Source organism: Rhizobacter sp. SG703 (assembly GCF_012275445.1).
Taxonomy (GTDB): domain Bacteria; phylum Pseudomonadota; class Gammaproteobacteria; order Burkholderiales; family Burkholderiaceae_C; genus Rhizobacter.
Genome location: NZ_JAAZQK010000017.1, coordinates 1 through 53,677, shown reverse-complemented (window position 1 = coordinate 53,677; position 53,677 = coordinate 1). Strand labels below are relative to the sequence as shown.

General features: G+C 68.2%; 63 protein-coding genes (1 of these 63 cut by a window edge). 23 read left to right on the top strand and 40 right to left on the bottom strand.

Features of this window, described 5'->3' with window-relative positions; translation table 11 throughout:
• Together pth and FHT26_RS28050 are read left to right on the top strand one after the other, a co-directional pair.
• Positions 1–355, top strand: the 3' portion of a protein-coding gene (gene pth / locus FHT26_RS28055) for an aminoacyl-tRNA hydrolase (RefSeq protein ID WP_168563370.1). 284 nt of this gene lie to the left of the window's left edge; only the last 355 of its 639 coding nucleotides appear in the window; its start codon lies off the left edge, out of view; the stop codon is at positions 353–355.
• Positions 352–774 (top strand): hypothetical protein, encoded by a 423-nt coding sequence (locus FHT26_RS28050; protein ID WP_168563369.1) that lies wholly within the window; start codon positions 352–354, stop codon positions 772–774. Before pth ends, FHT26_RS28050 begins: the two co-directional genes overlap by 4 nt.
• 12 nt (positions 775–786) lie before the next feature.
• Here FHT26_RS28050 and FHT26_RS28045 read toward each other — a convergent pair whose 3' ends face one another.
• The 14 genes from FHT26_RS28045 to FHT26_RS27980 all read right to left on the bottom strand — a co-directional run bounded on the left by FHT26_RS28045 (position 787) and on the right by FHT26_RS27980 (position 11,624).
• The gene (locus FHT26_RS28045) at positions 787–1,044 is read right to left on the bottom strand and encodes a YfhL family 4Fe-4S dicluster ferredoxin (RefSeq protein WP_168563368.1); all 258 of its coding nucleotides are present in this window, start codon (positions 1,042–1,044) and stop codon (positions 787–789) included.
• A gap of 25 nt (positions 1,045–1,069) precedes the next feature.
• The gene (gene coaD / locus FHT26_RS28040) at positions 1,070–1,570 is read right to left on the bottom strand and encodes a pantetheine-phosphate adenylyltransferase (protein ID WP_169675916.1); all 501 of its coding nucleotides are present in this window, start codon (positions 1,568–1,570) and stop codon (positions 1,070–1,072) included.
• Between the two features lie 31 nt (positions 1,571–1,601).
• Positions 1,602–2,273 (bottom strand): 16S rRNA (guanine(966)-N(2))-methyltransferase RsmD, encoded by a 672-nt coding sequence (gene rsmD, locus FHT26_RS28035; RefSeq protein ID WP_490362818.1) that lies wholly within the window; start codon positions 2,271–2,273, stop codon positions 1,602–1,604.
• On the bottom strand, positions 2,270–3,034 hold the full coding sequence (gene hisF, locus FHT26_RS28030; protein ID WP_168563366.1) for an imidazole glycerol phosphate synthase subunit HisF: 765 nt from the start codon (positions 3,032–3,034) through the stop codon (positions 2,270–2,272). Before hisF ends, rsmD begins: the two co-directional genes overlap by 4 nt.
• A gap of 11 nt (positions 3,035–3,045) precedes the next feature.
• On the bottom strand, positions 3,046–3,789 hold the full coding sequence (hisA, locus tag FHT26_RS28025; protein ID WP_168563365.1) for a 1-(5-phosphoribosyl)-5-[(5-phosphoribosylamino)methylideneamino]imidazole-4-carboxamide isomerase: 744 nt from the start codon (positions 3,787–3,789) through the stop codon (positions 3,046–3,048).
• A gap of 81 nt (positions 3,790–3,870) precedes the next feature.
• Positions 3,871–4,527 carry an imidazole glycerol phosphate synthase subunit HisH gene (hisH, locus tag FHT26_RS28020; RefSeq protein WP_168563364.1) on the bottom strand — a complete coding sequence of 219 codons (657 nt, stop codon included), beginning with the start codon at positions 4,525–4,527 and terminating at the stop codon, positions 3,871–3,873.
• Between the two features lie 79 nt (positions 4,528–4,606).
• Complete coding sequence (gene hisB / locus FHT26_RS28015) at positions 4,607–5,206, bottom strand: imidazoleglycerol-phosphate dehydratase HisB (protein ID WP_168563363.1); 600 nt, start codon at positions 5,204–5,206, stop codon at positions 4,607–4,609.
• Entirely contained in the window at positions 5,206–6,285 is a 1,080-nt protein-coding gene (gene hisC / locus FHT26_RS28010; RefSeq protein ID WP_246868135.1) for a histidinol-phosphate transaminase, read from the bottom strand. The genes hisB and hisC overlap by 1 nt, the downstream gene beginning before the upstream one ends.
• The gene (gene hisD / locus FHT26_RS28005) at positions 6,285–7,604 is read right to left on the bottom strand and encodes a histidinol dehydrogenase (protein WP_168563362.1); all 1,320 of its coding nucleotides are present in this window, start codon (positions 7,602–7,604) and stop codon (positions 6,285–6,287) included. Before hisD ends, hisC begins: the two co-directional genes overlap by 1 nt.
• The gene (gene hisG, locus FHT26_RS28000) at positions 7,601–8,245 is read right to left on the bottom strand and encodes an ATP phosphoribosyltransferase (protein ID WP_168563361.1); all 645 of its coding nucleotides are present in this window, start codon (positions 8,243–8,245) and stop codon (positions 7,601–7,603) included. The genes hisD and hisG overlap by 4 nt, the downstream gene beginning before the upstream one ends.
• On the bottom strand, positions 8,245–9,504 hold the full coding sequence (gene murA, locus FHT26_RS27995) for a UDP-N-acetylglucosamine 1-carboxyvinyltransferase (protein ID WP_168563360.1): 1,260 nt from the start codon (positions 9,502–9,504) through the stop codon (positions 8,245–8,247). The genes hisG and murA overlap by 1 nt, the downstream gene beginning before the upstream one ends.
• 83 nt (positions 9,505–9,587) lie before the next feature.
• Positions 9,588–9,860, bottom strand: a complete 273-nt coding sequence (locus tag FHT26_RS27990; protein WP_168563359.1) for a BolA family protein — start codon at positions 9,858–9,860, stop codon at positions 9,588–9,590.
• A gap of 52 nt (positions 9,861–9,912) precedes the next feature.
• Complete coding sequence (locus tag FHT26_RS27985) at positions 9,913–10,689, bottom strand: ABC transporter permease (protein WP_168563358.1); 777 nt, start codon at positions 10,687–10,689, stop codon at positions 9,913–9,915.
• Between the two features lie 11 nt (positions 10,690–10,700).
• Positions 10,701–11,624, bottom strand: a complete 924-nt coding sequence (locus tag FHT26_RS27980; RefSeq protein WP_168563357.1) for an ABC transporter ATP-binding protein — start codon at positions 11,622–11,624, stop codon at positions 10,701–10,703.
• A gap of 138 nt (positions 11,625–11,762) precedes the next feature.
• On the opposite strand from FHT26_RS27980, the gene FHT26_RS27975 reads away from it, so the two are divergent.
• Positions 11,763–12,464, top strand: a complete 702-nt coding sequence (locus FHT26_RS27975; protein ID WP_168563356.1) for a TetR/AcrR family transcriptional regulator — start codon at positions 11,763–11,765, stop codon at positions 12,462–12,464.
• A 15-nt stretch (positions 12,465–12,479) separates the two neighbouring features.
• The gene (locus FHT26_RS27970) at positions 12,480–13,253 is read left to right on the top strand and encodes a tetratricopeptide repeat protein (RefSeq protein ID WP_168563355.1); all 774 of its coding nucleotides are present in this window, start codon (positions 12,480–12,482) and stop codon (positions 13,251–13,253) included.
• A gap of 34 nt (positions 13,254–13,287) precedes the next feature.
• Here FHT26_RS27970 and FHT26_RS27965 read toward each other — a convergent pair whose 3' ends face one another.
• Positions 13,288–14,067, bottom strand: coding sequence for a Crp/Fnr family transcriptional regulator (locus FHT26_RS27965; protein ID WP_168563354.1), 780 nt, complete (start codon positions 14,065–14,067; stop codon positions 13,288–13,290).
• 119 nt (positions 14,068–14,186) lie between these two features.
• On the opposite strand from FHT26_RS27965, the gene FHT26_RS27960 reads away from it, so the two are divergent.
• From FHT26_RS27960 to FHT26_RS27920, 9 genes are all read left to right on the top strand, one after another.
• Positions 14,187–14,828, top strand: a complete 642-nt coding sequence (locus FHT26_RS27960) for a VOC family protein (RefSeq protein ID WP_168563353.1) — start codon at positions 14,187–14,189, stop codon at positions 14,826–14,828.
• A gap of 115 nt (positions 14,829–14,943) precedes the next feature.
• Positions 14,944–16,890 carry an AMP-binding protein gene (locus FHT26_RS27955; RefSeq protein ID WP_168563352.1) on the top strand — a complete coding sequence of 649 codons (1,947 nt, stop codon included), beginning with the start codon at positions 14,944–14,946 and terminating at the stop codon, positions 16,888–16,890.
• A gap of 58 nt (positions 16,891–16,948) precedes the next feature.
• Positions 16,949–17,731, top strand: a complete 783-nt coding sequence (locus tag FHT26_RS27950) for an ATP-binding cassette domain-containing protein (protein WP_168563351.1) — start codon at positions 16,949–16,951, stop codon at positions 17,729–17,731.
• Complete coding sequence (locus FHT26_RS27945) at positions 17,731–18,660, top strand: branched-chain amino acid ABC transporter permease (protein WP_168563350.1); 930 nt, start codon at positions 17,731–17,733, stop codon at positions 18,658–18,660. Before FHT26_RS27950 ends, FHT26_RS27945 begins: the two co-directional genes overlap by 1 nt.
• 3 nt (positions 18,661–18,663) lie before the next feature.
• Complete coding sequence (locus FHT26_RS27940; protein ID WP_168563349.1) at positions 18,664–19,728, top strand: branched-chain amino acid ABC transporter permease; 1,065 nt, start codon at positions 18,664–18,666, stop codon at positions 19,726–19,728.
• 37 nt (positions 19,729–19,765) lie between these two features.
• Positions 19,766–21,100, top strand: a complete 1,335-nt coding sequence (locus tag FHT26_RS27935; protein ID WP_168563348.1) for an ABC transporter substrate-binding protein — start codon at positions 19,766–19,768, stop codon at positions 21,098–21,100.
• Between the two features lie 71 nt (positions 21,101–21,171).
• Positions 21,172–22,008, top strand: coding sequence for an ABC transporter ATP-binding protein (locus FHT26_RS27930; protein ID WP_168563390.1), 837 nt, complete (start codon positions 21,172–21,174; stop codon positions 22,006–22,008).
• 14 nt (positions 22,009–22,022) lie between these two features.
• A complete protein-coding gene (locus tag FHT26_RS27925; RefSeq protein WP_168563347.1) occupies positions 22,023–22,316 on the top strand; it encodes a hypothetical protein in 294 nt (97 codons plus the stop codon).
• On the top strand, positions 22,316–23,602 hold the full coding sequence (locus tag FHT26_RS27920) for a phenylacetate--CoA ligase family protein (protein WP_168563346.1): 1,287 nt from the start codon (positions 22,316–22,318) through the stop codon (positions 23,600–23,602). The genes FHT26_RS27925 and FHT26_RS27920 overlap by 1 nt, the downstream gene beginning before the upstream one ends.
• An 89-nt stretch (positions 23,603–23,691) precedes the next feature.
• On the opposite strand, the gene FHT26_RS27915 is transcribed toward FHT26_RS27920, so the two are convergent.
• Both FHT26_RS27915 and FHT26_RS27910 read right to left on the bottom strand, forming a co-directional pair.
• Positions 23,692–24,669 carry a Bug family tripartite tricarboxylate transporter substrate binding protein gene (locus FHT26_RS27915; protein ID WP_168563345.1) on the bottom strand — a complete coding sequence of 326 codons (978 nt, stop codon included), beginning with the start codon at positions 24,667–24,669 and terminating at the stop codon, positions 23,692–23,694.
• 121 nt (positions 24,670–24,790) lie between these two features.
• The gene (locus tag FHT26_RS27910; protein ID WP_168563344.1) at positions 24,791–26,032 is read right to left on the bottom strand and encodes a pyridoxal-phosphate-dependent aminotransferase family protein; all 1,242 of its coding nucleotides are present in this window, start codon (positions 26,030–26,032) and stop codon (positions 24,791–24,793) included.
• Positions 26,033–26,169: 137 nt separating this feature from the next.
• Between FHT26_RS27910 and FHT26_RS27905 the strand changes: the two genes are divergently transcribed.
• The 3 genes from FHT26_RS27905 (at position 26,170) to FHT26_RS27895 (ending at position 31,085) form a co-directional block, all read left to right on the top strand.
• Positions 26,170–26,862, top strand: a complete 693-nt coding sequence (locus FHT26_RS27905) for a GntR family transcriptional regulator (protein WP_168563343.1) — start codon at positions 26,170–26,172, stop codon at positions 26,860–26,862.
• Positions 26,859–29,897 carry an FAD-binding and (Fe-S)-binding domain-containing protein gene (locus FHT26_RS27900; protein ID WP_168563342.1) on the top strand — a complete coding sequence of 1,013 codons (3,039 nt, stop codon included), beginning with the start codon at positions 26,859–26,861 and terminating at the stop codon, positions 29,895–29,897. Before FHT26_RS27905 ends, FHT26_RS27900 begins: the two co-directional genes overlap by 4 nt.
• A 216-nt stretch (positions 29,898–30,113) precedes the next feature.
• Positions 30,114–31,085 (top strand): tripartite tricarboxylate transporter substrate-binding protein, encoded by a 972-nt coding sequence (locus FHT26_RS27895; protein ID WP_168563341.1) that lies wholly within the window; start codon positions 30,114–30,116, stop codon positions 31,083–31,085.
• Between the two features lie 268 nt (positions 31,086–31,353).
• Here FHT26_RS27895 and dtd read toward each other — a convergent pair whose 3' ends face one another.
• The 4 genes from dtd to tyrS are packed head-to-tail and all read right to left on the bottom strand — an operon-like array spanning position 31,354 to position 34,293.
• Positions 31,354–31,797, bottom strand: coding sequence for a D-aminoacyl-tRNA deacylase (gene dtd, locus FHT26_RS27890; protein ID WP_168563340.1), 444 nt, complete (start codon positions 31,795–31,797; stop codon positions 31,354–31,356).
• Positions 31,794–32,681 carry a cation diffusion facilitator family transporter gene (locus FHT26_RS27885; protein WP_168563339.1) on the bottom strand — a complete coding sequence of 296 codons (888 nt, stop codon included), beginning with the start codon at positions 32,679–32,681 and terminating at the stop codon, positions 31,794–31,796. Before FHT26_RS27885 ends, dtd begins: the two co-directional genes overlap by 4 nt.
• A gap of 11 nt (positions 32,682–32,692) precedes the next feature.
• Positions 32,693–33,061 (bottom strand): DUF5329 family protein, encoded by a 369-nt coding sequence (locus FHT26_RS27880; RefSeq protein WP_168563338.1) that lies wholly within the window; start codon positions 33,059–33,061, stop codon positions 32,693–32,695.
• A gap of 5 nt (positions 33,062–33,066) precedes the next feature.
• Positions 33,067–34,293: a tyrosine--tRNA ligase gene (gene tyrS, locus FHT26_RS27875; protein WP_168563337.1), complete on the bottom strand. Its 1,227-nt coding sequence runs from the start codon at positions 34,291–34,293 to the stop codon at positions 33,067–33,069.
• A gap of 246 nt (positions 34,294–34,539) precedes the next feature.
• Here tyrS and FHT26_RS27870 point away from each other — a divergent pair, with 246 nt between their 5' ends.
• Both FHT26_RS27870 and FHT26_RS27865 read left to right on the top strand, forming a co-directional pair.
• Positions 34,540–35,919 (top strand): M23 family metallopeptidase, encoded by a 1,380-nt coding sequence (locus tag FHT26_RS27870; RefSeq protein ID WP_246868133.1) that lies wholly within the window; start codon positions 34,540–34,542, stop codon positions 35,917–35,919.
• Positions 35,920–35,965: 46 nt separating this feature from the next.
• Complete coding sequence (locus tag FHT26_RS27865) at positions 35,966–37,090, top strand: anhydro-N-acetylmuramic acid kinase (protein ID WP_168563336.1); 1,125 nt, start codon at positions 35,966–35,968, stop codon at positions 37,088–37,090.
• A gap of 72 nt (positions 37,091–37,162) precedes the next feature.
• Here FHT26_RS27865 and erpA read toward each other — a convergent pair whose 3' ends face one another.
• From erpA to rplM, 5 genes are all read right to left on the bottom strand, one after another.
• On the bottom strand, positions 37,163–37,540 hold the full coding sequence (erpA, locus tag FHT26_RS27860) for an iron-sulfur cluster insertion protein ErpA (protein ID WP_047506389.1): 378 nt from the start codon (positions 37,538–37,540) through the stop codon (positions 37,163–37,165).
• 43 nt (positions 37,541–37,583) lie between these two features.
• A complete protein-coding gene (locus tag FHT26_RS27855) occupies positions 37,584–38,012 on the bottom strand; it encodes a bactofilin family protein (RefSeq protein WP_168563388.1) in 429 nt (142 codons plus the stop codon).
• A gap of 93 nt (positions 38,013–38,105) precedes the next feature.
• Positions 38,106–38,768: a DUF6776 family protein gene (locus FHT26_RS27850; protein ID WP_349238236.1), complete on the bottom strand. Its 663-nt coding sequence runs from the start codon at positions 38,766–38,768 to the stop codon at positions 38,106–38,108.
• A 240-nt stretch (positions 38,769–39,008) separates the two neighbouring features.
• Positions 39,009–39,401 (bottom strand): 30S ribosomal protein S9, encoded by a 393-nt coding sequence (gene rpsI / locus FHT26_RS27845; RefSeq protein WP_168563334.1) that lies wholly within the window; start codon positions 39,399–39,401, stop codon positions 39,009–39,011.
• Positions 39,402–39,410: 9 nt separating this feature from the next.
• On the bottom strand, positions 39,411–39,839 hold the full coding sequence (gene rplM / locus FHT26_RS27840) for a 50S ribosomal protein L13 (protein ID WP_168563333.1): 429 nt from the start codon (positions 39,837–39,839) through the stop codon (positions 39,411–39,413).
• Between the two features lie 324 nt (positions 39,840–40,163).
• On the opposite strand from rplM, the gene FHT26_RS27835 reads away from it, so the two are divergent.
• The 3 genes from FHT26_RS27835 (at position 40,164) to FHT26_RS27825 (ending at position 42,922) form a co-directional block, all read left to right on the top strand.
• A complete protein-coding gene (locus FHT26_RS27835) occupies positions 40,164–40,874 on the top strand; it encodes a GNAT family N-acetyltransferase (RefSeq protein ID WP_490362817.1) in 711 nt (236 codons plus the stop codon).
• A gap of 159 nt (positions 40,875–41,033) precedes the next feature.
• Positions 41,034–41,849, top strand: coding sequence for a DUF2726 domain-containing protein (locus tag FHT26_RS27830; protein WP_168563332.1), 816 nt, complete (start codon positions 41,034–41,036; stop codon positions 41,847–41,849).
• Between the two features lie 38 nt (positions 41,850–41,887).
• Positions 41,888–42,922 (top strand): serine/threonine protein kinase, encoded by a 1,035-nt coding sequence (locus FHT26_RS27825; RefSeq protein WP_168563331.1) that lies wholly within the window; start codon positions 41,888–41,890, stop codon positions 42,920–42,922.
• Positions 42,923–42,926: 4 nt separating this feature from the next.
• Here FHT26_RS27825 and htpG read toward each other — a convergent pair whose 3' ends face one another.
• Positions 42,927–44,807 carry a molecular chaperone HtpG gene (htpG, locus tag FHT26_RS27820; protein ID WP_168563330.1) on the bottom strand — a complete coding sequence of 627 codons (1,881 nt, stop codon included), beginning with the start codon at positions 44,805–44,807 and terminating at the stop codon, positions 42,927–42,929.
• Positions 44,808–45,012: 205 nt separating this feature from the next.
• On the opposite strand from htpG, the gene FHT26_RS27815 reads away from it, so the two are divergent.
• Positions 45,013–46,296: a cation:proton antiporter gene (locus tag FHT26_RS27815; protein WP_168563329.1), complete on the top strand. Its 1,284-nt coding sequence runs from the start codon at positions 45,013–45,015 to the stop codon at positions 46,294–46,296.
• 1 nt (position 46,297) lies between these two features.
• On the top strand, positions 46,298–47,410 hold the full coding sequence (locus FHT26_RS27810; protein ID WP_168563328.1) for a YbdK family carboxylate-amine ligase: 1,113 nt from the start codon (positions 46,298–46,300) through the stop codon (positions 47,408–47,410).
• A gap of 1 nt (position 47,411) precedes the next feature.
• On the opposite strand, the gene FHT26_RS27805 is transcribed toward FHT26_RS27810, so the two are convergent.
• From FHT26_RS27805 to FHT26_RS27745, 13 genes are all read right to left on the bottom strand, one after another.
• The gene (locus tag FHT26_RS27805) at positions 47,412–47,918 is read right to left on the bottom strand and encodes a peroxiredoxin (protein ID WP_168563327.1); all 507 of its coding nucleotides are present in this window, start codon (positions 47,916–47,918) and stop codon (positions 47,412–47,414) included.
• Between the two features lie 95 nt (positions 47,919–48,013).
• Entirely contained in the window at positions 48,014–48,301 is a 288-nt protein-coding gene (gene rpsQ, locus FHT26_RS27800) for a 30S ribosomal protein S17 (RefSeq protein WP_168563326.1), read from the bottom strand.
• Positions 48,298–48,495, bottom strand: coding sequence for a 50S ribosomal protein L29 (gene rpmC / locus FHT26_RS27795; RefSeq protein ID WP_047585666.1), 198 nt, complete (start codon positions 48,493–48,495; stop codon positions 48,298–48,300). Before rpmC ends, rpsQ begins: the two co-directional genes overlap by 4 nt.
• Before the next feature lie 19 nt (positions 48,496–48,514).
• The gene (rplP, locus tag FHT26_RS27790) at positions 48,515–48,931 is read right to left on the bottom strand and encodes a 50S ribosomal protein L16 (RefSeq protein ID WP_047506369.1); all 417 of its coding nucleotides are present in this window, start codon (positions 48,929–48,931) and stop codon (positions 48,515–48,517) included.
• An 11-nt stretch (positions 48,932–48,942) separates the two neighbouring features.
• Complete coding sequence (rpsC, locus tag FHT26_RS27785; RefSeq protein WP_168563325.1) at positions 48,943–49,863, bottom strand: 30S ribosomal protein S3; 921 nt, start codon at positions 49,861–49,863, stop codon at positions 48,943–48,945.
• Between the two features lie 16 nt (positions 49,864–49,879).
• Positions 49,880–50,209: a 50S ribosomal protein L22 gene (gene rplV / locus FHT26_RS27780; RefSeq protein WP_047586273.1), complete on the bottom strand. Its 330-nt coding sequence runs from the start codon at positions 50,207–50,209 to the stop codon at positions 49,880–49,882.
• An 11-nt stretch (positions 50,210–50,220) separates the two neighbouring features.
• Positions 50,221–50,499, bottom strand: coding sequence for a 30S ribosomal protein S19 (rpsS, locus tag FHT26_RS27775; RefSeq protein WP_047506365.1), 279 nt, complete (start codon positions 50,497–50,499; stop codon positions 50,221–50,223).
• A 9-nt stretch (positions 50,500–50,508) separates the two neighbouring features.
• On the bottom strand, positions 50,509–51,333 hold the full coding sequence (gene rplB, locus FHT26_RS27770) for a 50S ribosomal protein L2 (protein ID WP_056809653.1): 825 nt from the start codon (positions 51,331–51,333) through the stop codon (positions 50,509–50,511).
• Complete coding sequence (gene rplW, locus FHT26_RS27765) at positions 51,333–51,647, bottom strand: 50S ribosomal protein L23 (RefSeq protein WP_047506361.1); 315 nt, start codon at positions 51,645–51,647, stop codon at positions 51,333–51,335. Before rplW ends, rplB begins: the two co-directional genes overlap by 1 nt.
• Entirely contained in the window at positions 51,644–52,264 is a 621-nt protein-coding gene (gene rplD / locus FHT26_RS27760) for a 50S ribosomal protein L4 (RefSeq protein ID WP_056809651.1), read from the bottom strand. Before rplD ends, rplW begins: the two co-directional genes overlap by 4 nt.
• Positions 52,264–52,935, bottom strand: a complete 672-nt coding sequence (gene rplC / locus FHT26_RS27755) for a 50S ribosomal protein L3 (RefSeq protein WP_168563324.1) — start codon at positions 52,933–52,935, stop codon at positions 52,264–52,266. The genes rplD and rplC overlap by 1 nt, the downstream gene beginning before the upstream one ends.
• Positions 52,936–53,150: 215 nt before the next feature.
• The gene (gene rpsJ / locus FHT26_RS27750) at positions 53,151–53,465 is read right to left on the bottom strand and encodes a 30S ribosomal protein S10 (protein WP_047506357.1); all 315 of its coding nucleotides are present in this window, start codon (positions 53,463–53,465) and stop codon (positions 53,151–53,153) included.
• Between the two features lie 113 nt (positions 53,466–53,578).
• A partial coding sequence (locus tag FHT26_RS27745) for an EF-Tu C-terminal domain-related protein (RefSeq protein ID WP_490362819.1) occupies positions 53,579–53,677 on the bottom strand: 99 nt, incomplete at its 5' end.

The window sequence follows — 53,677 nt, the reverse complement described above, 5'->3', positions numbered from 1 at the left end:
CGACCTGATGCCTGGCCAGGCCAAGTTCAAGCGCGGCGGCGGCCACGCCGGCCACAACGGGCTGCGCGACATCCATGCGCAGCTCGGCACCGCCGACTACTGGCGGCTGCGGCTCGGCATCGGCCACCCCGGCGTGAAGGCCGAGGTCATCGACTACGTGCTGCGCAAGCCCAAGCCGGAGGCGCGTGACGCGATCCAGGAGACGATCGCGAAGACGATGACCGTGCTCGACCTGATCGCCGCCGGCGAGATGGAGCGCGCAACGATGAAGCTGAACGCGAAACCCCCGCGCCCGAAGCCGCCGCGGCCCGCGGCGCCGGATGCCCCTGGCGTCCCCACGGAGAAAGCCGAATGAAGCGCGCGCTGGTCGCGACGCTGTGGGCCGTGTCGGTGGCGATGACGGGCACCAGCGCGCTGGCCGGGCCGACCGTCTACCGCTGCGGCCCGGATCGCAATGTCTACTCGCAACTGCCCTGCACCGATGGCGAGGCGGTCGACGCGCGCGACGGCCGCACGGCGAAGCAGCGCGCCGACGCCGAGGCGGCGGCCCACCGACAGGCCGAGGTCGGCTCGAAGATGGAACAGGACCGGCTCGCGCGCGAAGCGGCCATCCGGCCGTCGAGCGCGATGAACCTCGCGCCGGTCGCGCACGCGGCGTCGGCACCGAAGGCCAGCCCCGCGAAGGGCAAAACGAAGAAGGCCAAGGGCCACAAGGCCACCGACGACGACCTGCGGATCATCGTGCCGGCCGCCAAGGGCAAGCCGGCGAAGTGACCCGGCCGGCGCTCAGCCTCCGGACGACGCCTGCAGACGCCGGTACTTGGCCCACAGGCTGTCCTGCGTCTCGACGTGCTCCGGGTTGACCGGGATGCAGCTGACCGGGCAGACCTGAACGCACTGCGGCTCGCCGAAGTGGCCGACGCATTCGGTGCACTTGCCCGGGTCGATCACGTAGTACTCCGGCCCCATCGAGATCGCCTGGTTCGGGCACTCGGGCTCGCACACATCGCAGTTGATGCAGTCGTCGGTGATCATCAGGGCCATGGCACGGGTCCCGCTGGAAGCTGGTTCAGGCGTCCGGCTTCACGCGCTGCTGAAGCCGTCGAAGCACCGAGGGTGACACGAACTTCGAGACATCACCGCCCAAGGTGGCAATCTCGCGCACGAACGTGCCGGAAACGAACTGGTAGTGGTCGCTGGGCGTCAGGAACACCGTCTCCACGTCGGGCATCAGCTGGCGGTTCATGCCGGCCATCTGGAACTCGTACTCGAAGTCGCTGACGGCGCGCAGCCCGCGCACCACCACCTTGCCGCCATGCGAGACCACGAAGTCGCGCAGCAGGCCTCGGAATGCGATCACCTCGATGTTCGGGTGCTTGGCGGCCAATTCCTGGGCGATCTCCAGCCGCTCGTCGAGCGTGAACATCGTGCGCTTGTGGTGGCCGGCGGCCACTGCGACGATCAGCCGCTCGAACAGGCGCGCGGCGCGCCGCATCAGGTCTTCGTGCCCGAGCGTCATCGGGTCGAAGGTGCCGGGGTACACGGCGGTGAGGCGGGTCACAGAGGTCAAGACAGGCTCCTTCGGATCGGGCTCACGCAGTTCACACCGCTTCGGCTGGCATTTGCGGCGCAGTGTAGCTGCGCCGCAGCAAATGGAAATGCACCGCGCCGGCGCGGCCATGGCGTTGCAGCACGAGGCCGAGCGGCGCCAGGTCCGCATCGCCGAAGGCCCGGTCGGCCTCCAGGTAGACGAAGCCGCCATCGACCACCAGCGGGGCCGCGGCCTTCAGCGCCGGCAGGAACGCATCGGCATCGAATGGCGGATCGATGAAGACCAGCTCGAAGCGGCCCGGCGCGCTGCGCGCCATCCAGGCCAACGCATCGGCAGCCTCGACGCGCACCTGCTCCGCCTTCAGCCGCGCCTGCACCTCGCGCAGGCCGCGGGCCAGCCGGCTGTCGCGCTCGATCATCGTCACCTCGGCCGCGCCCCGCGAGGCGGCCTCGAAACCGAGCGCCCCGCTGCCGGCGTAGGCATCCAGGCAGCGCCAGCCGTCCAGCGACTGGCCCAGCCAGTTGAACAGCGTCTCGCGCACCCGGTCGGGCGTCGGCCGCAGGCCCGGGGCATCGGCCACCGGCAGCTTGCTGCGCTTCCACACGCCACCGATCACGCGCACTTCGCGCGGCAGGCTCGCCCTGGGAGCCGCGGCCTTGCGGGGCCGGCCGGCGCCGTCGACGTTCGCGGCGGTCGTCGCGCCCTTCTTCGAGGCCCTCACAGGCGAACCGGGATCCCGCGGGCGGCCATCAAGGCCTTCGCTTCACCGACCGTGTGCTGCCCATAGTGGAAGATGCTGGCCGCCAGCACCGCATCGGCGCCGCCTTGCTGGATGCCCTCGACCAGGTGCTCGAGCGTGCCGACACCGCCCGATGCGATCACCGGCACGTCGACCGCATCGCTGACCGCGCGCGTCAGCGGCAGGTTGAAGCCGATCCGCGTGCCGTCGCGGTCCATGCTGGTCAGCAGGATCTCGCCGGCGCCGTGCTCGGCCATCGTGCGCGCCCAGTCGACCGCATCGATGCCGGTGTTGCGGCGCCCGCCGTGGGTGTAGACCTGCCAGCCGGGCTGGCCGTCGTCGCGCGACTTGGCGTCGATCGCGACCACGATGCACTGCGCGCCGTACTTGGCCGATGCATCGCGGATGACCTGCGGGTTGGCCACCGCGGCCGAATTGAAGCTGACCTTGTCGGCGCCGGCGTTCAGCAGCGTGCGGACGTCGTCCACCGTGCGCACGCCGCCGCCGACCGTCAGCGGGATGAAGACCTGCGAGGCCACCGCCTCGATCATGTGCAACAGCAGCCCGCGGCCGTCGCTGGTGGCGGTGATGTCGAGGAAGGTGATCTCGTCGGCGCCCTGTTCGTTGTAGCGGGCGGCGATCTCGACCGGATCGCCGGCGTCGCGCAGCTCGACGAAGTTGACGCCCTTGACGACCCGCCCGCCGGTCACGTCGAGGCAGGGAATGATTCGCTTGGCCAGCATCGGGTGCCGTTTCAGTTGTCGTTCAGTTCGTCGGCGCGCTTCTGCGCCAGCGCGAAGTCGAGGTTGCCGGTGTAGATCGCCCGGCCGCAGATCACGCCTTCGACACCCTGGTCTTCGATCGCGCACAGCCGCTCGATGTCGGCCAGGTTCGACAGCCCGCCCGACGCGATCACCGGGATCGACAGCGCCTGCGCCAGCTTGACGGTCGCGTCGATGTTGATGCCGTTGAGCATGCCGTCGCGGCCGATGTCGGTGTAGATCACGCCTTCGACGCCGTAGTCCTCGAACTTCTTCGCGAGGTCGACCACCTCGTGGCCGGTCAGCTTGCTCCAGCCGTCGGTCGCGACCTTGCCGTCCTTCGCGTCCAGCCCGACGATGATGTGCCCGCCGAACGCGCTGCAGGCGTCCTTCAGGAAGCCGGGGCTCTTGACCGCGGCGGTGCCGATGATCACGAAGCTGAGGCCGTCGTCGAGGTAGCGCTCGATGGTGTCGAGGTCGCGGATGCCGCCGCCGAGCTGTACCGGGATGTCGTCGCCGACCTCGGCCAGGATGGCCTTGATCGCCGCCTCGTTGACCGGCTTGCCGGCGAACGCGCCATTCAGGTCGACCAGGTGCAGGCGCCGCGCCCCGGCGTCGACCCATCGTCGCGCCATCGCGGCCGGGTCCTCGCTGAAGATGGTGGAGTCGTTCATGTCGCCCTGCTTCAGGCGGACACAGTGACCGTCTTTCAGGTCGATGGCAGGGATCAGCAGCATGGCCGAATCAAGGAGGTGGGTGGATGATCGGTCGGACCGAGAAGGACTCGAGCAAAGCGCTGGGGTGACGCCGGCAGGTGTTCAGGGAGTCCAATGCAGGAAGTTGCGGTACAGGGCAAGCCCGTGCTCGGCACTTTTCTCGGGATGGAACTGCGTGGCGAAAATGTTATCCCGAGCGAGCGCGCAGGTAAAGCGAACGCCGTAATCGGTTTCACCGGCGCTGTCGGCCGCGTCGGCCGGCTGCGCGTAGAAGCTGTGGACGAAGTAGTAGTACGCGCCGTCCGGCACGCCCGCCCAGATCGGGTGCACCCGGGGGTTCGAGCGCTGCCAGACCTCGTTCCAGCCCATCTGCGGCACCTTGAAGCGGCTGCCGTCGGGTTGCAGCCGGCCGGCGAGCTGGAAGCGCCGCACCGTGCCGGGGATCAACCCGAGTCCGTCGGTCGGGCCTTCTTCGCTGGTCGACAGCAGCATCTGCATGCCGACGCACACGCCCATCAGCGGCTTATTCGCGGCGGCGTGCAGCACGGCCTCCTGCAGGCCCGAGTCGCGCAGCTCGCGCATGCAGTCGGGCATCGCGCCCTGGCCGGGCAGCACGATGCGTTCGGCGGCGTACACCTCGTCCGGCTTCGACGTGACGATCACGTCGACGCCCTCCCCGCGGGCCACGTGCATCACCGCCTGCGACACCGAGCGCAGGTTGCCCATGCCGTAGTCGACGACCGCGACGGTGCGGGTCATGCCCGACCTCCCGCCGGGCCGCCCCAAGGGAGGTCACGCCCCCTCGGGGGGCAGGAGCGAAGCGACGTGGGGGCCGTCATCAGAGACTCCCCTTGGTCGACGGGATCACGCCCGACGCCCGCGGGTCGATCTCCAGCGCCATGCGCAGCGCGCGCGCGAACGCCTTGAAGATCGTCTCGCACTGGTGGTGCGCGTTCTCGCCGTGCAGGTTGTCGATGTGCAGCGTGACGCCGGCGTGGTTCGCGAAACCCTGGAAGAACTCGTAGACCAGCTGGGTGTCGAGCGCGCCGATCATGCCGCTCTTGAAGTCGACCCGCATGTGCAGCCCCGGCCGGCCGGAGAAGTCGATCACGACGCGCGACAGCGCCTCGTCGAGCGGCACGTAGGCGTGTCCGTAGCGCCGCAGCCCCTTCTTGTCGCCGACCGCCTTCGCCATCGCCTGGCCGAGCGTGATGCCGACGTCTTCCACCGTGTGGTGCCCGTCGATGTGCAGGTCGCCCTTGGCGTCGATGTCGAGATCGATCAGCCCGTGGCGGGCGATCTGGTCGAGCATGTGGTCGAAGAAGCCGATGCCGGTGTGGAACTTCGCGGCACCGCTGCCGTCGAGGTTCAGCGCGACCCGGATCTGCGTCTCGCTGGTGTGGCGGACCACCTCCGCCTTGCGTTCCACGGTGCTCATCAGAGGCTTTCCTTCAGGGCTTGCAGCATCAACACGTTCTCGTCGGGCGTGCCTACCGTCAGGCGCAGGCAGTTGGCCAGCAGCGGGTGCAGTCCGGCGACGTTCTTCACCAGCACGCCGCGCGCCTTCATGCCGGCGAACGCGGCCGCCGAATCGGCCACCCGCGCAAGGATCATGTTGGCCTCGCTCGGGAACGGCGTCACGCCGGGCAGCGCGCGCAGCGCCGCCAGCAACCGGTCGCGCTCACTGCGGATGATCGCCGCCTGGCGCGCGTACTCGTCGACATGCTCCAGCGCGAACAGCGCCGCTTCGCAGTTCAGCACGCTGATGTTGAACGGCGGGCGCAGCTTGTCGACCTCGGCGACCAGCGGCTTGCGCCCGATCAGGTAGCCGATGCGCACGCCGGCCAGCCCGAACTTGCTCATCGTGCGCATCAGCAGCACATGCTCGTGGCGCTTCAGCCGTTCCATCGAATCGCGCGCGGCGAACGGCTGGTAGGCCTCGTCGATCACGACCAGGCCCGGTGCGGCCTCGATGATCGCGTCGATCGCCACGTCATCCCACAGGTTCGCGGTCGGGTTGTTCGGGTAGGCCAGGTAGACCAGCGCCGGCTTGTGCTCGCGCACCGCGCCCAGCATCGCCGGCAGGTCGAGCTCGAAGTCGGCGGTGGTCGGCACGCCGATGAACGGCAGGCCCTGCAGCTTGGCCGACATCGCATACATCACGAAGCCCGGCAGCGGCGCGAGCACGCTGTTGCCCGGCACGGCGCAGGCCAGCGCCAGCAGCGAGATCAGTTCGTCGGAGCCGTTGCCCAGCATGATGTCGCAGTCGTCCGGCATGCCGGCGTGCTCGGCCAGCTTCGCGCGCAGCAGGTCGCCGCGCTCGGCCGGGTAGCGGTTCAGCGCGACGTCGGCCAGCCGCCGGCCCAGCGCCTCGCGCAGCGAGGGCGGCAGCGGGAACGGGTTCTCCATCGTGTCGAGCTTGACCAGACCGGCCGACGGCTGCACGGCGTAGCCGTGCATCGACTGGATGTCCTGGCGGATCACGCGCTTCATGCGTTGCTCCAGTGCGGCGCTCATCAGGTGTTTCCTTTCAGTCGAAGTTCGGCGGCCCGGGCGTGCGCCTGCAGGCCCTCGCCATAGGCCAGCTCGGCGGCGATCGGCCCCAGCACCTGCGCGCCGGCCTCGCTGACCTCGATCAGGCTGGAGCGCTTCTGGAAGTCGTAGACGCCGAGCGGCGACGAGAAGCGCGCGGTGCCCGAGGTCGGCAGCACGTGGTTCGGGCCGGCGCAGTAGTCGCCCAGGCTTTCGCTGGCGAACGCGCCGAGGAAGATCGCGCCGGCATGGCGCAGCAGCGGCTCCCAGCGCGCCGGCTCGGCCGAGCTGACTTCGAGGTGCTCCGGCGCGATGCGGTTGCTGATCTCGCAGGCCTCTTCCATGCTGCGGGTGTGGATCAGCGCGCCGCGCCCTTCGAGCGACGCGCGGATCACGTCGCGGCGCGGCATGTCGGGCAGCAGGCGCTCGATGGCTTCGGCGACGCGCGCGATGTAGGCCGCGTCGGGGCACAGCAGGATGCTCTGCGCGAGTTCGTCGTGCTCGGCCTGGCTGAACAGGTCCATCGCGACCCAGTCGGGCGGCGTGCTGCCGTCGGCCAGCACCAGGATCTCGCTCGGCCCGGCGATCATGTCGATGCCGACCTGGCCGAACACCCGGCGCTTCGCGCTCGCGACGTAGGCGTTGCCCGGGCCGGTGATCTTGTCGACCGCCGGCACGGTGGCCGTGCCGTAGGCCAGCGCGCCGACCGCCTGCGCGCCGCCGAGCGTGAACGCCCGGTCGACGCCGGCAATCGCCGCCGCGGCCAGCACCATCGCGTTGCGCTCGCCCTTCGGAGTGGGCACCACCATCACGATCTCGCCGACGCCGGCCACCCTGGCCGGCAGCGCGTTCATCAGCACGCTGGAGGGATAGGCCGCCTTGCCGCCCGGCACGTAGATGCCGACGCGGTCCAGCGGCGTCACCTTCTGGCCGAGCAGCGTGCCGTCTTCGTCGCGGTACTGCCATGAGCGGCCGCAGGCGTCGAGCTGGCGTTCGTGGTAGCTGCGCACGCGCCGCGCGGCCGCTTCGAGCGCGCTGCGCTGCGCCGGCGTGATCGCCTGCAGCGCCGCCTGCAATTCGTCGCGCGTGATCTCGAGCGCGGCGACCGAGGCGGCCGCCAGCCCGTCGAAGCGCTGCGTGTACTCCAGCAGCGCCGCGTCGCCGCGCGCCTGCACGTCGGCCAGGATCGCGGCGACGCGCTCCTCGATCGCATGATCCGTTTCCGCCGACCAATGCAGCACGCGCTGGAAATCGGCGTCGAAGCCTTGCGCGGTGGTAGCGAGCTGGCGGATCTTCACGGTCATGGTCGGGACTCGATGGCTGCGGAAAAGGCGTCGATGATGCGGCGCAAGGGCTCGCGCTTGAGCTTCAGCGCCGCCTGGTTGACGACCAGGCGCGACGAGATCTGCATGATCTCCTCGACCTCGACCAGGTGGTTGGCCTTCAGCGTGCTGCCGGTCGAGACCAGGTCGACGATCGCATCGGCCAGGCCGGTCAGCGGCGCGAGCTCCATCGAGCCGTACAGCTTGATCAGGTCGACGTGCACGCCCTTCACCGCGAAGTGGTCGCGCGCGACGCCGACGTACTTCGTTGCGACGCGGATGCGCGAGCCCTGCTTCACCGCCGCGGCGTAGTCGAAATCGGCTCGCACCGCGACGCTCATGCGGCATTTCGCGATGCGCAGGTCGAGCGGCTGGTACAGGCCCTGGCCGCCGTGTTCCAGCAGGATGTCCTTGCCGGCGACGCCGAGGTCGGCACCGCCGTACTGCACGTAGGTCGGCACGTCGGTCGCGCGCACCAGCACCACGCGCACCTCGGGCTGGTTGGTGCCCAGGATCAGCTTGCGCGACTTCTCCGGGTCTTCGGTCACCTCGATGCCGGCCGCCTTCAGCAGCGGCAGCGTCTCGTCGAAGATCCGGCCTTTCGAGAGGGCGAGGGTCAGCATCACTTGACCCGTTCGATGTCGGCGCCGATGCCGCGCAGCTTGGCTTCCATCTGGTCGTAGCCACGGTCCAGGTGGTAGATGCGGTCGACCACCGTCTCGCCGTCGGCCACCAGGCCGGCGATCACCAGGCTGGCCGACGCGCGCAGGTCGGTCGCCATCACGGTCGCACCCGACAGGCGCTCGACGCCGCTCATCACCGCGGTGTGGCCGTCGACCTCGATCTTCGCGCCCAGCCGCACCAGCTCGTTGACGTGCATGAAGCGGTTCTCGAAGATCGTCTCGGTGACCTTGGCGGTGCCGTCGGCGATGCAGTTCAGCGCCATGAACTGCGCCTGCATGTCGGTCGGGAAGGCCGGGTACTCGCTGGTGCGGAAGCCGACCGCACGCGGGCGCGCCGCGTTCTTCACGCGGATCCAGTCGGCGCCGGATTCGATCGTGACGCCGGCCTCGCGCAGCTTGTCGATCACCGCATCGAGGTGGTCGGCGCGCGCGCCGCGCAGCACCACGTCGCCGCCGGTGGCGGCCACCGCGCACAGGAAGGTGCCGGTCTCGATGCGATCGGGGACGATCCGGTGGCTCACCGTGTGCAGCCGCTCGACGCCCTGGATGCGGACCTTGCTGCTGCCATGGCCCTCGATCTTCGCGCCCATCGCGATCAGCATCTCGGCCAGGTCGCGGATCTCCGGCTCCTGCGCGGCGTTCTCGAGCACCGTCTCGCCGTCGGCCAGCGTCGCGGCCATCAGCAGGTTCTCGGTGCCGGTCACGGTGACCATGTCGGTCGTGATGCGAGCCCCACGAAGACGTTTCGTCTTGGCGATGATGTAGCCGTGCTCGACCACGATGTCGGCACCCATCGCCTGCAGGCCCTTGATGTGCTGGTCGACCGGGCGCGAGCCGATCGCGCAGCCGCCGGGCAGCGAGACGGTGGCCTCGCCGAAGCGCGCCAGCAGCGGGCCCAGCACCAGGATCGACGCGCGCATCGTCTTGACCAGGTCGTACGGCGCCTCTGGCGACGTGACGGAGGCGGCATTCAGCGCGACGGTGTCGGGGGCCGATTCGCTGCGCTCCGCGCTGACGCCCATGTTGCGCAGCAGCTTCAGCGTGGTGCTGACGTCCTGCAGGCGCGGCACGTTGGTCAGCGTGACCGGCTCTGCCGTCAGCAGTGCGGCGCACAGCTCGGGCAGCGCGGCGTTCTTGGCCCCGGAGATCGTGACGTCGCCGTTCAGCTGGCGGCCACCGCGGATGAGGAGTTTGTCCATGGCTCAGGAATCGCCCAGGCCCGGCACGGCTGAAGGACCTGCACCCGCAGGCCCGCCAGCCGCAGCGGACACTGCGGCTGGGTTCAGTGGTGGTGGTGGGCCGAGGCGGGCTCGGCGGCTTGGGCCCACTCGGCGGGCGTGAGGGTCTTCATCGACAGCGCGTGGATTTGCTCGCGCATTCTATCGCCGAGGGCCTTGTACACACGCTGGTGGCGCGCGACGCGGCTGGCACCTTCGAACTCCGCCGAAACGATGGTGGCGAAGAAATGGCGGCCATCGCCCTCGACCTGCAGGTGCTCGCAGGCGAGTCCTTGCGCGATGAAGCGCTGGACGTCGGAGGGGGTGGGGTCGGCCATAAGGACGGCGATTATCACCCAGGCCGGTAGCCCGGATGCCAATCCGGGTTGTTCAGTTCCGGATCTTGTAGCCGATGCGCAAGAGATGCAGGCACAGCCCGCACACCACCGCCAGGCTGCCCGCAACCACCGCCAGGCTGGTCCACGGCGACACGTCGCTGACGCCGAAGAAGCCGCGCCGGAAGCCGTCGATCATGTAGAAGAACGGATTCAGGTGGCTGACCGCCAGCCACACCGGCGGCAGCGAATGCACCGAGTAGAAGACGCCCGACAGGAAGGTCATCGGCATCACGATGAAGTTCTGGAACGCGGCGATCTGGTCGAACTTCTCGGCCCACAGCCCGGCCACCAGCCCGAGCGCGCCCATCAGCGCCGCCCCGGCGATCGCGAACACCAGGATCCACAGCGGCTGCGCGACCGTCAGCGGCGCGAACCACAGCGTGACCAGCAGCACGCCGAGCCCGACCGCCAGCCCGCGCACGATGGCCGCACCGACATAGGCCAGGAACCAGGCCCAGTGGCTGAGCGGCGTGACCAGCAGGAACACCAGGTTGCCGGTGATCTTGCTCTGGATCAGCGACGAGCTGCTGTTGGCGAACGCGTTCTGCAACACGCTCATCATCACCAGGCCGGGGATCAGGAACGCGGTGTAGCTGACGGTGCCGTAGACCTTCACATGGTCTTCCAGCGCGTGGCCGAAGATCAGCAGGTACAGCACCGCGGTCAGCACCGGCGCGGCGACGGTCTGGAAGCTGACTTTCCAGAAGCGCAGCACCTCCTTGTAGAGCAGCGTGCGCGTGCCGGAGAGGAGACCCGGAACGGCGCTCATGCCTTCACCGCTCATGCCTTCACCTCCGCCGGCCCGTTCATGATGTCGAGGAACACGTCTTCCAGGTCGGCGCGGCCGATCTCCAGGTCCTCGGGCTGGCAGCCGGCGGCGCGCAGCACGCCCAGCACCGTCTCGACCTCGTGCGCGTCGTGCGCCTTGATCTGCACGATGCGCCCGGTCACGCGCGACTGCGCTGCCAGCGACGCCGGCAGCGGCGCATCCATCTTGAAGCGCAGCATCGTGCTCGCGGTGCCGGCCAGCAGCGCCGACGTGCGGTCGAGCGCGACCACCCGGCCCTGCTTCAGCATCGCGATGCGGTTGCACAGCGCCTCGGCCTCTTCGAGGTAGTGGGTGGTCAGCAGCACCGTGTGGCCTTCCTTGTTGAGCCGCGCGATGAAGTGCCACAGCGTCTGGCGCAGCTCGACGTCGACGCCGGCGGTCGGCTCGTCGAGCACGATCACCGGCGGGCGGTGCACCAATGCCTGCGCGACCAGCACGCGGCGCTTCATGCCGCCCGACAGCTGGCGCATGTTGGCATTCGCCTTGTCGGCCAGCCCCAGGTGGTGCAGCAGTTCGTCGATCCACGCGTCGTTGCCGCGCACGCCGAAGTAGCCGCTCTGGATCACCAGCGCCTCGCGCACCGTGAAGAACGGGTCGAACACCAGCTCCTGCGGCACGATGCCGAGGCTGCGGCGCGCGGCGGCGTAGTCGTCGACGACGTCGTGGCCGTGCACCTTGACATGCCCGCTGGTGGCCTGCGACAGGCCGGCGAGGATGCTGATCAGCGTGGTCTTGCCGGCGCCGTTGGGCCCGAGCAGCCCGAAGAACTCGCCGGGCTCGATGTCCATGCTGACTTCGGACAGCGCGCGCACTTCGTTGTGCCCGCCCTTGGAACGATAGGTCTTGCTGACCTGCTGGAACGAGATGGCTGCCATGTTCTTCCGGGAGAAGGCGGCGATTGTAGGCAGCGCCCGCCAATCCTGCTGGCGCGGGCAAATACCGGCCGGATCGCGCGCGAGTTGGTGCTAGATTGCCCGCGCAAGGGACCTGTCACGCCCAGAACGACAACGACGATGGCCACCGCCTCGAAAGACCCGAAGCCCCCGCGCCGCACCGCCGAGCGCATCCTCGAAGTGGCCCTCGACCTGTTCAACCGCTTCGGCGAGCCGAACGTCTCGACCACGCTGATCTCGGCCGAGCTGAAGATCAGCCCGGGGAACCTGTACTACCACTACCCGGCGAAGGACGAGCTGATCAACTCGCTGTTCGGCCGCTACGAGCAGTCGCTGGTCGAGCTGCTGCGCGCAGCCGACGACGTGCGCCACGTCGAGGACGCCTGGCTGTTCTTCCACATGCTGTTCGAGCTGATCTGGCGGTACCGCTTCCTGTACCGCGACCTGAACGACCTGCTGTCGAAGAACCGCCGGCTGGAGACGCAGTTCCAGAAGATCCTCGACGAGAAGTCGCATGCGGTGCGCGCGGTGCTCGATGGCCTGGCGCGCGGCGGTGCGATCACCCAGCCCGGCAAGTCGGCCATCGACGGCCGCGAGGCCGAGCCGGTGGCGACCGCGATGGTGGTGGTGCTGACCTACTGGCTGAGCTTCGAATACGTGCGCGACCCGCGCCGCGCGCTCGAACCCGAAGCGGCCGGTGCCGCGCTGCTGCGCGGCGCCTTCCATGTGCTGAGCCTGCTGATGCCCTACCTCGATGCCGCCGCGCGCGAACACCTGCTCGCGCTGGTCGGCAATTACCAGAATGCGCTGCCGAAGCGCTGACACCAGGAGACACCGATGGCCAAGTGGACCGCTTTCCCGTACGACGCCGACGAGTACCGCTTCGACGCGGCGAGCCTGAAGAAGAAATGGGCGCGGCTGCATGCCGGCGATGCCGAGCCGCTGCCGAAGGACGACCAGGTGCTGGCCGCCTGGGCGCTGTTCCATGCCGGCGAGTTCCAGAAGGCGACCGAGGCCGGCCTGAAGGCGGGCGGCGCCGGCATCACGGTGGCCAACAAGGCGCAGGCCATCTACGCCAATTACCTGGAGAAGAACGAGAAGACGAAGCTCGCGCTGTTCCAGGAGGTCGCCGAGCGCGCCGAGGCGCAGGCCGCCGCCGACCCGAAGAACGCGAATGCCTGGTACCTGTCGGCCTATGCGCTGGGCCGCTACAGCCAGGGCATCAGCGTCGCGAAGGCGTTGACGCAGGGACTGGGCAGCAAGGTCAAGGGGGCGCTCGAGATGGCGATCCAGCTGCAGCCGAAGCATGCCGACGCGCACATCGGGCTCGGCACCTTCCATGCCGAAGTGATCGACAAGGTCGGCTCGCTGCTCGGGCGCACGCAGGGGGCGAGCAAGGATGCCGGCCTCGCGGCCTTCAAGACCGCGCTGAAGCTGAACCCGAACTCGGCGATCGCGATGGTGGAGTACGCGAACGGGCTGGTGATGCTCGAGGGCGACAAGAAGATGAAGGAAGCGGAAAAGCTGTATGCCGATGCGGCAGCCTTCAATGCGGCCGACGCGATGGAGCGGCTGGATGTGGAGATGGCGCGGGCGGAGCTGGAAGACTAGGCCAGCGGACGCGCGTCCCCGATCGGCATCCGGGCTACGGACCTGGTGGCCCGGATGCCGATCCGGGATCGCCATGGCGCTGCAGCCGCCGCCTCAGGCCTTCCAGGTCGAGCACCCGCAGGCCGCCGTACTCGATGCGGATCAGGCCCTCGCGCTGCAGCGCATGCAGCGCCTCGTTGACCCGCTGCCGCGACAGCCCGACCAGGTAGCCCAGCTCCTGCTGCGTGATCCGCAGCAGCGTGCCGACCCCGGGGTACAGCACCGGATGGAACAGCGACGCCAGACTGCGTGCGACCCGGGCATCGGGATCGTTGAGCCGGTCGATCTCGCGCGCCCCGATGAACTGCCCGAGCCGCTCGTTCAGCTGCTGCATCACGAAGCGGTTGAACGGAATGCTGCGGTCCACCAGCCAGTGGAAGGTCTCGACCGTGATGCCGGCCACCACGCTCTTGCGCAGCGCCTGGATGTTGTAGCGGTAGACCTCGCGCTTCAGCACCGTGCCCTCGCCGAACCAGCCGCCCGGCGGCACGCCGGTGAAGGTGATCGGCATGCCGAGCGCCGAGTCGTTGCTCATCTTCAAGAGCCCGTCGACCACGCCGAACCAGAAGGTGGCCGGCTTGCCGACGCGGCACAGCAGCTCGCCGGCCTCCACCTGCACCACCTTCAGGTCGTCGACCGCGCGCTCGCGTTCATCGGCCTGCAGCGACTGCAGCCACGGGATGTCGCGCAACTCGTCGGCGCTGGCCTGGCGCGCGCGTGCCCGCAGCGGCGCCGGCCCCGCGTTCTGCACCACCGGGGGAATCGCTGCATCCATCGACACCGTCCTCGCCATCGTGCACGGATTGTCGGCAGGTCCACGGCGGATCGTCAAACCGATCCGGCCGCAATGCCTCGTCGCGCAGAATCCGCCGATCCCCCGCCGAGGCCGTGCCAATGCCCCATTGCCAGATCGATCACCTCACCGTCACCGCGCCGACGCTGGCGCAGGGCGCCGCCTTCGTCCGCGACGCGCTCGGCGTCGAGTTGCAGCCCGGCGGCGAGCACCCGCGCATGGGCACGCACAACCTGCTGCTGCGCCTGGGCGACAGCCTCTTCCTCGAAGTCATCGCGGTGAATCCCGACGCGCCCCGGCCGACGCGGCCGCGCTGGTTCGCGCTCGACGCGCTTCATGCGAACGCCCCGCCTCGCCTGACCACCTGGGTCGCCCGCACCGACGACATTCGACGCGCCGGCGCGTCCGCACCCGAAGCGCTCGGCCCCATCGAACCGATCACGCGTGGCAGGTTGCAATGGCTGATCACGATCCCGGCCGATGGCAGCCTGCCGCTGGGCGGCGCCGCGCCGGCGCTGATCGAGTGGCAGACGCCGGTCCATCCGGCCTCCGGCCTGCAGGACGTCGGCTGCTCGCTGCAGCGCTTCGAGGTGTTCCACCCGGAGCCCGATCGCATCGGCGCGCTGCTCGCGGCGCTCGGCCTGGCCCAGGCCGTTGTCGTCTCGCCGCTGCCCGCCGGTGCCGCCCCGCGCCTCGTCGCGCAGATCCGCACGCCGAGCGGCCTGCGCACGATCGGCGCGTAGCCGCGGGTAAGACCGAAGGGGGAAGTCCCGAGGATTGTCGTCAGAACGACAACACGGCGTCAAACTTGTTCGTACAGTCGCCGCAAACGGACGGAAGAACAGAAGGAGACCCGCGGTGCTGACGACGTTTCCCCGTCTGATGCGAGACCATGCCACACAGCGCCCGGACGCCCCGGCGCTGCGCGAGAAGGACTTCGGCATCTGGCAGACGCTCAGCTGGTCGCAGCTGGCCGTGCTGGTGCGCGAGCTGGCCGGCGGCCTGGCGCACGCCGGGCTGCAGCGCGGCCAGCATCTGATCGTCGTCGGCGAGAACCGGCCCCGGCTGTACGCGACGATGCTCGCCGCGCAATCGCTCGGTGCCATTCCGGTGCCGCTGTACCAGGATGCGGTCGCCGGCGAGTTCGTGTTCCCGATCGTCAACGCCGGCGTCGCGTTCGCGGTGGTCGAGGACCAGGAGCAGGTCGACAAGCTGCTCGAGATCCGCCCGCAGTGCCCCGCCCTCGCCCACATCTGGTTCGACGACCCGCGCGGGCTGCGCCACTGCGACGAGCCCGGCGTGGCCTCGCTGGATGCGCTGGTCGCCGCCGGCCGGCACTTCAATGCCGCGCACCCTGCCCACGTCGACACCGAGGTGCAGCGCAGCCGGCCGGAGGACGTCGCCGCGATGTTCTTCACCTCCGGCACCACCGGCCACCCGAAGGGCGTGGTGCACACGCATGCGAGCCTGATCGACCGGGCGCGCGCCGGTGCGCGCTTCGACAAGCTGACCGAACGCGAAGAGGTGCTCGCCTACCTGCCGCTGGCCTGGATCGGCCAGAACGTGTTCTCGTATGCGCAGTGGCTGACCTGCGGCTACGTCGTCAACTGCCCGGAATCGTCCGCCACCGTCGGCATCGACCTGAAGGAGGTCGGCCCGACCTACTACTTCGCGCCGCCGCGCGTGTTCGAGGCCCTGCTCACCAGCGTGATGATCCGCATGGAAGACGCCAGCGCGCCCAAGCGCTGGCTGTTCCGGCGCTGCATGGCGTTGGCGCGTCGCGTCGGCCCGGCGGGCATGGACGGGCAGCGCCTCGGCCTGCCCGACCGCCTCGCCTACGGGCTCGGCAACCTGCTGGTCTACGGCCCGCTGCGCAACACGCTGGGCCTGTCGCGGGTGCGCGTGGCCTACACCGCCGGCGAGGCGATCGGGCCGGACCTGTTCACCTTCTACCGCTCGATCGGCATCAACCTGAAGCAGCTCTACGGCTCCACCGAAACCGCGGTGTTCGTCTGCCTGCAGCCCGACCACCAGGCGCGCGCCGACACGGTCGGCGTGCCGATCGACGGCGTCGAGCTGAAGGTCGGTGCCGACGGCGAGGTGCTGGTGCGCTCGGCCGGGCTGCTGAAGGGCTACTACCGCAACGAGGCGGCGACCGCCGAGGTGCTGTCGCCCGACGGCTGGTACCGCACCGGCGATGCCGGCTTCCTCGACGCGCAGGGCCACCTGAAGATCATCGACCGCGCGAAGGACGTCGGCCGGCTGGTGGGCGGCGCCAACGACGGCGCGATGTTCGCGCCCAAGTACGTCGAGAACAAGCTGAAGTTCTTTCCGTACATCAAGGAAGCGGTGGCCTTCGGCGACCGGCGCGAGAAGGTCTGCGCCTTCATCAACATCGACATGGAAGCGGTCGGCCACTGGGCCGAGCGCCGCAACCTGCCGTACGCCGGCTACACCGACCTCGCGCAGAAGCCGGAGGTGGTCGAGCTGGTGCGCGACTGCGTCGAGCAGGTCAACGCCGACCTCGCGGCCGATGCGACGCTGGCCGGCAGCCAGGTCACCCGCTTCCTGGTGCTGCACAAGGAACTCGATGCCGACGACGGCGAGCTGACGCGCACGCGCAAGGTGCGGCGCGGCTTCATCGGCGATCGCTACCAGGTGCTGGTCGACGCGTTGTACGGCGGGCGGGCCTCGCAGTACATCGAAACGGCGGTGAAGTTCGAGGACGGCCGCAGCGGCATGGTCTCGGCCGACCTGCGCATCGCCGACGCGAAGACCTTCGCCGCGGTGAGGAGCGCCGCATGACGCATTGCTCCGTTCGGGCTGAGCCTGTCGAAGCCTGGCGCCACGAAAGGATGCCAGCGTGACCCGGGCCATCGGCGACGTGATCCTCGACGTGCAGAACATCAGCCTGTCGTTCGGCGGCGTGAAGGCGCTGACCGACATCAGCTTCGACCTGCGCGAGCACGAGATCCGCGCCATCATCGGCCCGAACGGCGCCGGCAAGAGCTCGATGCTGAACTGCATCAACGGCGTCTACCAGCCGCAGCAGGGCTCGATCGCGCTGCGCGGGCGCACCTTCCGCCACATGAACTCGCGCCAGGTGGCCGAGATGGGCGTCGCGCGCACCTTCCAGAACCTGGCGCTGTTCAAGGGCATGAGCGTGCTCGACAACATCATGACCGGCCGCAACCTGCGCATGAAGAGCAACCTGCTGCTGCAGGCGCTGCGCCTCGGGCCGGCCGAGCGCGAGGAGATCGCGCACCGGCAGGTGGTCGAACGCATCATCGATTTCCTCGAGATCCAGCCGTACCGCAAGACGCCGGTCGGCAAGATGCCGTACGGGCTGCAGAAGCGCGTCGACCTCGGCCGCGCGCTCGCGATGGAGCCGCAGGTGCTGTTGCTCGACGAACCGATGGCCGGCATGAACGTCGAGGAGAAGCAGGACATGAGCCGCTTCATCCTCGACGTGAACGACGAGTTCGGCACCACCATCGTGCTGATCGAGCACGACATGGGGGTGGTGATGGACATCAGCGACCGCGTGGTGGTGCTCGACTACGGCAAGAAGATCGGCGACGGCACGCCGGGCGAGGTGCGCGGCAATCCCGACGTGATCCGCGCCTACCTGGGGGTTCAGCACTGATGGGATTCTTCCTCGAAACCCTGTTCGGCGGCCTGATGGCCGGCATGCTGTATGCGCTGATCGCGCTCGGCTTCGTGCTGATCTACAAGGCCTCGGGCGTGTTCAATTTCGCGCAGGGGGCGATGGTGCTGTTCGCCGCACTGGCGATGGCGCGCTTCTCCGGCTGGTACCCGCTGTGGTTCCACTTCGAGAGCCGGCTGCTGGCCAACCTGCTGGGCTTCGTGACGGCCGCGGCCCTGATGGTGGCGGTCGCGTGGCTGGTCGAGCGGCTGTGCCTGTCGCGGCTCGTGAACCAGGACGGCATCACGCTGCTGATGGCCACGCTGGGCATCGCGTACTTCCTCGACGGGCTGGGCCAGACGCTGTTCGGCAACGACATCTACAAGATCGACGTCGGCATGCCGAAGGAGCCGCTGCTGGTGCTGCAGGGCACGTTCGACGGCGGCGTGCTGATCAGCCAGGAGGACCTGGTGGCCGCGCTGGTCGCGGCGACGCTGGTCGCGCTGCTCGCGCTGTTCTTCCAGAAGACCGCCACCGGCCGCGCACTGCGCGCGGTGGCCGACGACCACCAGGCGGCGCAGTCGATCGGCATCCCGCTCGACCGCATCTGGGTCATCGTGTGGTCGGTGGCCGGCATCGTCGCGCTGGTGGCCGGGATCATCTGGGGCAGCAAGCTCGGCGTGCAGTTCTCGCTGTCGCTGGTGGCACTGAAGGCGCTGCCGGTGGTGATCCTCGGCGGGCTCACGTCGATCCCGGGCGCGATCCTCGGCGGGCTGATCATCGGCGTCGGCGAGAAGCTGTCGGAGATCTACCTCGGGCCGATGCTCGGCGGCGGGATCGAGATCTGGTTCGCCTATGTGCTGGCCTTGGTGTTCCTGCTGGTGCGGCCGCAGGGGTTGTTCGGCGAGAAGATCATTGATCGGGTCTGACCCATGCTGTACCGAGAAAACGGCCAGTTCAAGACCAGCTACCGCGCCGACCAGCAGCTCTTCCCGGTGCTGCAGGACCGCGTCGCGATGCTCGCGCTGCTGGCCGTCGCCTTCGTGGTGCTGCCGCTCACCGCGCCCGAGTACCTGTTCCGCGCGATCCTGATCCCGTTCCTGATCCTGTCGCTGGCGGCCCTCGGGCTGAACATCCTGGTCGGCTACTGCGGCCAGATCTCGCTCGGCACCGGCGCCTTCATGGCGGTCGGCGCCTATGCGGCCTACAACCTCCAGGTGCGCATTCCCGGCATGCCGCTGATCGCGTCGCTGCTGCTCGGCGGGCTGTGCGCGACCGGCGTCGGCGTGCTGTTCGGCATCCCGTCGCTGCGCATCAAGGGGCTGTACCTCGCGGTCGCGACGCTCGCGGCGCAGTTCTTCACCGACTGGGCCTTCCTTCGCATCTCCTGGTTCACCAACAACTCGTCGTCCGGCTCGGTCAGCGTGTCGGGCCTGGACGTGTTCGGGTTGCCGATCGAATCGCCGGTGTCGAAGTACCTGCTGTGCCTGGCCTTCGTCAGCGTGTTCGCGCTGCTCGCGAAGAACCTGGTGCGAGCGAGCATCGGCCGCGAATGGATGGCGATGCGCGACATGGACGTCGCCGCCGCGGTGATCGGCATCCGCCCGATGTACGCCAAGCTCACCGCGTTCGCGGTCAGCTCGTTCATCGTCGGCGTGGCCGGCGCGCTGTGGGGCTTCGTCCACCTCGGCGCGTGGGAGCCGGCCGCCTTCAACATCGACCGCTCGTTCCAGCTGCTGTTCATGGTGATCATCGGCGGGCTCGGCTCGATCAGCGGCAGCTTCATCGGCGCGGCCTTCATCATCCTGCTGCCGCTGCTGCTGAACCAGGTGCCGCGCTGGTTCGACATGCCGCTGTCGACCGCGCTCGCGTCGCATCTCGAGTCGATGATCTTCGGCGCGCTGATCGTGTTCTTCCTGATCGTCGAGCCGCACGGGCTCGCACGGCTGTGGTCCACCGCGCGCGAGAAGCTGCGGCTGTGGCCGTTCCCGCACTGAGACTGCATTCGACAACACCACCACAACGGAGACAGACATGGAGTTCAAGTCGTTCGCACGGGTTGCCGCGATCGCCGCGGTGGGTTGGGCCGGCCTGCTCGCCACGCCGGCGGCGCTGGCCCAGGCCAGGGAGCAGTTCTTCCCGCTGCTCGTCTACCGCACCGGCGCCTACGCGCCGAACGGCACGCCGTGGGCCAACGGCAAGCAGGACTACCTGAAGATGATCAATGCCCGCGACGGCGGCATCAACGGCGTCAAGCTGACGTTCGAGGAATGCGAGACCGGCTACGCGACCGACCGCGGCGTCGAATGCTACGAACGCCTGAAGGGCCGTCCCGGCGTGACGCTGTTCGACCCGCAGGCCACCGGCATCACCTTCGCGCTGACCGACAAGGTGCCGGCCGACAAGATCCCGCTGATCACGCTCGGCTACGGCCTTGCGGCCTCGCAGGACGGCGGCGTGTTCAAGTGGAACTTCCCGCTGATGGGCTCGTACTGGACGGCGGCCGACATCCTGATCCAGCACATCGGCAAGAAGGAAGGCGGGCTCGACAAGCTGAAGGGCAAGAAGATCGCGCTCGTCTACCACGACTCGCCGTTCGGCAAGGAGCCGATGCCGCTGCTGGAAGAGCGCGCGAAGACGCACGGCTTCGAGCTGGTGAAGATCCCGGTGACGGCCCCCGGCGTCGAGCAGAAGTCGGCCTGGCTGCAGGTGCGCCAGCAGCGGCCCGACTACGTGCTGCTGTGGGGCTGGGGCGTGATGAACTCGACCGCTCTGAAGGAGGCGATCGCCACCGGCTACCCGCGCGAGAAGATGTACGGCGTCTGGTGGGCCGGCGCCGAACCGGACGTGAAGGACGTCGGCGATGCGGCCAAGGGCTACAACGCGCTGGCGCTGAACACCTCGGGCCAGCAGCCGAAGGTGATCCAGGACATCCTGAAGTACGTGCACGACAAGGGCCAGGGCGCCGGCCCGAAGGACGAGGTCGGCTCGGTGCTGTACACCCGCGGCATCATCATCCAGATGCTCGGCGTCGAGGCGGTGCGGCGCGCACAGGAACGCTACGGCCGCGGCAAGGTGATGACCGGCGAGCAGGTGCGCTGGGGGCTGGAGAACCTGGCGCTCGACCAGAAGAAGCTCGATGCGCTCGGCTTCGCCGGCGTGATGCGGCCGGTCAGCACCTCGTGCCTGGACCACATGGGCACCAGCTGGACGCGGGTGCACACCTGGGACGGCAGCAAGTGGAACTTCTCGTCCGACTGGTACCAGGCCGACGAGCAGATCCTGAAGCCGATGGTGAAGGCGGCGGCGGACAAGTACGCGGGAGAGAAGAAGCTGACGCGCCGCACGCCCGAGGATTGCCAATCGTGAGCGAGCCTGGATCGAAGCCGAGCCCGCCGCACGGCCGGCCGAAGGCGGGCGAGCCCCCCCCGGGGGGTGGTCTGGCGTACTCGACGGACCGGGGGTCGACACTCCTCAACGTCAACGGGATCGAGGTGATCTACCACCACGTGATCCTGGTGCTGAAAGGGGTCTCGCTGCAGGTGCCCGAAGGCGGCATCGTCGCGCTGCTCGGCGGCAATGGCGCTGGCAAGACGACGACGCTGCGCGCCGTCAGCAACCTGCTGGCGGGCGAGCGCGGCGCGGTCACCAAGGGCAGCATCGAACTGCGCGGCGACCGCATCGAGGCGCTGTCCACCGCCGAGATGGTCAACCGCGGCGTGGTGCAGGTGATGGAAGGCCGGCATTGCTTCGCGCACCTGACGATCGAGGAGAACCTGATGACCGGCGCGTACACCCGGCGCGATGGCAAGGCCGCGGTCGCGCAGACGCTGGAGAAGGTCTACGGCTACTTCCCGCGGCTGAAGACGCGGCGCGGCTCGCAGGCGGCCTACACCTCGGGCGGCGAGCAGCAGATGTGCGCGATCGGCCGCGCGCTGATGGCGAACCCGAAGATGGTGCTGCTCGACGAGCCGTCGATGGGCCTCGCACCGCAGATCGTCGAAGAGGTGTTCGAGATCGTGCGCGACCTGAACCAGCGCGAGCGCGTGACCTTCCTGCTGGCCGAGCAGAACACCGCGATGGCGCTGCGCTATGCCGACCACGGCTACATCCTCGAGAACGGCCGCGTCGTGATGGACGGCGCGGCGCAGGCGCTGGCCGACAACGAGGACGTGAAGGAGTTCTACCTCGGCACCGGCGGCGCGAAGGACGACGCGGTGCGCAAGAGCTTCCGCGACGTGAAAAGCTACAAGCGCCGCAAGCGTTGGCTGAGCTGAAGGGAGAGACGAGCATGTCCGACGATTTCTTTGCGCTGCCCGCGTTCAAACCTGACGAGACGCTGGTCACGCTGAAGCGCCAGCTGCGCGAGCTGAAGCCGCTGGCCGAGCGAGGTGCGGGGTTCGACTGGAAGGGCAAGCCGGTGCTGCAGCTCGCGAACGATGCCGCGACGATCACCGCCCGCATCGCGCGCCGGCCGGTCACGACGCCGGAATGGGACACGCAGGTGCTGAAGAGCGGCGCCGACGTGCGCAAGCTGGTCGACGAGCTGCGCAAGCGCCTGGCCCGCTGGGCGGATGACGAATGATGGGTGCGCCTTTTGCCGCGCCTTTCGATGCGCTCGAAACCCGCGCGCCGGCCGAGCGCGAGCGCGCGCTGTTCGCCGCGCTGCCGGCGCTGCTGGCGCATGCGCAGGCCCATGCGCCGGCGTTCGCCGCGCTGCCGGCCGGCGCCGCGGCCGGCAGCGTCACCGATCGCGCGGCGCTCGCGGCGCTGCCGGTCACGCGCAAGAGCGAACTGCTGGCGCGCCAGCAGGCCGCGCGCGAGGGCGGTGTCGCCGCCGATGTCTTCGGCGGCTTCTCGACCATCGGCTGGCGCGGCCAGCGCCGCCCGAACGGCGCGCGCAAGGTCTTCCAGTCGCCCGGCCCGATCTACGAGCCGGAGGGCGAGGCCACCGACCCCTGGCGCGTGGCCCGCGCGCTGCATGCGGCCGGCTTTCGCGCCGGCGACCTGGTGCACAACAGCTTCAGCTACCACCTGACGCCGGCCGGCTCGATGATGGAAGGCGGTGCGCTCGCGCTCGGCTGCACCGTGTTCCCCGGCGGCGTCGGCAACACCGAGCTGCAGCTGCAGGCGATGCGCGAGCTGCGGCCGCACGGCTACGTCGGCACGCCGAGCTTCCTGAAGATCCTGGTCGACAAGGCGCTCGACGCCGGCGGCTCGCTCGGCCCGGTGCAACGCGCGCTGGTCAGCGGCGAGGCCTTTCCGCCGGCGCTGCGCGACTGGCTGCGCGGCCACGGCATCGAGGGCTACCAGTGCTATGCGACGGCGGACCTGGGGCTGATCGCGTACGAGACCGAGGCCCGCGAAGGGCTGGTGCTCGACGAAGGCGTGATCGTCGAGATCGTGCGGCCCGGCACCGGCGACCCGGTGCCCGACGGCGAGGTCGGCGAGCTGGTCGTCACGACGCTGAACCCCGACTACCCGCTGGTGCGCTTCGGCACCGGCGACCTGTCGGCGGTGCTGCCCGGCCGCTGCCCGAGCGGGCGCACCAACACGCGGATCAAGGGCTGGATGGGCCGGGCGGACCAGACGGCCAAGGTGCGCGGCATGTTCGTGCACCCGTCGCAGGTGGCCGAGGTGGCGAGGCGCTTTCCGGAGGTTGCGCGGGCCCGGCTGGTGGTCAGCGGCGAGATGGCGAACGACCGGATGACGCTGCGGGTGGAGGTGGCACAAGCCGCCGACGGTCTCGCGGCCCGCATCGCCGACGCGATCCGCGACGTGACCAAGCTGCGCGGCGAGGTCGAGCTGTGCGCACCGGGCAGCCTGCCGAACGACGGGCGCGTGATCGAGGACGCGCGCCAGTACGATTGAGGCAGTTGATCAAGCAACGCCCGCGGAACCGGCTTTGCCGGGCCGCTGGGTGGCGCCCCTTGGGGGCAGGAGCGAAGCGACTGGGGGGCTCAGGTATCTGCCTTGACGTGGCCTTCCTTGACCACCTTCGCCCACTTCGCGATCTCGGTGTGGATGAACGCGGTGAATTTCTCCGACGACCCGCCGCCGTCCTCGGCGCCATAGCTGTCGAGCCGCTCCTGCACGTCGGGCATCGCCATCACCTTGTTGGCGTCCTCGTTGATCTTCTGCGCGAGGCCCTTCGGAAGCTTGCCCGGCCCGACCAGGCCGTACCAGGTCGTGGCCTCGAAATCGGGAAAGCCCGACTCGGCCATCGTCGGCACCGTCGGGTGACCCTTCGCCCGCTTGGTGCGCGTCTGCGCGATCGCGACCACCTTGCCGCCCTTCACATGCGGCGTGGCCGCCGTCATCGTCTCGAAGCAGTAGTTGATCTGCCCGCCGATCAGGTCGGTGATCGCCGGCGCGCTGCCCTTGTACGGGATGTGCAGCGCATCGACCTTGGCGCTCAGCTTGAACATCTCCAGCGCCAGGTGCTGCGCCGAGCCCGAACCGGCCGACCCGAAGCTGATCTGCCCCGGCTTCGCCTTGCACAGCGCGACCACGTCTTTCAGCGTGACGGCCGGCTGCATCGTGCCGGCAATCAGCAGGTTCGGCGTGACGCCGACCAGCATGATCGGCACGAAATCGCGCTCGACGTTGTAGTTCAGCTTCGGCTGCAGGCTCGGCGCGAGCGCATGGCTGTTGATGTGGGCCATCAGCAGCGTGCTGCCGTCGCTCGGCTGCTGCGCCACGTAGTCGGCCGCCAGCACGCCGGCCACGCCGGCCTTGTTCTCGATGATCACCTGCTGGCCCCACATCACGCCCAGCTTCTGGCCCAGCACGCGGGCCAGCGCGTCGGTGCCGCCACCGGGCGGGAAGCCGACGATGATGCGGATCGGGCCCGAAGGCAGTCCCTGCGCGAACAGCCTGGGCGCGCCCAGGCTGGCGACCGTGCCGGCCGCGGCCTGCAATAGGGAACGACGTTGCATGGTGATCTCTCCTGAATGTCTTGAACGGCGAACATGAGAGGAGCCTGCGAACGCCGTCGCCTCGCCCCCCGGAGAACAGGTCCGCTGAGCGACGGACCGCAAAAACCTGGCGGTCAGCGGCTCAAGCCGCCGCCTTCAGCACCGGCGCCTGCGGATGGGCCGAGAAGTAGTCCATTGCCGCCTGCACGCCGCTGCCGGCGGTCACGATGCCCGACAGCTTCAGCCCCATCTCGACGCCGGACAGCGCCGCCATCAGCGTCAGGTCGTTGCAGTCGCCCAGGTGGCCGATGCGGAACATGCGGCCCTTGACGCGGCCGAGGCCGGTGCCGAGCGACAGGTCGAAGCGCTGGTGGATCAGCTTGCGCAGCGCATCGGCGTCGACGCCGTCGGGCGTGATCACGCCGGTCAGCACCGGCGAATACACCGCCGGGTCGGCGCACTGGATCGGCAGGCCCCAGGCCCGCACCGCGCGGCGCACCGCCTCGCCCCAGCGCTGGTGGCGGGCGAACACGCTGTCGAGCCCCTGCTCGAGCAGCAGGTCGAGCGCCTCGCTCAGGCCGTACAGCAGGTTGGTGTTCGGCGTGTAGGGCCAGTAGCCGGTCTTGTTGATCTCGATGATCTCGTCCCAGGCCCAGAAGGCCTTCGGCAGCTGCGCCTTCTTGCTCGCGTCGATCGCCTTCGGCGAGACCGCGTTGAAGCTGATGCCCGGCGGCAGCATCAGGCCCTTCTGCGAGCCGCTGACGGTGACGTCGACGCCCCACTCGTCATGCCGGTAGTCGGCACTGGCCAGCCCCGAAATCGTGTCGACCAGCAACAGCGCCGGGTGCTTCGCGGCATCGATCGCGCGGCGCACCGCGGCGATGTCGGAGGTGACGCCGGTCGAGGTTTCGTTGTGCACCACGCAGACGGCCTTGATCTGGTGGCCGGCGTCGGCGCGCAGGCGCTGCTCGATCAGGTCGGCCTGCACGCCGTGGCGCCAGCTGTTCGGCAGGCCGGTCTGCGCATCGGTGCCGGGCAGCGCGAGGAACTCCGGCTTCAGGCCGAGGCGCAGCGCCATCTTCTGCCACAGGCTCGCGAAGTGGCCGGTCTCGTACATCAGCACCGCGTCGCCGGGGCTCAGCACGTTGGCCAGCGCCGCCTCCCACGCGCCGGTGCCGGAGGCCGGATAGATCACGACCGGGTGGCGGGTGCGGAACACCTGCTGGATGCCGGACAGCACCTTCAACCCCAGCACGCCGAACTCCGGCCCGCGGTGGTCGATGGTGGGCAGGCTCATCGCCCGCAGGATGCGATCCGGCACCGGGCTGGGCCCGGGGATCTGCAGGAAATGACGGCCGCTGGGATGCTGGTCTAGCGCGATCATGACGACTCCTGACGAGGTCCGAATGCGCCTGAGTTTTGCATACAAAATTCATTTGTCAATCGTTGTGATTTGCCACGGCATCCGTATGATCACAAGCGACCTGCTCAAAAAATGAATACAAATCCAGAAAGTCCGTCATGGCCGACATCATTTCCATCCCCCGCCAGGTGCTGCACCAGCAGGTGTGCACGCGGCTGCGCCAGCTGATCGTCGAGAACCACATCCCGCCCGGCAGCAAGCTCAACGAGCGGGCGCTGTGCGAGGAGCTGAAGGTGTCGCGCACGCCGCTGCGCGAGGCGATCAAGATGCTGGCCGCCGAAGGCCTGGTGGAGCTGCTGCCGAACCGCGGCGCCGTCGCGATGGAGTTGTCGGCGCAAGACATCGCCGACACCTTCGAGGTGATCGCCGGGCTCGAAGGGCTGTCGGGCGAGCTGGCGGCGCAGCGCATCACCGACGCCGAGCTGGCCGAGATCCGCGCGCTGCACTTCGAGATGCTGGCCGCCTACACCCGGCGCGACCTGCCGACCTACTACAGCATCAACGCGACCATCCACCGGCACATCAACGCCGCGGCGCGCAACCCGGTGCTGACGCAGACCTACGGCACGGTGAACGCGCGGCTGCAGGCGCTGCGCTTCCGCTCGAACTGCGACGAGGCCAAGTGGGCGCGCGCGATGAGCGAGCACGAGCGCATGATCGAGCTGCTGTCGGCACGCGATGGCGACGGGCTTCGCCAGCTGCTGGTGCAGCACCTGCTGAACAAGCGCGACGTGGTGCTCGACCTGATGAAGCACGGCGAGTTGGATGCTTCACCGAAGGTGTCTGCATGACTGCCTTGATCGATGCCGGTGTCGCCAGAGAGGCCGGGCGCTCGCTGCGCGCGTTCGGCACGCCTGAGGCCGCCGAACTGGCGAAACGCCTGTCCGCTCACACACAGGGCCAGACGCTGTTCGACATCGCATCGCGCGGCCGCTATGCGACCGATGCGTCGATCTACCAGATCATGCCGGTGGGCGTCTTCGTGCCGCGCACCGCGCAAGACATTGCCACCGCGATCGACGTCGCGCGCGACCTGAAGATCCCGCTGCTGCCGCGTGGCGGCGGCACCTCGCAGTGCGGCCAGACCACCGGCGCGGCGCTGGTGATCGACACCAGCAAGCACTACCGCAGGGTCCTCGCGTTCGACCGCGATGCGATGACGGTGCAGGTCGAACCCGGCATCGTGCTCGACCACCTGAACGCGTACCTGAAGCCGCACGGCCTGTGGTACCCGGTCGACGTGTCGACCAGCGCGCAGGCCACGCTGGGCGGCATGGCCGGCAACAACTCCTGCGGCTCGCGCAGCATCGCCTACGGCAACATGGTGCACAACGTGCATGCCGCCGAGGCCTGGCTGAGCAACGGCACCACCGTGAAGTTCGGCCGCGTCGACCAGCTCGGCGCGCGCGAAACCGCGATCGCCGATTTCGTCCGCGACCTCGCGGCCTCGCAGCGCGACGAGATCGAGTTGCGCTGGCCGAGGGTGATGCGCCGCGTCGGCGGCTACAACCTCGACATCTTCCGGCCGCAGAGCGAGCGGCCGTACACCACCGACGGCAGCGTCAACCTGGCGCACCTGCTGATCGGCGCCGAGGGCACGCTCGGCTTCACGCGCACGCTGACGCTGAAGCTCGCGCCGCTGCCGGGCCACAAGGTGCTCGGCGTCGTCAACTACCCGAGCTTCCATGCGGCGATGGATTCGGCGCAGCACATCGTGAAGCTCGGCCCGAGCGCGGTCGAGCTGGTCGACCGCACGATGATCGAGCTGTCGCGCGCGAACCCGGCCTTCCGCCCGACCATCGACGCGGCGCTGATCGGCGAGCCGCAGGCGATCCTGCTGGTGGAGTTCAGCGGCGACGACAAGGCGGTGCTGCTCGCGCAGCTGAAGCAGCTGGTCGAGCTGATGGGCGAGCTGAAGCTGCCGGGCAGCGTGGTCGAGATGCGCGACGACGCGCCGCAGAAGGCCTTGTGGGAGGTGCGCAAGGCCGGGCTGAACATCATGATGAGCCTGAAGGGCGACGGCAAGCCGGTCAGCTTCATCGAGGACTGCGCGGTGCCTCTGGAGCACCTGGCCGAGTACACCGACGCACTCACCGAGGTGTTCCGCCGCCACGGCAGCAAGGGCACCTGGTACGCGCATGCGTCGGTCGGTACGCTGCACGTGCGGCCGATCCTCGACATGCGCCAGGCCGGCCCGGGCGGCGGCGCGCACAAGATGCGCTCGATCGCCAACGAGGCGAGCGAGCTGGTGCGCAAGTTCAAGGGCGCCTACAGCGGCGAGCACGGCGACGGGCTGTGCCGCGGCGAGTGGATCGCGTGGCAGTTCGGACCCCGCCTCAACGAGGCCTTCCGGGCGATCAAGCAGCACCTCGACCCGATCAACCTGATGAACCCGGGCAAGATCATCGACCCGCCGAAGATGGACGATGCGAGCCTGTTCCGCTATGCGCCGGGCTACAAGACGATCGCGTTGAAGCCGGTGTTCGACTGGTCGGCCTGGAACGTGCAGAACGATCCGGCGACCGAGACCACGACCGCACCCGGCACCGGCGGCGATGCATCCGGCGGCTTCGCGAAGGCCGTCGAGATGTGCAACAACAACGGGCACTGCCGCAAGTTCGACGCCGGCACGATGTGCCCGAGCTACCGCGTCACCCGCGACGAACAGCACCTGACGCGAGGCCGCGCGAACACGCTGCGGCTCGCGCTGTCGAACCAGCTCGGCGAGCAGGGCTTCACCAGCGACGCGGTGCGCGACGCGATGGACCTGTGCGTCGGCTGCAAGGGCTGCAAGCGCGACTGCCCGACCGGCATCGACATGGCGAAGATGAAGCTCGAGTTCACCGCGCACGACAAGGCGCGGCACGGCCACACGCTGAAGGACCGGCTGGTCGCGCACCTGCCGGCCTATGCGCGGCTCGCGAGCGCCGCGCCGTGGCTGTTCAACCTGCGCGAGACGCTGCCCGGCGCGAAGGGCCTGGCCGAGCGCTGGCTCGGGCTGTCGGCGAAACGCAGCCTGCCGCGCTTCCGGCGCGACACCTTCCGGCGCGTCGCGCCGCACCTCGGCCTGGCCACGCGCGCCGAGGTGCTGAAGGCCGACAAGCCGGTCGTGCTGTTCGTCGACACCTTCAACGGCAGCTTCGAGAGCGAGAACGCGAGCGCCGCGGTGCGCGTGCTGCAGGCCGCCGGCTACACGGTGCATGCCGCGAGCCGCCCCGGTGCCGCGCTGTGCTGCGGCCGCACCTACCTGGCCGCCGGCATGCCGGAGCAGGCCAAGGCGAAGGCGCGCGAACTGCTGGCGACGCTGCTGCCGTTCGCGCAACGCGGCATCGCGATCGTCGGGCTGGAGCCGTCGTGCCTGCTGACGATGCGCGACGAGATGCTGGTGATGGGCCTGGGCGACGACGCGCAGGTGCTGGCCGGCCAGGCGCTGCTGCTCGAGGAGTTCCTCGCGCGCGAAGCGAAGGCGGGCCGCTTCGCGCCGCGCTTCAAGCCGGCGGCGCAGGCGATGCGGGTGCACGGCCACTGCCACCAGAAGGCGTTCGGCGCGATCCAGCCGGTGCTCGAGGTGCTGAAGCTGGTCCCCGGCGCGCAGCCCACGCTGATCGACAGCTCGTGCTGCGGCATGGCCGGCAGCTTCGGCTACGAGTCAAGCCACCACGAGGTGTCGATGCAGATGGCCGAGCTCAGCCTGCTGCCGGCGGTGCGCGAGGCGCCCGACGCGATCATCGTCGCCGACGGCACCAGCTGCAGGCACCAGATCGCCGACGGCGCGCAGCGCGAGGCCTTGCACGTCGCCCGGGTGCTGGCCGACCACCTGCTGTGAAATGGAGCCCCCCGGCGAAAGAGTACTTTCGCCGATCCCCCGAGGGGATGCCGTCCGGCTTGGGGCGGCCCGGCGCTCGGCCTTGCACCACCGCACATCGCCAATGGCCTTGCGAGGCCCTCGGGTTACGTAGTTTCCGCCATGGCAGTGCCTCGGCGCCTCCTTAAGCTCGGGGCTTCCGACTCTCCGACACGCTTGCTCGAAAGGAACACGACCATGAAGAAACTCCTGCTGGCCGGCGCCGCGATGCTGACGGCGACCGCGGCCCTGGCCGAGTACCCCGAGAAGCCGGTGACCATCGTCGTCCCGTTCTCCGCCGGCGGGCCGACCGACAAGGTCGCGCGCGACCTGGCCGAGGCGCTGCGCAAGCCGCTGGGCGGCCAGGCCATCATCATCGACAACGTCGGCGGTGCCGGCGGCACGCTGGGCGCGACCAAGGTCGCGAAGGCGTCGAACGACGGCTACACGCTGCTGCTGCACCACATCGGCATGAGCACCTCGCCCGCGCTGTACCGCAACATGCAGTACAAGACGCTGGAGGACTTCGAGTACCTCGGCATGATCAACGAGGTGCCGATGACGCTGATCGGCAAGCCGTCGCTGCCGGCCACGAACTACGCCGAGCTGACCAAGTGGCTCGATGCCAACAAGGGCAAGGTGAACCTCGCGAACGCCGGCCTCGGATCGGCCTCGCACCTGTGCGGGCTGTTGTTCATGAGCACCACCAAGGTCGAGATGACGACCGTGCCGTACAAGGGCACCGGCCCGGCGATGACGGACCTGCTGGGCGGCCAGGTCGACCTGATGTGCGACCAGACGACCAACACCACCAGCCAGATCGCCGGCGGCAAGATCAAGGCCTTCGCGGTCACCAGCACGAAGCGCCTGACCACGCCGGCGCTGGCCAAGCTGCCGACGCTCGACGAATCGGGGCTGAAGGGCTTCAACGTCAGCATCTGGCATGCGCTGTACGCGCCGAAGGGCACGCCGAAGGCCGTCACCGACAAGATCAACGCGGCGCTGAAGGTCGCGTTGAAGGACCCGGATTTCATCAAGCGCGAAGAAGGCCTGGGCGCGGTCGTGATGACCGACGCGCGCGTCAACGGCCCGGAGCACAAGAAGTTCGTCGAGGCCGAGATCAACAAGTGGGGCCCGATCATCAAGGCTGCCGGTCAATACGCAGACTGATTGTTGGCCCCCCTGTCGCTTCGCTCCTGCCCCCAAGGGGCGCCTCCCAGCGGCCCGGCAAAGCCGGTTCCGCGGGAGTTGCTTGAGGGTGCTTCGCCACGCTCGCACGCGTCCCGTTCGCCCTGAGCTTGTCGAAGGGCCCGATCATCCTGAGCCAGTCGAAGGACCTGAGCTTGTCGAAGGGCCCGATCATCCTGAGCCCGTCGAAGGACCTGAGCTTGTCGAAGGGCCGGGCTGAGCTTGTCGAAGCCAGCGCGTTGCGCGGACTTCAGCTTCGCAGCGTGATCGGGATGGTCACGGGGCCGTCGTTGACCAGATGCACCTTCATGTCGGCCCCGAACTCGCCGCTGGCGACGTTCGGGTGCTGCGACCTCGCGCTGGCGAGCACGCGCTCGTAGAGCTCGCGGCCCAGCGCCGGCGGCGCGGCGGCCGTGAAGCTCGGCCGGTTTCCACCAGAGGTTTCGGCCGCCAGCGTGAACTGGCTGACGATCAGCAGCCCGCCGCCGATGTCGGCGACGCTGCGGTTCATCTTGCCCTGCTCGTCGCTGAAGATGCGCAGCTTCAGCAGCTTCGCGACCAGCTTGTCGGCGATCGCCGGCGTGTCCTGCGGTTCGGCACAGACCAGCACCAGCAGGCCGGCGTCGATCGCGCCGACGACCTGCCCACCCACCTCGACACGCGCCTGCGACACCCGCTGCGTGATCGAGATCATGGCGCGCTCGCCTGCGTGGACTGCGCCTCGACATGGGTCGGCAGCAGCTGGATCGACGCCCGCAGGCCCGGCACGTCCTGCATCAGCGCTTGCTCGACGTCGGCGCGCAGCGCGGCCGCCCGGCCGAGCGTCCAGTCGGCCGGCACATGCATGTGCAGGTCGATGAAGCGCCGCTGCCCGGCGCGCCGCGTGACGACGTGATCGAAGCGGATCGACGCGTGGTCGAAGCGCGCGAGCGTGGCGTCGATCTGCGCGCGGATCTCGGGCTCGACCGCGCTGTCCATCAGCCCTTCGACCGAGCGCCATGCAAGCTGCCCGCCCTCGCGCAGGATGTTCAGCGCAACGCCGATCGCGAGCAGCGGATCGAGCCACAGCCAGCCGGTCAGCGGCACCAGCAGCAGGCCGGCGACGACCCCGACGGAGGTCCACACGTCGGTCATCAGGTGGCGCGCATCGGCTTCGAGCACGATCGAGCGGTGCTGCCGCGCGCCGGCCATCATCCGCCACGCCAGCAGGCCGTTGATCGCCGAACTGGCGACCGACAGCGTCACGCCCCAGCCCAGCGATTCGAGCGGCTGCGGGTGCGCGAAACGCAGCACCGCGGCCCAGATGATGCTCACTGCGGCCGCGGCGATCAGCATGCCTTCGAAGCCGCTCGAGAAATACTCCGCCTTGGTGTGGCCCGACGGATGGTCTTCATCGGCCGGCCGGCGCGCGATGGCCACCATCAGCAGCGCGAACAGCGCAGACGCCAGGTTGACCAGCGACTCCATCGCATCGGACAGCAGCCCGACCGAGCCGGTGACGCCCCAGGCCCAGGTCTTCAGCCCGATGGTCGCGAGCGCCGCGACCACCGACAGGCGCAGCAGGGCCTCGACTCCCATCGGCGCACTCATCAGCGGTCCATGCGCTTCAGTTCGTCGCCGAGGAACTGCGCCGCGGTCATGCTGCGGCCGTCGGCGAAACGGATCTGGTAGGCCTGGCCGGTCGTGCTGGAGCGGCTGCCGATCTCGTCGATGAACTGCTGCGCGGTGTTGACGTGCTCGCCCATCTTGTCGAACTTGCCGCGCAGGAAGCGGGCTGCGTCGGCCGGCGAATAGGCGCTGCCGTTGCGGACGAACTTCAGGCCGGTCTGGCCGCCCACGAACGCGATCAGCCGCTCGATGCGCGCCCGTTCGGCCTCGCTCGGCGCAGCCCGCGCGACCTGCCCCACGCAGGCGAGCGCACCCGCCAGCAGGCCGACGAGGACGATCCGCCGCCGCACCGCGATCAACCCAGCGTGACCCGCGCGAACTTGCGCTTGCCGACCTGCACGACGTAGGTGCCGGCCGCCAGCTTCAGGCCCTTGTCGCTGACCGGGTCGCCATCGACGCGCACACCGCCGCCATCGACCAGCCGGCCCGCTTCGCTGGTGGACGGCGCGAGGCCGGCCTGCTTCAGCAGCGCGGCGATGCCCAGCGGCGCGCCGGACAGCGCGACCTCGTCGATCACGTCGGGGATGCCACCCTTCGCGCGGTTGTTGAAGTCGGCCTCGGCCGCGTCGGCCGCCGCCGCGCTGTGGAAACGCGTGGTGATCTCCTTGGCGAGCAGCACCTTCGCGTCCTTCGGGTTGCGCCCACCGTCGACCTCGGCCTTCAGCGCCGCGATCTCTGCCTCGGGGCGGAAGCTCAGCAGCGTGAAGTACTTCCACATCATCGTGTCGCTGATCGACAGGATCTTCGCGAACATGTCGTTCGGCGCGTCGGTGATGCCGATGTAGTTGTTCTTGCTCTTCGACATCTTGTCGACGCCATCCAGCCCCTCGAGCAGCGGCATCGTCAGGATGCACTGCGGCTCCTGGCCGTACTCGCTCTGCAGCGCGCGGCCCACCAGCAGGTTGAACTTCTGGTCGGTGCCGCCGAGCTCGAGATCGCTCTTCAGCGCCACCGAGTCGTAGCCTTGCATCAACGGGTACAGGAACTCGTGCACGCTGATCGGCGTGCCGGCCTTGAAACGCTTCGTGAAGTCGTCGCGCTCCATCATGCGGGCCACCGTGTAGCGCGACGCGAGCTGGATCATGCCGCGCGCCCCCAGCGGATCGCTCCACTCGGAGTTGTAGCGGATCTCGGTGCGGCTCTCGTCGAGCACCAATGCCGCCTGGCGGTAGTAGGTCTGCGCGTTGGCCTCGATCTGCTCGCGTGTCAGCGGCGGGCGGGTGCTGTTGCGGCCGGACGGGTCGCCGATCATCGACGTGAAGTCGCCGATCAGGAAGATCACCGTGTGCCCCAGGTCCTGCAGCTGGCGCATCTTGTTCAGCACCACCGTGTGGCCGATGTGGATGTCGGGCGCGGTCGGGTCGAGGCCGAGCTTGATTCGCAGTGGCACGCCGGTTGCTTCAGAGCGTGCGAGCTTGTTCAGCCATTCGGCCTCGGGTAACAGCTCGTCACAGCCCCGCAATGACACCGCCAGCGCCTCGCGCGTGCGGTCGGTGATCGGAAAGGGCGGCTGGGCGGACATGGTTTTCGAGGCCGGTTGCAGAACGATCTTGTGGGGTTATTCCGGGAATTGCGCCGGAAACATTGGCGCGGAAGTCGGTGGCTATACTGCGCCGCTTCCGAGGTGCCGGCCCCGCCAACACAGGGGCCCGCAAAGCGTCCGCGATTCTAGTGGACGCCTGCAGGCAGCAAGACAGACCAGAGCGCGGCGTCCGATGGCGGTGTGCTTGCAGACAGGGCTTCACCGCCCTTCACAGCAGTGAACTCGTTGGATTCTCTCGATCAAGCGCTGGCCTCGGCCGGCTCCCGCACCCACCGCTTCGTCCACCGCCATCCGCGCACGCTCGCCGGCACGGTGGTCGCGTTGCTGATGGGCGCCGGCGTCACCGCCTTCGCCATCGCGCCGATGGCGCCCGATGCATCCGACCTGCCGCGCCGCGTGGTGACGGAAAGCGTCACCCCGGAAGACGTCGGATCGCAGCTCGAGGTGCTGGCCAGCCACGAGGTGTCGCTCTACCGCAGCGACCTGACCCGCAACGCCGACACCGCCGACAGCCTGCTGCGCCGTGTGAACGTGACCGATGTCGCGGCCGCCACCTTCCTGCGCACCGACAAGACCGCCCGCCTGCTGCTCGAAGGCCGCGCCGGCAAGATGGTGCAGGTGCGCAGCGACGAATCGGGCCAGCTCGAGGAGCTGGTCGCGCGCTTCCCGGCGGCCGATCCGACGCAGTGGTCGACCCATTTCTCGCGCCTCAGCGTGAAACGCGTCGACGGCCGCTTCGAGGCCAAGGTCGAGCTGGCACCGCTGGCCGCCCAGGTGCGGCTGGGCAGCGGCACGATCCACAGCTCGCTGTTCGCGGCCACCGACGAGTCGCGCATCCCCGACCCGGTGGCGGTGCAGGTCGCCGAGATCTTCTCGACCGACATCGACTTCCGCCGCGAGCTGCGCAAGAACGACACCTTCAGCGTCGTCTACGAAGCGCTGACCGCCGACGGCGAGGTGATCACCTGGAACCAGGCCGCCGGCCGCGTGCTGGCCGCCGAGTTCGTCAACAACGGCCGCAGCTACTCGGCCGTGTGGTTCAAGGATCCGTCCGGCAAGGGCGGCTACTTCGGCTTCGACGGCCAGAGCAAGCGCCGCGCGTTCCTCGCGAGCCCGCTGGAGTTCTCGCGCGTGACCTCCGGCTTCTCGATGCGCTTCCACCCGATCCTGCAGAACTGGCGCGCCCACCTCGGTGTGGACTACGGCGCACCCACCGGCACCTCGGTGCGCAGCGTCGGCGACGGCGTGGTCGAGTTCGCCGGCTGGCAGAACGGCTACGGCAACGTCGTCAAGCTGCGCCACAGCAACGACCGCGAGACGGTCTATGCCCACCTGAGCCGCATCGACGTACGGGTCGGCCAGCGCGTCGAGCAAGGCATGCACATCGCCAACGTCGGCATGACCGGCTGGGCAACCGGGCCGCACCTGCATTTCGAATTCAAGGTGAAGGGCCAGCAGCAGGATCCGCTGGTGGTCGCGAAGACCTCCGAAGCGATCGTGCTGACCGCATCGGCGCAGCAGGAGCTGTCGAAGGTCACCGGCACCTGGCGCGAGCAGCTGAAGAGCGCCGGATCGCTCGCGAACTACACCGGCGACGCCGAGTAAACCCGGCGGGCCCGGCAAGGCTGCGCCGCGCGGCTACCATCGCGCGATGGCACCACACGACACCGCGGAACGCTACATCGGCCTGATGTCCGGCACCTCGCTGGATGGCGTGGACGGCGTGATCGCCGATTTCAGTGCCGCGCGCATGTCGGTGCTGGCACATGCCCACCTGCCGTTCGCCGCGCACGTCCGCGAGGCCTTCATGGCGCTGCAGCGCAGCGGCAACGATGAACTGAACCGCGCGGCGCAGGCCGGGCATGCGCTGGTGCAGGTCTATGGCGGCGTCGTCAGCCTGCTGCTGGCGCAGGCCGGCCTGGCCGCGTCGGACATCCGGGCCATCGGCGCACACGGGCAGACCGTGCGGCACCGGCCGGGCGACGAACTGCCGTACACCGTGCAGGTGAATGCGCCGGCCGCGCTGGCCGAACTGGCGGGCATCGACGTGGTCGCGGATTTCCGCAGCCGCGACATCGCGGCCGGCGGGCAAGGCGCGCCGCTGGTGCCGGCCTTCCATCGCGCGGTGTTCGGCCAGGTCGACCGCGCCGGCGCGGTGCTCAACATCGGCGGCATCAGCAACCTGACGGCCTGGTCCGCGCACGGCGGGCAGACGATCGGCTTCGACTGCGGGCCCGGCAACGCGCTGATGGACCACTGGTGCCAGCGCCATTGCCACCATCCGTTCGATGCCGGCGGCGCCTGGGGCGCCTCGGGCCGCGTCGAGGCGGGCCTGCTGACGCAGCTGCACGCCGACCCCTATTTCACGCTGACACCGCCGAAGAGCACCGGCCGCGACCTGTTCAATCCGGAATGGCTGGACGACCAGCTGTCGCGCGTCGGCCATGCGCTGCGGCCGGAGGACGTGCAGGCCACGCTGTGCGAGCTGACGGCCCAGGCCTGCGCCGACGCGGTCGACCGCCACGCGGCCACGGCGCCGGAGGTGGTGGTGTGCGGCGGCGGCGCCTTCAACGACCTGTTGATGGGCCGCCTGGCCGCGCTGCTGCCGCGCCGCCGGGTGGTCCGCAGCGATGAGCGCGGCCTGCCGGCCAGCGAGGTCGAAGCGGCCGCGTTTGCCTGGCTGGCCCGGGCGCATGTGCGGCGCGAGCCGGGCAACCTGGTGTCGGTCACCGGCGCGCGCGGTCCGCGTGTGCTGGGCGCTCTCTATCCGGCCTAGCTCGCCGGCCGACAGGCCGCTCCAGAATGACGAAGGCCGCTCGAAAGCGGCCTTGCGGGGACAGCAAGCGAATCAGACCGAGAAGCTGGACCCGCAACCGCAGGTCGTCGTCGCGTTCGGATTCTTGATCACGAACTGCGCGCCTTCGAGGTCGTCCTTGTAGTCGATCTCGGCACCGGCCAGGTACTGCAGGCTCATCGCGTCGATCAGCAGCGTGACGCCGTTCTTGCTCATCTGCGTGTCGTCGTCGTTGACGATTTCATCGAAGGTGAAGCCGTACTGGAAGCCGGAGCAACCACCGCCCTGCACGAAGACCCGCAGCTTCAGCTCGGGGTTGCCCTCTTCGTCGACCAGCTCCTTGACCTTGCTCGCGGCGCTGTCGGTGAACACCAGTGGCACCGGCGGCTCGCTGGAATCAAGGCTCTGGAGGTTTTCTGCAACTGCGCTCATGGGGTATTCCTTGGGAGACGAACGGACCGATTATCCGCCGAGCTCACGCCGCTTGTGCCGTTGTGGGATTGATCGCCGGCCCCGCGTTCGCGGTGGCCAGTTTCAAAGGGGCTTTTTCGTCGGCCTTCAACGGGTGCAGTTCGCCGTCGATCCGGGCGCCCTGGTGCATTTCAAGCGATTCGTAGCGCACGTCGCCGACGATGCTGGCCTTGGGCTGCAGCTCGAGCAGCTGGTCTGACAGAACCGGGCCGATCACCGTGCCGTTGATGATCACGTGGCCGGCCTTGACCTTGCCGACCACCTTGGCTTTCTCGCTGATCACGAGGATGCTGTAGGCCTCGCTGCTGGCGATCACGTCGCCCTGCACTTCGCCGTCGATGCGCAGGCCGTCGGCAAAGCGCAATTCGCCGGTGATCACGGTGCCTTCGCCGATCAGGGTGCGGATGGGAGGCTGCTTGGTTTTGCCGAACATGGTGGTTGCTCCAACGTGATCCAACGAGGGGTGCCGTCTTGGTGGCTCTTGCCGGGGTCTTGCGGCTGTTGCCAGGGTCTTCGGAGGTTGGCGTCAGAGCTTGAGCATCTGCGTCGCCCTGACAGCGCCGCGGCTGTCGATGACCTTGACCTGCACGGTTTTTACCACGGCCTGTAGCGGGTGATCGATCATTCCTTCGAGACGGAGGTACTGCTTCACGGCAAGCGGCAGCCCTCCGTTCGGCATCGACAGCGACCAGGGTTTTCCGTCGAGCAGCCCGGTGAGCACGATGTCGTAACGGCCGGTGAACTCCGGGGCCGACTTGCCCATCTGCATCACCAGCAATTGGTAACGAAGTTGGCCTGGCGCCTTGGCCTCGGCCTGCAGTGCGCGCACCGTCAAGGCCTCGGCGCTGCCGGCCGGCAGCAGGCGCTCGAAGAAGCCGAGGTCGGCCTTCAGCGCCATGTTCTCGGACTCGAGCTGCTTCAGCTGTTGGGCCAGCTTGTCCTGCGCCACCTTCTCGGTGCGCAACAGGCTGCCGGCGGTGTTGGCGATCGACTGGGCGCCTTCGCGTTCGGCGCGCAACTGCGCGACCTCGACCCGCAACTGACCCAGCTCGGCCTTGGCGTCGCGGTCGAGGCCGGCGATGTCCTTGCCGAACTCGAAGGCCCACAGCGCGAGCGCCGCGGAGAAGCCGAACACCAGGGCGACGATCGCCCAACGCAACGGCCACGGCAGGTGGCTTCTGACGATCATGCGCGGTGCGCTGATGGACATGCGACGACGAAGCAGTTTCCAGCGCATGAGGTCAGTACGGCATGAGGTCGGGACAGAGGGAGTGGGGAGCTCGTGATGCGGAGCCCGGCGCCCTGTGGGAGCTAGGGATTGTAGAAGCCACCATCGGCGTGCTTGTTTCCAAACCTTGCCGGAATGGCGACACGAAAACAAAAAGGGCCGCTCGAAAGCGACCCTTTTTCTGCAACGCGTGAGCGTCGATCAGCGCTTGCTGAACTGCTTCCTGCGGCGAGCGCCGTGCAGGCCGACCTTCTTGCGTTCGACCTCGCGCGCATCGCGGGTCACGAAACCGGCGCGGCTCAGGTCCGGCTTCAGTGCGGCGTCGTAGTCGATCAGTGCGCGGGTGATGCCGTGGCGCACCGCGCCGGCCTGGCCGGATTCACCGCCGCCGTGCACGTTCACCTTGACGTCGAAGGCGGCATCGTTCGCTGTCAGCACCAGCGGCTGGCGGACGACCATGATGGACGTCTGGCGACCGAAGTACTGGTCGACGGGCTTGCCGTTGACGATGATCTGGCCGGTGCCCTTCTTGATGAAGACGCGAGCCACCGACGACTTGCGGCGGCCGGTTCCGTAGTTCCAATTTCCGATCATGGCCGCTCCTTAGATTTCCAGCACTTTGGGCTGCTGGGCGGCGTGCGGGTGGGAGTCACCGGCATACACCTTCAGCTTCTTCACCATCGCAAAGCCCAGCGGACCCTTGGGCAGCATGCCCTTGACGGCCTTTTCCAGCGCGCGGCCGGGGTGCTTGGCTTGCATGTCCTTGAACTTGGTGCCGTAGATACCGCCCGGGAAGCCCGAGTGACGGTAGTACACCTTGTCGTTGGCCTTGTTGCCCGTGACGCGGATCTTGTCTGCGTTGACGATGACGATGAAATCGCCGGTGTCGACGTGAGGCGTGTAAATGGCCTTGTGCTTGCCGCGCAAACGGAGTGCCACTTCGCTGGCAACACGTCCGAGCACCTTGTCGGTGGCGTCAATCACAAACCACTCGTGCGTCACTTCGGCCGGCTTGGCGCTGAAGGTCTTCATGAGGTTCTTTCAATGAGCCGGTCGCGACATGCGACCAGCGGATTACGGCCTGACTTCCTTCGCTGCGATCGGTGCTGCTTGTTCAGGCAGCCTCTCAGGCAGGACGACGTCGCGGCGGGTCTGGTGGACTCGCCATCCCGTGGTTTGCGGGGCGTTCCCTGGGGGTTCGCCCTTCGCAAGTCCGCGGTTCTCTCCGGGCCATGACGGAAAAGCCTTCTAGTGTAGCGGATCAGGGCCAGGGCTGGCTAGAGGCGCCGCCTGCCTGCGCGCGCTCGCAAGAGAATGCCTGAACTGGTACATTAGGGTTTCCACCAACGCCTCGCCATGAGCATCATCGCCACCGCCCCCGAACGTTCGTCGCCTCTCGCGTCGAGCCCTGGCGGCGCACCCGAAGCCTCGCGCTTCAACTGGGTGCCGATCCGGTCGATGTCAGAGCGCCACCGCAAGCGCATATCATCGCATCTGCTTGGCCTCGAAGAAAGTGATCGCTATCTTCGATTCGGCTATCCAGCCACCGACGCCCAGATCGAGCGCTACGTCGCGTCGCTGAACTTCGAACGCGACGAGCTGTTCGGCATCTTCAACCGGCGCCTGCAGCTGATCGCGCTGGCCCATCTGGCCTACGCGCCGGTCGTGCGGCCTGAAGATGCCGCGATGGCCGAGTTCGGCGTCTCGGTCGCGGGCCATGCACGGGGACGCGGCTATGGCGCCCGGCTGTTCGAACGCGCCGTGTTGCAGGCGCGCAACCGCGGCTGCGATCGGCTGTTCATCCATGCGCTCAGCGAGAACGTCGCGATGCTGAAGATCGCCCGCCGCGCCGGCGCGTTGGTTCAGCGCGACGGGTCCGAGTCGGAGGCCTGGTTGAAGCTGCCGCCCGACAGCCTCGCGTCGCAGATGGGCCAGCTGGTGGAACGCCACGCCGCCGAGTTGAACTACCAGCTCAAGCGGCACGCACATCGCGTGGGCGACCTGCTCGACACCGTCACCGAAGTGAAGGCCCACGTGAGTGGCACGCGCCGCATCGCGTCACAATGAGCGACGAAATCAGTTTTCAGACACCATTCTGACAACTGTACGGCCCCGATGTGGGGGATGCGGCCTCGGGGGCCGACCGCTAGGATGCCTTCGGTTCGTCGCTCGACGGGTGCCTTCGGCCCCGGTCCGATGGACCCTCTTCGAGTCTGTGCCCTGATCATGCAAGTCCTGCCCTGGATCGCCGCATTGGCAGTCACCGTGCTGCTGGCCCTCGCGCTCCTCGTGCTGTTGTGGCGCGGGCGCAAGCCGCCGCAACCCAAGCCGCTGCCGACCGAATGGGCGCTGACAGCCCGCCCCGTGTTCAGCACCGACGAGCGCCGCATCTACCGGCTGCTGCGCGAAGCGTTGCCGCATCACATCGTGTTGTCCAAGCTGCCGCTGGTGCGCTTCTGCCAGCCCAACGATCCGTCCGAGGTTCGCTTCTGGTTCGACCTGCTCGGCTCCAACCACGTGACCTTCGCGGTCTGCAGCGCCAACGGCCGCGTGCTGGCCGCCATCGACCTCGATGTCGAACGCGGCGGCTCGCGCCGGCTGCAGCAGATCAAGCAGTCGGTGCTGGCCGCCTGCCGCGTGCGCTACCTGCGCTGCTCCACCGACCACCTGCCGTCGATCGCCGAATTGCAGTTGCTGGTGCCGCACAGCGGCGCCGCGTCGCGCGCACCGCAACCCGCGCCGACGCACACGCTGCACGAGGCGCGCGACACGCTGGCGACCACGGTCGCGACGAAGCGCGCCGAGCGCACCGCACTGTGGAGCGATTCGACGCTGTTCCAGGATTCGTTCTTCTCCCCCGACAGCCGGCTCGATGCCTTCTCGAGCAGCGAGTTCTCCGGGCTCACCGAGCGCAGCGGAAAGTCCACCTCGCGCCAGGGCCCGGCGTTCGCGACGACCAACCCCGGCGACAGCACGCTGGGCGACGACGTCGGCGGGGTCGTCGTCGATCCGCCGCACTACGCGTCGAGCACGCGGCATTGAATCTCGGCGGCAGCACGGCTGCCGCTTACGATGCGGGCATGTCATCCGCCTCGCCGATTGAAACTCCCTACGCCGGCCTCACGCCGGAAGTCGTCCTCGACGCCCTCGATTCGGTCGGCCTGCGCGGCGACGGCCGGCTGATCCAGCTGAACTCCTACGAGAACCGCGTCTTCCAGGTGTTCCTCGAAGACAAGCGCGTCGTGGTCGCGAAGTTCTACCGCCCCGGTCGCTGGAGCGACGCGCAGATCCTCGAGGAGCACGCGTTCGCGAACGAACTCGCCGCCGCCGAGATCCCCGTCGTCAGCCCGTGGTCGCTGACCAGCGAGCAGAGAGGCACCACCTCGACGCTGTGCCACTACACCGGTGGCGCCGACCCGCACCGCTTCGCGATCACCGAGCGCCGCTCCGGCCGCGCGCCCGAGCTGGAGGACGAGGCCACGATGGAGTGGATCGGCCGCTTCATCGGCCGCATGCACCTGGTCGGCGCGAAGTCGGCGTTCTCGCACCGGCTGACGCTCGACCTCGCGACCTACGGCCAGGGCCCGCTCGACTGGCTGCTCGCCGGCGACATCATCCCGCCCGATGCGAAGCCCGGCTGGGAGCGCGCGGCGCGCGATGCGCTGGCCGAGATCGCCGCCTGCTTCGATGCCGTCGGCAGCACGCGCACGATCCGGCTGCATGGCGACTGCCACGCCGGCAACGTGCTGTGGACCGAAGCCGGCCCGCATTTCGTCGACCTCGACGACACCTTGTCCGGCCCGGCCGTGCAGGACCTGTGGATGCTGCTGTCGGGCGAACGCAGCGTCGCGACCCGCCAGCTGCATGCACTGCTGAGCGGCTACGAAGACTTCATGGAATTCGACTGGCGCGAGCTGCGCCTGGTGGAGGCCTTCCGCACGCTGCGGATGATCCACTACAGCGCCTGGCTCGCCCGGCGCTGGGACGACCCGGCGTTCCCGATCGCGTTCCCGTGGTTCGGCGCGCCGGTCTACTGGACCGACCAGGCGGTGCGCCTGCGCGAGCAGATCGCGACGCTGCGGGAGCCGCCGGCCTTCGGCGGCCCCGCCTTCTGAGCGCTCAGGCCGTCAGCAGCGCCGTGACGCGGCGCACGTAGGCCGCCGGGTCCTCGAGCTGCCCGCCTTCGGCCAGCACGGCCTGGTCGAACAGGATGTTCGCCAGCTCGTCGAACTGCGGGCTGCTCTCGAGCCGCTTCACCAGCGCATGCTCGGCGTTCACCTCGAGCACCGGGTTCGTCTTCGGCGCACTCTGGCCCGACTGCTTCAGCAGGCGCGCGAGGTGCCCGCTGATGTCGCCCTCCTCGACGACCAGGCAGGCCGGCGAATCGACCAGCCGCGAGGTCGCGCGCACGTCCTTCGCGCGGTCCTTCAGCGCCTCCTTCAGGCGGTCGAGCACCGGCTGGAACGCGGTCGCGACCGCTTCGGCCTGCTTCTTCTCGGCCTCGTCCTGCAGCTTGCCGAGGTCGACCGAACCCTTCGCGACGCTCTGCAGCGGCTTGCCCTCGACCTCGTACAGGTGGCTGAGCAGCCATTCGTCGACGCGGTCGACCAGCAGCAGCACCTCGATGCCCTTCTTGCGGAAGATCTCGAGCTGCGGGCTGCTCTTCGCGCCGGCCAGGTTGTCGGCGGTGATGTAGTAGATCGCGTCCTGGCCTTCCTTCATGCGACCGAGGTAGTCGGCGAACGACACGCCTTCATCGGCATGCGTCGACGCGAAACGCAGCAGCTTGGTCAGCCGCTCCTGGTTCGCATGGTCTTCGCCGACGCCTTCCTTCAGCACCGCCCCGAAGTCCTTCCAGAACGCCGCGTACTTGGCCTTCTCGGCAGCGTCCTCGCTGTCGGCCAGCGACTCCAGCATGCCGAGCACGCGCTTGGTCGAGCCCTCGCGGATCGCCTTCACGTCGCGACTTTCCTGCAGCAGTTCGCGCGAGACGTTCAGCGGCAGGTCGGCGCTGTCGATCACGCCCTTCACGAAGCGCAGATAGACCGGCATCAGCGCCTCGGCGTCGTCCATGATGAAGACGCGCTTCACGTAGAGCTTCACACCGCCGCGCTTGTCGCGGTTCCACAGGTCGAAGGGCGCCTTCGCCGGCACGTACAGCAGCTGCGTGTACTCGCTGCGGCCCTCGACGCGGTTGTGCGTGAACGCGAGCGGCGCTTCGGTGTCGTAGCTGATCTGCTTGTAGAACTCGGTGTACTGCTCCGGCGTGATGTCGCTCTTGCTGCGCGTCCACAGGGCCGCGGCCTTGTTGACCGGCGCCCATTCCTCCTGGACCACCTGCTCCTGCTTGTCGGCGTCCCACTCTTCCTTCTGCATCAGGATCGGCAGCGAGATGTGGTCGGAGTACTTGCCGATGATGGAGCGCAGCTTCCAGGCCGTCAGGAACTCCTCCTCGCCGTCGCGCAGGTGCAGGATCACCGACGTGCCGCGCTGCGCCCGCGTGATCGTCTCGACCTCGAAGTCGCCGCTGCCTTCCGAGCTCCAGCGCACGCCCTGCTCGGCCGGCAGGCCGGCGCGGCGCGATTCGACGGTGATGCGGTCGGCCACGATGAAGCCGCTGTAGAAGCCGACACCGAACTGGCCGATCAGCTGTGCGTCTTTCTTCTGGTCGCCTTCGAGCTTGCTCATGAACTCGCGCGTGCCGCTCTTCGCGATGGTGCCGAGGTTGGCCACCGCTTCGTCGGCCGACAGACCGATGCCGTTGTCGGTGATCGTCAGCGTCTTCGCGGCCTTGTCGAACGCGATGCGCACTTCGAGGTTCGGCGCGTCTTCGTACAGCGCCGCGTTGTTCAGCGCCTCGAAGCGCAGCTTGTCGCAGGCGTCCGACGCGTTCGAGACCAGCTCGCGGAGAAAGATCTCCTTGTTGGAGTAGAGCGAATGCGTAACGAGGTGCAGGATCTGCTTGACCTCGGCCTGGAAGGAAAGTGTTTGCTTGTCCATGGTCTTGCCGCAGCTGAAATGAGGTTGAGGAGGAACGTCGAAGCGAATGTTGGCGAGCGAACCTGTAGGCGCTGTCTGACACGAAGTCGCGCCGCGGAGGCACTGCACCTGAGGTCGGATACGGTTACCTTCAAGGCCCCGAAGTTTCCCCGATCCTTGCCGGGGATCCGGGCGGCCGTCTCATCTTTCGCTTTGCTGCCGACGCATGTCCCTGTCTTCCACGTTCGAGAACTGGTTCGCCCCCTCCGCCGCCACCGCCTCCTGGACCCTCGACCGCCTGCGCGGGATCGACCCTGTGCTGGGTTTTGCGATCGTGATGGTCGTGGCGGTGGTGCTCGGCGAGATCCTGAGGCGGCGCTTCCGCTTGCCGCGCTTGTGCGGCCACATGCTGACCGGGGCGCTGGCCAGCCCGCTGGCGCTGCGGCTGCTGGAGCGCACCGACCTCGACCCGGTCAAGCCGCTGATCGACCTGGCCATCGGCGTGCTGGTGTTCGAGCTCGGCAGCCGGATCCGGCCGCGCTGGCTGATCGACAACCCCTGGCTCGCGCTGACCTGTGTGCTCGAAGGCGTGCTGTCCGGCCTCGCGGTGTATGTCGGCCTGCTGGCCTTCGATGCGCCGTCGATCTCGGCCGCGCTGGCCGGCGCGGTCGCGATGTCGACGTCGCCGGTCATCGTGCTGGCGCTGGTGCACCAGATGCGCCCGCGCGGGCAGGTCACCGAACGGCTGCTGATGATGTCGGCCATCAACAGCGTGCTCGCGGTGGTCGCGCTGAAGGCCTGGGGCGTGCTCGCCGCCAGCGGTGGCGTCGGCGTGGAGCCCGTCGGGCTCGAACCGGCCATCACCAGCGCGCTGCTGGTGGTCAGCGGCTCGTTCCTGCTCGGCGTCGCGGCCGGCTGGGTGCTGACGCAGCTGACCAAGCAGGTGCGCGGCCTCACCACCGCGCCGGTGCTGCAGATCGCGCTGGTCATCATCGCGGCGATGCTGGCGGCGCAGTGGCGGCTGTCGCCGTTGCTGGCGCTGCTGGTGGCCGGCATGGTGGCGCGCTCGCGGATGGCGCACGGCCTGACCGTCGAGCCGCAGCTCGGCACGGCCGGCGCCACGCTCAGCGTGCTGCTGTTCATCTGCCTGGGCATGCTGTTCACGCTCGACGGCTTCACGACGCTGTGGCCGTGGGTGCTGGTGATCGTCGTCGCGCGGCTGGTCGGCAAGGGCATCGCGATCGCCGTGCTGACGCGGCCGAGCGGCCTCGGCTGGCGCCAGGCGGGCGCGCTGACGATCGCGCTGCAGCCGATGAGCAGCCTCGCGGTGCTGCTGACCGCCGACACCTTCGGCTGGCCATCGCAGCTGCCCGGCGCCAATGGCGGCGTGCTGCAGGCGCTGCTGATCTCGACCACGCTGCTGCAATTCATCGGCCCGCTGCTGGCCGAGCGCGCGGTGCGCGACCTGGCGCAGGAGTGCGCGCCCGTCCCGAAGACAAAGGCTTCCTGACATGGCACTCGCCGAATTCACCACCTCCGAGCCGCTGACGCTGGGCGTCGAACTCGAACTCCAACTCGTCAGCACGCACGACTTCGACCTGGCACCGCAGGCCGAAGACCTGCTGCGCGTGCTCGCGAAGCACTCCGGCGCCTGGGACGTGAAGCCCGAGATCACGCGCAGCATGATCGAGATCGGCACCTCGATCCAGCGCGAGCACAGCGGGCTGGTCGCCGAGCTGCACGACCTGCGCGGGCAGCTCTCGCAGGCGGCCCGCAAGCTGAACATCGGTATCGCCGGCGGCGGCACGCATGCCTATCAGCACTGGAGCGACCAGCAGATCTTCCCGACCGAGCGCTTCCACTACATCAGCGAGCTGTACGGCTACCTGGCCAAGCAGTTCACCGTGTTCGGCCAGCACGTGCACGTCGGCTGCGAAGACGGCGACACCGCACTGTGGCTGCTGCACGCGCTGTCGCGCTACGTGCCGCACTTCATCGCGCTGAGCGCGTCGTCGCCGTTCGTTCAGGGCGTCGACACCGGCTTCGATTCGGCGCGGCTGAACTCGGTGTTCGCGTTCCCGCTGTCCGGGCGCGCGCCGTTCGTGACCACCTGGGACGACTTCGGGCTGTACTTCGACAAGATGACCAGCACCGGCGTCGTGCAGTCGATGAAGGATTTCTACTGGGACATCCGCCCGAAGCCCGAGTTCGGCACCATCGAGCTGCGGGTATGCGACACGCCGCTCGACGTCGACAAGGCCGCGGCGCTCGCCTGCTACCTGCAGGCGATCTGCCGCTACCTGCGCGAGGAGCGGCCGTTCGAGCCGTCGGAAGACGACTACCTCGTCTACACCTTCAACCGCTTCCAGGCCTGCCGCTTCGGGCTCGACGGCGAAATCGTCGACCCGCAGACCAAGCAACGCGAGAAGCTGCGCGACAACATCGTGCGCACGCTCGCACGGGTCGACGAACATGCGCTGGACCTGCGCTCGCTCGACGCCAGCAACCTGATCCGCGACAGCCTGCGGCACGGCAATGATGCGCAGTGGCTGCGCGGACTGCGGGCGTCCGGAGAACCGCTGTCCTCCGTCGTCCACAGCGCCACCGAGCGCTGGATGGGCTGAATCAGCCCTTGGCTTGGGTGAGCATCGTCTCGGCGTTGCTGACCTCGAACTTGCCCGGCGCTTCGATGTTCAGCGTCTTGACGATGCCGTTGTCGACCAGCATCGAGTAGCGCTGCGAGCGCACGCCCATGCCGCGCGCGACCAGGTCCAGCGTCAGGCCGGTGGCCTGCGTGAACGTGCCGCTGCCGTCGGCCATCATCCGAACCTTGCCCTGCGTGTGCTGGTCGCGGCCCCAGGCGCCCATCACGAACGCGTCGTTGACCGACACGCACCAGATCTCGTCGACGCCGGCGGCCTTCAGCGCGTCGGCGTTCTTCACGTAGCCCGGCACGTGCTGGGCCGAACAGGTCGGCGTGAAGGCACCGGGCAGCGCGAAGATCGCGATCTTCTTGCCGGCGGTTTCCTTCTCGACGTCGAAGGTGTTCGGCCCCAGGCTGCAGCCATTGCCTTCGACCTCGATGAATTCCTGCAGCGAACCTGCGGGCAGCTTGTCCCCAACTTTGAGCATTTCGATCTCCAAATGAAAAAACGGCCGGACGCCAGTATCCCAGCGTTCCGACCGTCCTGTGCGGCGCCCGAAGGCTCCGTTGTCTTACTGCTTGCTCAGACCTCGCGGGCCTTCTCGACCAGGCGCGTCACGATCCAGGACTTGGTCTTGGAAATCGGGCGGCTCTCGGCGATCTCGACCACGTCGCCCAGCTTGTATTCGCCCTTTTCGTCGTGGGCGTGGTACTTGCTCGACTTCGCGACGATCTTGCCGTAGAGCTCGTGCTTGGTACGGCGCTCGACCAGCACGGTGATGGTCTTGGCGCGCTTGTCGCTGACGACCTTGCCCACCAGGGTGCGGGTGTTCTTCAGCGGCGCTTCGGTCGTGGTTTGCGTGGTGCTCATTTGGCAGCCCTCTTCTTCTCGGCCAGGATGGTCTTCGCACGCGCGATGTCGCGGCGCGTGTTGCCCAGCGTCGAATGATTGGTCAGTTGCTGAGTCGCCTTCTGCATGCGCAGGCCGAAATGGGCCTTCAGCAGGTCAGCCACTTCCTTTTCAAGGCCGGCGACGTCCTTGGTGCGGAGTTCAGATGCTTTCATGTGTTTCTCCAGTCAGGCCTCAAGAGCCGACCTGACGCGACACGAAGGTGGTGCTCAGCGGCAGCTTGGCCGAAGCCAGCTTGAACGCTTCGCGGGCCAGCTCTTCGGGCACACCGTTGAGTTCGTAGAGCACCTTGCCGGGCTGGATTTCAGCGACGTAGTACTCCGGATTGCCCTTGCCGTTGCCCATGCGGACTTCGGCAGGCTTTTGCGAGATCGGCTTGTCCGGGAAGATGCGGATGAAGATCCGGCCGCCACGCTTGATGTGACGCGAGATCGCACGACGTGCGGCCTCGATCTGGCGCGCGGTCAGGCGACCACGCTCCGTGGCCTTCAGGCCGAAATCACCGAACGACACGTTCGCACCACGGGTGGCGACGCCGGTGTTGCGGCCCTTCTGCTCTTTGCGGTATTTCCGCCGAGACGGTTGCATCATGCTTGTTCTCCTTAGGCCTTGCCCGAGCCGGTGGCGTCGGGGGCCTTGCGCACGCGCTTGGCGGCGCTGGTCGGCGTGTCGGTGGCGGGCGCGCCCGTCGCCTCGGCCGGCTTGTCGCTGCCTTCGACCGGGGCACCACCTTGGCGGGGTGCACGGTCTCCGCCGCGATCGCCACCGCGGTCGCCACGGTCACCGGCACCGCCGCCCGGACGGCCACGGCCAGCCGGGGCGCCGGGACGCGTGTTGCGACGCGGACGGCGATCGTCTTCAGGCACCTCGGCCTTCAGTTGCGGCACTTCGCCATTGGCGAGGCGGTCGCCACGGTAGACCCAGCACTTCACGCCGATGATGCCGTAGGTCGTCTTGGCTTCGGAGAAGCCATAGTCGATGTCGGCCTTCAGGGTGTGAAGCGGCACGCGGCCTTCGCGGTACCACTCGCAGCGGGCGATTTCGATGCCGTTCAGGCGACCCGACGACATGATCTTGATGCCCTGTGCGCCCAGGCGCATCGCGTTCTGCATCGCGCGCTTCATCGCACGGCGGAACATGATGCGCTTCTCGAGCTGCTGGGTGATGCTGTCGGCGATCAGCTGTGCATCGATTTCGGGCTTGCGCACTTCCTCGATGTTGACCGCGACCGGCACGCCCATGCGGCGCGTCAGTTCAGCCTTCAGCTTCTCGATGTCCTCGCCCTTCTTGCCGATCACCACGCCCGGACGAGCCGAGAAGATGGTGACACGGGCGCTCTTGGCGGGGCGCTCGATCAGGATGCGCGACACGGCGGCGCTCTTCAGGCGAGCCTTCAGGAAGTCGCGGACGCGCAGGTCTTCGGCCAGCATCGTCGCGAAGTTCGCGTTCGATGCGTACCAGCGCGAAGCCCAGTTGCGGGTGACCGGCAGCCGGAAACCGGTCGGATGGATTTTCTGTCCCATGGTTTTCCTTCTGCGCTCAGTTGCCCACGGTCACGAAGATGTGACACGTCGGCTTGCTGATGCGGTTGCCGCGGCCCTTGGCCCGTGCGGAAAAGCGCTTGAGGGTGGCGGCTTGCTCGACGAAGATCGTCTTGACCTTGAGCTCGTCGATGTCGGCGCCGTCGTTGTGCTCTGCGTTGGCGATCGCCGACTCCAGAGCCTTCTTGATGATGCCGGCTGCCTTCTTGGGCGTGAAGGTCAGGATGTTCAGCGCCTGGTCGACCTTCTTGCCGCGGACCATGTCGGCCACCAGCCGACCCTTGTCGGCAGAGAGGCGGACGCCGCGAACGATTGAACGGGTTTCCATCGTCGTCATCCTTACTTCTTGTTGGCCTTCTTGTCGGCCGGGTGGCCCTTGAACGTGCGGGTCAGCGCAAATTCACCGAGCTTGTGGCCGACCATCTGGTCGGTGATGTACACGGGCACGTGCTGCTTGCCGTTGTGCACCGCGATCGTCAACCCGATGAAGTCGGGAAGAATCGTCGAGCGACGCGACCAGGTCTTGATCGGCTTCTTGTCCTTGATGGCCGCGGCCTTCTCGGCCTTGGCCATCAGGTGATGGTCAACGAACGGACCTTTTTTGAGCGAACGGGTCATGGCAGCCCCTTACTTCTTGCGACGCGAGACGATGAACGTCTGCGTGCGCTTGTTGTTGCGAGTGCGGTAGCCCTTGGTCATCGTGTTCCACGGCGACACAGGCACCTGGCCCTCGCCGGTACGACCTTCACCACCACCGTGCGGGTGATCCACCGGGTTCATCGCGACACCGCGAACCGTCGGACGGATGCCCTTCCAGCGACGCGCACCGGCCTTGCCGTACTGGCGCAGGTTGTGCTCTTCGTTGGAGACTTCGCCGATCGTCGCGCGGCAGTCGATGTGGATGCGGCGCACTTCACCGGAGCGCAGGCGCAGCTGGGCGTAGGTGCCTTCGCGTGCCAGCAGCGTCACCGAGGTGCCGGCCGAGCGTGCGATCTGTGCCCCCTTGCCCGGCAGCAGTTCGACGCAATGAACCGTCGAGCCCACCGGGATGTTGCGGATCGGCAGCGTGTTGCCGGCCTTGATCGGCGCTTCGGCGCCGCTCAGCACGGTGGCACCGACATCCAGGCCACGCGGGGCGATGATGTAGCGGCGCTCGCCGTCGGCGTAGCACACCAGCGCGATGTGCGCCGTGCGGTTCGGGTCGTACTCGATGCGCTCGACCTTCGCCGGGATGCCGTCCTTGTTGCGCACGAAGTCGACCACGCGGTAGTGGTGCTTGTGACCACCGCCCTTGTGGCGCATCGTGATGTGGCCGTTGTTGTTGCGACCCGCGTTCTGCATTTGCGGTTCGAGCAACGACGCTTCCGGACGGCCCTTGTAGAGGTGGCTGTGAACCACCTTCACGACGGCACGGCGGCCGGGCGATGTCGGTTTGACTTTGATGACGGCCATTACGCGGCCTCCCCGGAGAAGTTGAGCTCCTGGCCAGCCTTCAGCGACACATACGCCTTCTTGACGTGGTCGCGGCGGCCGATGGAACGGCCAAAGCGCTTGACCTTGCCCTTTTGAATCACGGTCTGCACCGACTCGACCTCGACCTTGAACAGCAGTTCGACTGCAGCCTTGATCTCGGGCTTGGTGGCATCGCGCAGCACCTTGAACAGAACCTGGTTGTGCTTTTCGGCGGCGGACGTGGCTTTTTCGCTCACGATCGGCGCCACCAGCACCTGGGCCAGGCGGCCCTCGTCATGCTTGGTCGTGCTCATCCCAGCATCTCCTTGAGTTGCTCGATCGCGCCCTTGGTCACCAGGATCTTCTTGAAGAAGACCAGCGACAGCGGATCGGCGTAACGCGGCTCGACCACCATCACGTTGGCGAGGTTGCGCGCGGCGAGCAGCAGGTTGTCGTCGACCTGGTCGGCGATCACCAGCACCGAGTCGAGGCCCATGGCCTTGAACTTGGCGGCGAGCTGCTTGGTCTTCGGCGAGTCGACGCTGATCGAATCGACCACCGCGACACGGCCTTCACGGGCCAGCTGCGAGAAGATGGCGGCCATGCCGGCGCGGTACATCTTCTTGTTGACCTTGTGGGTGAAGTTCTCGTCCGGGCTGTTCGGGAAGATCCGGCCGCCCCCGCGCCACAGCGGCGACGAGGTCATGCCGGCACGGGCGCGGCCCGTACCCTTTTGACGCCACGGCTTCTTCGTCGAGTGCTTCACGACGGCGCGGTCCTTCTGGGCGCGCGTGCCTTGGCGGGCGTTGGCCTGGAACGCAACGACGACCTGGTGGACCAGGGCTTCGTTGTAGTCGCGGGCGAACACGGTGTCGGGCGCGTCGACCTTGGAGGTCGCCTGGCCTTGGTCGTTGAGGAGCTCGAGTTGCATCAGTTGGCTCCCTTCTTGGCTTTCACCTTGACGCCGGGGCGCACGACCACATGGCCGTTCTTCGCACCGGGCACCGCGCCACGGACCAGCAGCAGCTGGCGGGCTTCGTCGATGCGGACGACGTCGAGGTTCTGGACGGTCTTGGTGACGTCGCCCATCTGACCGGACATCTTCTTGCCCGGGAACACGCGACCCGGATCCTGTGCCATCGAGATCGAGCCCGGCACGTTGTGCGAACGGCTGTTGCCGTGCGACGCGCGCTGCGAGCTGAAGTTGTGGCGCTTGATGGTGCCCGTGAAGCCCTTGCCGATGGAGGTGCCCTGCACGTCCACGAGCTGGCCCACGGCAAACGTCGTCACCGGCACCTGGGCGCCGGGCTTGAAGCCTGCGACGACGTCGGCGGTGACGCGGAATTCCTTCAGGACTTCACCGGCTTCGACCCCTGCTTTCGCAAAGTGTCCGGCTGCCGGCTTGATGACGCGCGATGCTTTGCGCGCGCCGAACGCCACTTGAATGGCGTTGTAGCCGTCGGTGGCTTCGGTCTTGACCTGGACGACACGGTTGTTCGACACATCGAGCACCGTCACGGGAACGGCGTCGCCGTCGTCCGTGAAGATGCGCATCATGCCCACCTTGCGGCCCAGCAAACCGAGATGTTCGCTAAGACTCATGAATATTCTCCAGCCCCCGCGCCACCCCCAACAACTGGGAGCGCTTGGAAGCCTTTGTTTGACATGCCCGACATCGATTGGCCGGGCTGACTTGGTGGCCTCTTGCCCCGAGAGACAAGGACCAAACCGGCCCGCAAGGGCCGGCTACTTCGGAAAGCCTGCGATTCTAGCCAGCTGCGGCCAAAGCCGCAACCACTTCCTCGCAGGCAGTCCCTTTACTGCAGCTTGATCTCGACGTCGACGCCGGCCGGCAGGTCGAGCTTCATCAGCGCGTCCACGGTCTTGTCGGTCGGATCGACGATGTCCATCAGGCGCTGATGGGTGCGGATTTCGAACTGGTCGCGCGAGGTCTTGTTGACGTGCGGCGAACGCAGGATGTCGAAACGCTGCATGCGGGTCGGCAGGGGCACCGGGCCCTTGACGATCGCGCCGGTGCGCTTCGCGGTGTCGACGATCTCGAGCGCCGACTGGTCGATCAGCTTGTAGTCAAACGCCTTCAGGCGAATGCGGATCTTTTGCTTGGTGGCCATGACTGTTCCTGAAAAAGAGCGTGCGGTCCTTGCGGATCGCGAAATCGATGGAGGGTGAGTGGCCGGCAGGCGTGGCGCCGAAGCACCCTGCCCGACCGACCGATGACTCCACCTTATTCGAGGATCTTGGCGACGACGCCGGCGCCGACGGTGCGACCGCCTTCACGGATGGCGAAGCGCAGGCCTTCTTCCATCGCGATCGGGGCGATCAG

Bases quoted from the DNA above. Each gene is read 5' to 3' on its own strand.
- FHT26_RS28050 (WP_168563369.1), top strand. From the start codon at position 352: ATGAAGCGCGCGCTGGTCGCGACGCTGTGGGCCGTGTCGGTGGCGATG.
- FHT26_RS28045 (WP_168563368.1), bottom strand. From the start codon at position 1,044: ATGGCCCTGATGATCACCGACGACTGCATCAACTGCGATGTGTGCGAG.
- hisF (WP_168563366.1), bottom strand. From the start codon at position 3,034: ATGCTGGCCAAGCGAATCATTCCCTGCCTCGACGTGACCGGCGGGCGG.
- hisA (WP_168563365.1), bottom strand. From the start codon at position 3,789: ATGCTGCTGATCCCTGCCATCGACCTGAAAGACGGTCACTGTGTCCGC.
- hisH (WP_168563364.1), bottom strand. From the start codon at position 4,527: ATGACCCGCACCGTCGCGGTCGTCGACTACGGCATGGGCAACCTGCGC.
- hisB (WP_168563363.1), bottom strand. From the start codon at position 5,206: ATGAGCACCGTGGAACGCAAGGCGGAGGTGGTCCGCCACACCAGCGAG.
- hisC (WP_246868135.1), bottom strand. From the start codon at position 6,285: ATGAGCGCCGCACTGGAGCAACGCATGAAGCGCGTGATCCGCCAGGAC.
- hisD (WP_168563362.1), bottom strand. From the start codon at position 7,604: ATGACCGTGAAGATCCGCCAGCTCGCTACCACCGCGCAAGGCTTCGAC.
- hisG (WP_168563361.1), bottom strand. From the start codon at position 8,245: ATGCTGACCCTCGCCCTCTCGAAAGGCCGGATCTTCGACGAGACGCTG.
- murA (WP_168563360.1), bottom strand. From the start codon at position 9,504: ATGGACAAACTCCTCATCCGCGGTGGCCGCCAGCTGAACGGCGACGTC.
- FHT26_RS27990 (WP_168563359.1), bottom strand. From the start codon at position 9,860: ATGGCCGACCCCACCCCCTCCGACGTCCAGCGCTTCATCGCGCAAGGA.
- FHT26_RS27985 (WP_168563358.1), bottom strand. From the start codon at position 10,689: ATGAGCGCCGTTCCGGGTCTCCTCTCCGGCACGCGCACGCTGCTCTAC.
- FHT26_RS27980 (WP_168563357.1), bottom strand. From the start codon at position 11,624: ATGGCAGCCATCTCGTTCCAGCAGGTCAGCAAGACCTATCGTTCCAAG.
- FHT26_RS27975 (WP_168563356.1), top strand. From the start codon at position 11,763: ATGGCCACCGCCTCGAAAGACCCGAAGCCCCCGCGCCGCACCGCCGAG.
- FHT26_RS27970 (WP_168563355.1), top strand. From the start codon at position 12,480: ATGGCCAAGTGGACCGCTTTCCCGTACGACGCCGACGAGTACCGCTTC.
- FHT26_RS27965 (WP_168563354.1), bottom strand. From the start codon at position 14,067: ATGGATGCAGCGATTCCCCCGGTGGTGCAGAACGCGGGGCCGGCGCCG.
- FHT26_RS27960 (WP_168563353.1), top strand. From the start codon at position 14,187: ATGCCCCATTGCCAGATCGATCACCTCACCGTCACCGCGCCGACGCTG.
- FHT26_RS27945 (WP_168563350.1), top strand. From the start codon at position 17,731: ATGGGATTCTTCCTCGAAACCCTGTTCGGCGGCCTGATGGCCGGCATG.
- FHT26_RS27940 (WP_168563349.1), top strand. From the start codon at position 18,664: ATGCTGTACCGAGAAAACGGCCAGTTCAAGACCAGCTACCGCGCCGAC.
- FHT26_RS27935 (WP_168563348.1), top strand. From the start codon at position 19,766: ATGGAGTTCAAGTCGTTCGCACGGGTTGCCGCGATCGCCGCGGTGGGT.
- FHT26_RS27925 (WP_168563347.1), top strand. From the start codon at position 22,023: ATGTCCGACGATTTCTTTGCGCTGCCCGCGTTCAAACCTGACGAGACG.
- FHT26_RS27920 (WP_168563346.1), top strand. From the start codon at position 22,316: ATGGGTGCGCCTTTTGCCGCGCCTTTCGATGCGCTCGAAACCCGCGCG.
- FHT26_RS27915 (WP_168563345.1), bottom strand. From the start codon at position 24,669: ATGCAACGTCGTTCCCTATTGCAGGCCGCGGCCGGCACGGTCGCCAGC.
- FHT26_RS27910 (WP_168563344.1), bottom strand. From the start codon at position 26,032: ATGATCGCGCTAGACCAGCATCCCAGCGGCCGTCATTTCCTGCAGATC.
- FHT26_RS27905 (WP_168563343.1), top strand. From the start codon at position 26,170: ATGGCCGACATCATTTCCATCCCCCGCCAGGTGCTGCACCAGCAGGTG.
- FHT26_RS27900 (WP_168563342.1), top strand. From the start codon at position 26,859: ATGACTGCCTTGATCGATGCCGGTGTCGCCAGAGAGGCCGGGCGCTCG.
- FHT26_RS27895 (WP_168563341.1), top strand. From the start codon at position 30,114: ATGAAGAAACTCCTGCTGGCCGGCGCCGCGATGCTGACGGCGACCGCG.
- dtd (WP_168563340.1), bottom strand. From the start codon at position 31,797: ATGATCTCGATCACGCAGCGGGTGTCGCAGGCGCGTGTCGAGGTGGGT.
- FHT26_RS27885 (WP_168563339.1), bottom strand. From the start codon at position 32,681: ATGGGAGTCGAGGCCCTGCTGCGCCTGTCGGTGGTCGCGGCGCTCGCG.
- tyrS (WP_168563337.1), bottom strand. From the start codon at position 34,293: ATGTCCGCCCAGCCGCCCTTTCCGATCACCGACCGCACGCGCGAGGCG.
- FHT26_RS27865 (WP_168563336.1), top strand. From the start codon at position 35,966: ATGGCACCACACGACACCGCGGAACGCTACATCGGCCTGATGTCCGGC.
- erpA (WP_047506389.1), bottom strand. From the start codon at position 37,540: ATGAGCGCAGTTGCAGAAAACCTCCAGAGCCTTGATTCCAGCGAGCCG.
- FHT26_RS27855 (WP_168563388.1), bottom strand. From the start codon at position 38,012: ATGTTCGGCAAAACCAAGCAGCCTCCCATCCGCACCCTGATCGGCGAA.
- FHT26_RS27850 (WP_349238236.1), bottom strand. From the start codon at position 38,768: ATGATCGTCAGAAGCCACCTGCCGTGGCCGTTGCGTTGGGCGATCGTC.
- rpsI (WP_168563334.1), bottom strand. From the start codon at position 39,401: ATGATCGGAAATTGGAACTACGGAACCGGCCGCCGCAAGTCGTCGGTG.
- rplM (WP_168563333.1), bottom strand. From the start codon at position 39,839: ATGAAGACCTTCAGCGCCAAGCCGGCCGAAGTGACGCACGAGTGGTTT.
- FHT26_RS27835 (WP_490362817.1), top strand. From the start codon at position 40,164: ATGAGCATCATCGCCACCGCCCCCGAACGTTCGTCGCCTCTCGCGTCG.
- FHT26_RS27830 (WP_168563332.1), top strand. From the start codon at position 41,034: ATGCAAGTCCTGCCCTGGATCGCCGCATTGGCAGTCACCGTGCTGCTG.
- FHT26_RS27825 (WP_168563331.1), top strand. From the start codon at position 41,888: ATGTCATCCGCCTCGCCGATTGAAACTCCCTACGCCGGCCTCACGCCG.
- htpG (WP_168563330.1), bottom strand. From the start codon at position 44,807: ATGGACAAGCAAACACTTTCCTTCCAGGCCGAGGTCAAGCAGATCCTG.
- FHT26_RS27815 (WP_168563329.1), top strand. From the start codon at position 45,013: ATGTCCCTGTCTTCCACGTTCGAGAACTGGTTCGCCCCCTCCGCCGCC.
- FHT26_RS27810 (WP_168563328.1), top strand. From the start codon at position 46,298: ATGGCACTCGCCGAATTCACCACCTCCGAGCCGCTGACGCTGGGCGTC.
- FHT26_RS27805 (WP_168563327.1), bottom strand. From the start codon at position 47,918: ATGCTCAAAGTTGGGGACAAGCTGCCCGCAGGTTCGCTGCAGGAATTC.
- rpsQ (WP_168563326.1), bottom strand. From the start codon at position 48,301: ATGAGCACCACGCAAACCACGACCGAAGCGCCGCTGAAGAACACCCGC.
- rpmC (WP_047585666.1), bottom strand. From the start codon at position 48,495: ATGAAAGCATCTGAACTCCGCACCAAGGACGTCGCCGGCCTTGAAAAG.
- rplP (WP_047506369.1), bottom strand. From the start codon at position 48,931: ATGATGCAACCGTCTCGGCGGAAATACCGCAAAGAGCAGAAGGGCCGC.
- rpsC (WP_168563325.1), bottom strand. From the start codon at position 49,863: ATGGGACAGAAAATCCATCCGACCGGTTTCCGGCTGCCGGTCACCCGC.
- rplV (WP_047586273.1), bottom strand. From the start codon at position 50,209: ATGGAAACCCGTTCAATCGTTCGCGGCGTCCGCCTCTCTGCCGACAAG.
- rpsS (WP_047506365.1), bottom strand. From the start codon at position 50,499: ATGACCCGTTCGCTCAAAAAAGGTCCGTTCGTTGACCATCACCTGATG.
- rplB (WP_056809653.1), bottom strand. From the start codon at position 51,333: ATGGCCGTCATCAAAGTCAAACCGACATCGCCCGGCCGCCGTGCCGTC.
- rplW (WP_047506361.1), bottom strand. From the start codon at position 51,647: ATGAGCACGACCAAGCATGACGAGGGCCGCCTGGCCCAGGTGCTGGTG.
- rplD (WP_056809651.1), bottom strand. From the start codon at position 52,264: ATGCAACTCGAGCTCCTCAACGACCAAGGCCAGGCGACCTCCAAGGTC.
- rplC (WP_168563324.1), bottom strand. From the start codon at position 52,935: ATGAGTCTTAGCGAACATCTCGGTTTGCTGGGCCGCAAGGTGGGCATG.
- rpsJ (WP_047506357.1), bottom strand. From the start codon at position 53,465: ATGGCCACCAAGCAAAAGATCCGCATTCGCCTGAAGGCGTTTGACTAC.